Genomic DNA, 56,092 nt, shown 5'->3' with positions numbered 1-56,092 from the left:
CCCCCGCCGGCTGTGCTCCGCTGGCCTCCCCCTTCACCGTGACCTGCAAGGCCCCGGAGAACAGCACGGCGGCGGGCGCGGTCCAGGTCGGCCCCGCGAGCGGCATTGAAAATGGCGGCATTCCTGAGCCTGGGAAGGCCCTCCTGTTCAAACGGGACGCCAATACCAATACCGGCGTTGGCCCCGCCACGTTCAAGTTCTCCTCTGTCACCAACGGCGTCTATGAGTTTGACACCGATGAAAACGGCGTTCTGGAGAGCGTCCAGTGGTGGGACCCCACCGAGGCGGCAGGAAAGTACATCAAGCCCGGCGAGTACGCCGTGACGGAGCTGGTCCCGCCCCCCAATTACGAGCCCACCACCGAGGTCCAGCAAATCAAGCTGGAACTGGACGCCAACGGCAACCCCATCCCCGCCGGCCCCCTTGTCTTCAAAAATCTGGCGAAGGTCGGACTGAAGATCGTGAAATATGACCGGCAGAGCCACCGGCCCATGGCGAACGTCACCTTTGAGATTTTCCGGGACGGCGTTTCTCTGGGCAACTATGAGACGAACGCTAGCGGTGAGATCCTCCTGACCGGCATCGAACCCGGCACCTACCGGGCAGTCGAGGTGGACACCGGGGACGACAGCCACATCAAGGACACCGCCCCCCAGGAGATTGAGTTGACCGCCGGCTGTGGGACAAAAGAGCTGTTTTTCTTCAACGACACCAAGCCCGGCATGAAGTTGGTGAAGGTGGACAGCTCTGACCCGTCCAAGACCATTCCCAATGCTAAATTCCGCATTCGGGCCGTGGACGGCAGCTTTGGGCCGCAGGAATTTGTGACCAACGACAGCGGGGAGATCGACCTTTCCAATCTTCCCGAGGGGTCCTATGAGGTCACTGAGATAGAGTGCGCCGGGTATGTTATTGACAATGCCCAGCGCATTATTCATCTGAGGGCAAACGACCGGGCTGAATTTGTCTTTACCAACACCAAGAAGCCCGGTTTCCGTCTGGTGAAAACCAGCGCGGATGGCACTCCTCTGGATGGCGTGACATTCCGTATTGCTCCCATTGGCGACGCCAGCCATTCCATCGACCGCACTACCCAGAACGGCGGCGAAATCTTTGTGGAGGATTTGGAGCCTGGGATTTACTCGGTGCAGGAAACAGCCACTTTACCCAATCACATTCTGGATAAAACAGAGTACCATGTGGAGCTGTCTCCGGGCAAGGTTTCCGAGTTACGTCTGAGCAACGACAAAAAGCCCGGTTTCCGTCTGATCAAGACCAGTGCGGACGGCACTCCCCTGGACGGTGTTACCTTTCGCATTTCCAAAATCGAAGACGGAAGCCGGTATATTGACCGCACCACGAAAAACGGCGGTGAGATTTTTGTAGAGGATTTGGAGCCTGGCATGTATTCCGTGGTGGAAACTGCCACCTTGCCCGACCACATTCTGGACAAGACCGAGTACCATGTAGAGCTGTTCCCTAACAAGACCTCTGAGCTGCGGGTAAAGAACGACAAGCGGCCCAACCTTATCATTTGGAAACGGGACGCGGACACCGGCGAGGTCGTCCCCAACACGGTTTTCCTGGTAAAGTCCGCGGACGGCCACAGCGTCAACGAGGTCAAGACCGGACCGGACGGCAAGGGCACTCTGGAGAATCTGCTCCCCGGCGTATACGAAATTTCTGAGAAATCAGTCCCGGAGCCCTACCTCCAGGACGCGGCCAACCAGCTTGTGACCCTCTATCCCAACAAAGACCGGGAAGTTCTCTTTGAGAACCACAAGCGGCCCACTATCGAGATCATCAAGGAAAATTCCATCACCCATGAGCGGCAGGCTAACGTGCCCTTCCAGGTCTGGTACGCTTCCAATAACACCAGCACCGGTGAGTACAACGACCTGGGTGTACATTATACGGACGAAAATGGCCGTATTGTCCTCACTGAGCCGGATATTTTCCTCCGGGATGGCTGGTTCCGGGTGAAGGAGCTGGAACCGCCCCACGGCTTTGCCTTGGCCGACCCCGACACCCAGGAGGCGTTCATCCCCTCCGGGACAAGCCACACCTTCCTGTTCCAGAACCGGCCCCTGTCGGCCATTTGCGTTTGGAAGTATGACAGTGTCAGCCCCAACATGGCCATTGAGGGGGCGGTGTTCCAGATCCGCTACCTCTCCGGCAACACTTCCGGGACAGGCGGCACCGTGATCGGCACCTACCGCACCGGACAGAACGGCTCCTTCACGGCCACTGGTCTCCCCGCCGGCACCTATATCATTGAGGAGCTGTCCAGCGATGGCGACCATGTGATTGACACCCCGCCCCAGACCGTGTACCTCTCCGGCAACGATCAGGAGGTTATTCAGGTCCATTTCGGAAACAGCCCCAAGGGTTCCCTTCTGGTGAAAAAGGTGGATTCCGTCACAAAACAGCCGCTTTCTGACGTTGAATTTTTGGTCACTGACAGCAAGGGCAATGTCGTCGGCGACGCCAACGGTAAGTTTGTGACGGACAGCACCGGCAGCTTCACTGTCAGCGGTATCGACCCCAGCACGACGCTGATCGTGAAAGAGGTCCGAGCCAAGGACGGCTACATCCTGGACGACGTACCCCAGACCGCTGTCATCAATGCAGGCCAGACCGTCACCCTGGAGTTCCGCAACCAGCCCACCGGCTCCCTCCTCATTCGGAAGGTGTGCAGTGTCAACCCCAGTGTTACACTGGCGAATGCGGAGTTTAAGGTGGCCTACTCGGACGGCAGCCTCATTGGCGACAGCAACGGCGTTTACCGTTCGGACGAAAATGGCGAGGTGCGCATCGAGGGCCTGACCCCTGGCCGGAGCGTGGTCATTACCGAGACAAAAGCCCCGGCGGGATTCCTCATTGATACCCAGTCTCAGACCATTGTGATTCAGGCAGGAAAAACGGTCACGGTGACAATGAAAAACCAGCCCCGAGGAAAACTGATCATCCAGAAACGGGACAGTCAGACCAACCAGGTCTTGCACGGCGCTCAGTTCCGGGTGACCACCGCTGCAGGCTGTGAAGTAGGCCTGGACGGCGTGATCGGCACCGCTACTTTGACTTCCAACGGCATTTTTACTACCGATTCCCAAGGTGAAATCCGGATCAGCAATCTCGCTCCGGGAGCCTATGTACTGTCTGAAATCAAAGCCCCGGACGGTTACGTCATGGACAGCCCCAGCACCAACGTGGTCATCGGCCCCAACGGAGACACGCAGACGATCATTATCACCAACACCCCCAAGGCCACATTGACCATCACGAAAAGAGACGCTGTGACCCGCAAGCCTTTGGCAAACGCTGAATTTATTGTCCGGGACAGCGAGGGCCACGCTGTCGGCCCCACCAACGGTATCTACAAAACCGGAACGGACGGCACAGTGATTGTCTCCGGACTGGAGCCTGGCAGTACCATCATGGTGTCTGAAACCAGAGCACCTACAGGTTACATCCTCGATGAGACACCCAAGAGCATTGTGGTGAAGTCTGGCATTTCCAACAGCCTGATTTTTGACAACCAACCGGGTACAACCTTAATAATTCGGAAGTTCATCGAGGGAACCGAAAACGAGCCTTTGAGCGGCGTGTGCTTCAAGGTGGTGGACGGCTCCGGGGCCGCCGTTGGCCCGGACGATGGCTGCTATTACACCGACAAGGCGGGAGAAATCGTCCTGGAAGGCATTGAGCCCGGAACTACGGTGATTGTCAGAGAGATCAAGACCGTGGAAGGGTATGTCCTTGATGGCACGCCCCAGGACATCAAAATCGAGGGCGGACGTGTGCAGCAGCTCACCTTTTGGAACGCCAAGGCTGGTACACTGGTGATTCAAAAGAAAGACAGTGTAACCGGCAATTTTATTCCCGGCGCACAATTCCAAGTGACGTATGCCAACGGTGGGTACGTTGATAACGACAACGGCCATTTGAGCAGCAACGGCCTCTATACCACCGATGACAAAGGTGAAATTCGGATTTCCGGCGTGACGGGCACTATCGTTGCCAAAGAGGTCAAACCAGCCCCCGGCTATGTGATTGACCAGAGCACCCAGACGCAGACGGTCACGGTCAACCCCATGGACACACAAACTTTAACTTTCCTCAACGAACCTCTGTGCTCTCTCACGATTACGAAAAAAGATTCCGTTACCGGAAAGCCTGTACCGGGAACCGAATTCACGGTCAAGGACGGCAACGGGACTGTGCTGGGCCGCTACACCACCGGCAAGGATGGGGCTGTGACAGTCACCGGCCTCGTGCCTGGCAGTACCATCGTGGTTGTGGAAACCAAAGTCCCCAGCGGTTACGTTCTCAACAGCACACCCCAGACCATTATTGTGAAAAATGGCTCCAATTCCGTGAGCAGCGGCGGAACCACTGGCGGTACGGCCAATCCAGGCGGAAACACCAGCACTGGCGGCGGAACCAACGGCGGCAATGATCTCACGTTTGAGAACGACCCCAAAACCCGGCTGATTATCGAAAAATACATCACCGGAACCACCACTCCGCTGAAGGGCGTGACGTTTTTGGTCACTGAGTCCAACGGGCAGGTGCTGGGCAGCGCCAACGGCGAGTATGTGACCGATGAGAATGGCCGGATTGTAATTGAGGGCCTGGAGCCCGGTGTGACCATCATTGCGAAAGAAATCCGGGGCCTGGACGGTTATGTGCTCGATACCAGCCCCAAGAGCATCCAGATCAAGGTGGGTGACGCTCAGACCTTGAAGTTTTACAACACTCCTGTGGGCGGCTTGGAGCTGATCAAGGTGTCCGAAGCGGACAAGACCCAGCGGATCAAGGGTGTGACCTTTGAAATCCGCAAGATGGACGGCGCTCTGGTGGACACCGTGACCACCGGGGACCGTGGCCGGGTCCATGTCTCCCTGGACGCGGGCGACTACTACTGCGTGGAGGTCGAGGCGGCGGAGGGCTTCAAGATTGACAGCACCCCCCACTACTTCACCATCCGGGACAACGAGACCACCACACTGACCGTGACCAACGCCCCATTCAGCGGTATTATCCTGCACAAGATTGACAGCGTGACCGGCCTGGGGATTTATAACGTGAAATTCCTGGTCTACGATTCCAACAAGAATCCCATTGGGGAGTATGCCACGGACGACAACGGCTACATTTATATCGACGATTTGACCGTACAGGGCAAGGGCAAGCTGTTCATCCGTGAATTGGAGGCCGCACCCGGCTATGAGCTGGACAAGGAGTATAAGACTGTCTATGTCCAGCCGGGGAAAACGGTGGAAATCGAGTGGGAAAATACTCCCATCACCGGCCAGTTCCAGATTTACAAGTACGCTGCCGAGTACAATGAGGTCACCGGGGCCCCTGCCGGTGCTCCCCTCCAGGGCGCGGTCTATGAGATCAGCGAGGCCCGCTCAGGCAAGGTCGTCGATTATATTACCACCGATGCCAGAGGCGTAGCCGCCTCCAAGCCTCTGCCGTTAGGGCGCTATAAAATTGTGGAGGTTACTGCCCCGGCCTACTGGCAGGTCAGCGGCAAGACCTTTGACGAAACATTGGAGTATTCGGGCCAGATCATCAAGGTGAGCGACTACGACAAGCCCTCCAACCTGGGCGTGACTATCACCAAACGGGGCAACGCCGAGGTCCTGGCCGGGAGCCAGATGCGCTATGACTTCACCGTGGCCAACACCAGCAATGTACCGCTTGAATCCTACTACTGGCATGACCGCATTCCCACCGACGCGGCCCGAGCGACTATTTTCACCACCGGAACCTACAGCGCCCGGCTCAATTACCGGATTCTCTACAAGACCAATTACTCCGGGGCCTACCAGGTGCTGGCGTCCAATCTCATCACCAGCAGCAACTACTCCTTCAGCCTGAACGCTATCCCCATGCAGGCTGGGGAGTATGTCACTGATGTGTATTTGGACTTTGGCAAGGTGCCCGTGGGCTTCCAGTCGGTGGCCAATCCCACTTTGACCGTCACCGTCAGCGGTACGGCGGCCAACGGCTACCAACTGATCAACCGGGCCGATGTGGGCGGTAAGTATCAGGGCGCCTGGCAGACTGCCCAGGCTACCTGGCTCACCGTCATCCGCAAGCTGACGCCCACTTACGTTCCCACCCTCCCCAAGACCGGCTACTAAACTGAAAAGAGGGACGGCCCATCGGGTCGTCCCTCGCATTATATTAAGGTAGAGGTGAACTAAAATTGAATATAGAACCTGCGTTTACTGTCCTGCGCCGGGAGCAGCTTCTCATGGACCACGCTCCCCACAGCGTACAGTTTGAAAACCTGACCGGACAGCTTTTGCGTACCTTTTCCGCTGCCGCTGTCATTCCACCGCTGACTATGGCGGAAATCCGGCTCTACGCCACCCTGGCCCTGCTCCATGACGTGGGCAAGCGGGCCATCCCGCAGGAAATTCTCAACAAGCCGGGTTACCTGACCCCGGAGGAATTTGAGGTGATGAAGTCCCACACCACCCAGGGCTGCGAGCTGCTGGAGAACATCCCGGAGTTGCGGGAGTGCGAGGCGTTTCCTCTGATCTGCGACGTGTGCCGCCACCACCATGAACGGTGGGACGGCAGCGGCTACCCGGACAGGCTGGCCGGGGACAGCATCACCCCCTGGGTCCAGGTGGTAGGGCTGGCAGATGCCTTTGACGCGCTCATCCACCCCCGGGTCTACAAGCCGGCCTACCCCCAGGACCAGGCCAGTGACATGATCGTATCCGGGGCTTGCGGTATCTTTGACCCGCTGCTCCTGGCCTGCTTCGCCCGGCATATCGGCATGATCGCCCAGGCGTTCTATAACTGACCATCACCCTTCCCTAGTCGCTGAAACCAACAACATCATGGGCCTTCGCAACTCGTCTTTCATGCCCGGGATATCCATCATATGCCCTGGGGGCTGAGGCTCCACCACATGCTGAAGCCGAAATCCGTTTGCTATAAGCGTTTCAAGATAGGTGGTTAGCGTCCGGTGGTATTTTGTAACCTGCTCACCCAGAAAGATTGCGTCACGCTTTCCTTCCAGATAGTAATTATCTATGGGAAAGTGAAGAATATTACCGTTTTCATCATAGTACCAGTCCTGAGAGCCGTAGGCGGTAAATACGGGGTGCTCAACTGAAAAGACGAATCTGCCGCCCGGCTTCAGCCAGTGGCTGATATTCCGGACCAGTGAGGTAAAATCAGCGACATAATGAAAGGCCAGGGAACTCAATACCACATCGAAATAGGCGTCCGCAAATTGCAGATCCTCCATAGCGGCTTGCCGGTATTCAATGTTGGGACCGGGATTTTTCCGTGCGGCGGCTTCCAGCATTTTATGGGAGATGTCCGTCCCCAGCACATAGGCGGCCCCATGTTCGACCGCATACTTACAGTGCCAGCCATAACCGCAGCCCAGGTCCAGAACGGACAAACCCTGAAAATCCGGTAACAGCTTTTCTAGCTTGTACCATTCACCAGCTCCGGCAAGTCCTTGCCGGGAACGATTCATCTCGCTGTATTTCTGAAAAAATACGCAGTCATCGTACTTATTTTCTCTCATAATATCAAGTCCCATTTTATATTTAACCGTTCTGGAACTCCTTCAGGTGTTCCTCATACTCCTGCCGCTCCGCCTCAGTCGCCTCACGGACGGCGAACTTGCCACAATCGGGGCACTGTTCCGGCTGTCGGGTGCGGCTGAACAGGAAATGGCACTTATCACAAGCAAAAATCATTTTATATCACCGAGAGGCAAGTATATCACATCCTCGCCGGTTTGTATAGGAGGTCTTTTTTTGAAGAAACGAAACTTTTGGGCGCGGTTTTGCCCCCGGCTCCCCAGGTACTACGTCCGGACAATGGTTGTGGTGCTGGTGTGTGCCTGCATGGTGACGCCTGCCTTCGCGCTGGATGATATGTGGACGGTCGCCAACCGGATCATTGTGGATGTCTACGGCAAAATCGCCGGCGTCAGCACTGTCCTGGCCGGCCTGATGTCCGCCGTGGCTGTGGTGGGGGCCAAGCTGTCCAACAACCAGCACAAGGTCGATCAGGCCTGGGACTGGCTCAAGCGCATCTGGATCGCCTGGATGATTATAAACGGTATTGGGGCCTTTATCGCCTACGTCACCCCACTGTTCAGCGGTCTGGCTACCCTGACGCCCTGATGATCATTACAGATATATCCAAAACGGATAAACGGTACGACCTGATTTATACGGACCCACCCTGGCCGCAAAGGAAGGGGCATATCCGAAAATGCCGTCCGAATCAGGGCAGACAGCTTGATTATCCGACAATGGCAGTGGGAGACTGCTTTAAGACGCAGGACCCATTTTTTGAGCGGACGAACGAAAAGCACAACATATTTATCTGGACAATAGATAAATTTTTGCTGGAAACATCGCTCCAAATGGAAAAGCGCGGATATAAACTCCACGCCCGCTTCATCTGGGATAAAGAGAATGGGATTGCGCCCGCCTTCACTGTTCGATTCAGCCACGAGTATCTGCTATGGTTTTACAAGCCGAACAAAATCCTGATGCCCAGGCGAGAATGCTTTGGCAAGTACACAACAGTCATGCGGGAGCCTGCTTCATACCACAGCCGCAAGCCGGTATGCGCTTATAAAATGTTAGAGGATATGTTTGACGGCGCAGAAAGACTTGAACTTTTCGCAAGACAGCAGAGAGAAGGGTGGGACTGCTGGGGAAATGAGATAGGAGGTGTTGACGCTGCTGGAATTTCTTTTTCAAGGCTTCTTTGAGTGGGTTTACAGCCTGATTTTGGACATATGGAATTACTTTTCATCATCCCTGCTCAATGTAATGAGCCTGGATTTCGCCTACATCAAGACCCACATCCCCGTCATGGGGGACATACAGCAAATCATTTTGGCGGTAGGCTGGGCGCTGCTGCTGGGGAACCTGGTGTTCCAGGCCCTGCGGAGCATGGCCGCCGGGCTGGGCTTCGAGGGGGAGGACCCCAACCTGCTCTTCGCCCGGACTTTTGTGTTTGGCTTCCTCCTGCTGGCCAGCCCTCAGATCTGTGAAATCGTTCTGGGTATCACCAGCAAAGTGATTGCCCTGCTGGATGTCCCGGACGCCATCCATGTCCAGCTGGTGGACGGCAGCGTCTTTGGTGTCTTTACCGCCTCCTGGCTGCTGGTCATCATCTTCGACCTTATCACCATGTTCATGGTGTTCTCCCTGCTGCTGGAGGTGGCAGAGCGGTACATGGTGCTGGCTATGCTCACCGTCATGGCCCCGCTGGCTTTTGCTATGGGTGGCAGTAAGAGCACATCGGAGATTTTCTCCGGCTGGTGCCGGATGTTCGGCAGTATGTGCTTTCTCATGGCCACCAACATCGTCTTTTTCAAAATGCTGCTGTCGGTGGTGTCCACTGTCCCCAGCTTTCCAGACGTGTTCCTGTGGATGGTGCTGATCGTCAGCATCGTCAAGGTGGCGAAAAAGGCGGACGAAATTATCACCCGGATCGGCCTGAATCCAGCCATCACTGGAAACAAGTCCAGTCTCCCCGGCGTAATCGCCTACACCGTATTCCGCACCGCCCTGTCCATGGTGACAAAGGGGGCGGCAAACGGGATTGGCGGCGCTCTGGGCCTGACCGGAAAAGCGGCGGCCGGGGTTGGCAAGAGCGCCGGCATAGGAAAAGGCGCGGCTGGCAGAGCCTTCAAGGGTGCCGGGAAAGGTTTTGGCGCTGCGGCTGGCGCTGTCGGCGGGATCGGCGGCGCTGCGGCTGGCGCTGTCGGCGGGATCGGCGGTGCTGCGGCTGGTGCGGCTGTGGGCGGGATCGGCGGTGCGGCAGCTGGTCCACGCTATGGCGGCGGACGGACTCAGGCCAGCCAGACCGACACACGGCAGGAACAGCAGTCCAACACCCGGCAGGAACAAAACCGGCACACATCCCAGCAGAATACGTCCCAGACCCAGACCAATGGTCAGCGTCAGACGGCAGAGCAGGAACGCACATCCGGCGGTCAGAGAACTGGCCCCGGCGGTACATTCCGTCCAGACCGGTCCAGCAGGAAAACGTCGGTGCAGCCCGGTACTCGCCGGGGCTCCAGCTATGTCACGCCGCCCGACAGTCAGAGCAAAACAGAGGAAAAATCCACTTCTTCCAGCGGATTCACTGGCTTTCACGGTCCCCAGGGCGGCGGCTTCACCGGAGGCCGTGGTGGCGGATTTTCCAAGGATACCCCGAGGGGCGGAGGCTTCACCGGCGATGGTACTCCCCGTGGCGGCGGATTTTCCAAGGACACCCCGAGGGGTGGTGGCTTCACCGGCAAGGGTACTCCCCGTGGCGGCGGATTTTCCAAGGACGCCCCAAGGGGTGGCGGCTTTACCGGCGAGGGTACTCCTCGCAGCGGAGGTTTTGGTGGTAGCTCTAGCGATACTCACAGCGGCTTTGGCGGCGCTGGTGCAAAAACGGATACACCTCGCGGTGGCGGCACGTTCGGGGGAAGGCCCAGCGGCACACCCCGAGGCGCTGGTTTCGGCGGTACATTCTCCAAAACCTCTCAGAAAATGGAAATCTCCCAGTCCGGTGCAGCAGGAACCGGGATGCCTCCGGCAGCTGGAAAGCCTGGGATGGGAGCTCCCAGCTCTCAACCCGGCGCAGCAGGAATGGGGACCCGCAGCACACAGCGTCCTCCTGCCACAGAACCCCGGTACAGCAGGAATGCGCCCCCGATACCTGTCACGCCCACATCAGGGGCGCAGAGCTCCAGCCCGGCACAGCAGGAACAGCGCCGGGGCCCCGGGAAGGACAGGCACCCGATGAAAGGCGGCGGCTCCGCCTCCCGCCCCGGCATGGCAGGAACGGCGAAGCCTCCGGCTACCAAATTGTCCGGGACAACTGCTCCCGGCTCTCAGCCCGGCACAGCAGGAACACGCAGTACCCGGAGGCCTCCCGCCACTGAATCCCGGCACAGCAGGAATATTCCCCCGACACCCGCCACGCCCACGTCTGGGGCGCAGAGTTCCAGCCCGGTACAGCAGGAACAGCGCCGGGTCTCCAAGAAGGACAAGCCTCCGGTGAAAGGAGGCGGCTCCGTTCCCCGCCCCGGCATGGCAGGAACCGCGCCAGGCTCCCGCTCACCGCCGGGCCAGAAGCTGGGCGGCGGACCATCGAAACAGAAGCCCACACGACAAACCAAACGGGAGGGAGGTCCCACAAGTGTATAGCGCAAAAAGCACATCTATTTTACCCAAGGTAATTTCGGGCGTTTTGGCCACGCTGCTGCTCCTGCCCTTGCTGATTTTCACAGCGCTGCCCAATACAATTTTCGGTTTTGACAGCGCAACGAATCAGGGCGTGGCGGACTTTACCGCCTCCGCCCGACGGCTGACCAACACTTACCAAAATATCGGCCAGAAAAATCAATCGGCGCTGGAGCGTCTGGTCAGCAGCATCCTTCCCAATTTCTCGGACTACGACAACTACCAGGTGACGGACAGCTCAGGGGGCATGAATCAAAACTGGCTTATCGCCATCGGTTCTGTCCGTTACAAACAGGACCTGGCTGTCATGGATGACGCTGCCCTGGAGGACTTGCTCTACGGCAAGCTGGACTACTCCGCCTCTATCACCGACCGGGTGCTGAATATCTCCGTCTGGGACCTGACCCCGGAGGCCTACATGACCCGGCTGGGCTTCTCTCAGGCGGAGAAGGACTGGGCCACGTTGCTCTACTCCGTCATGGCGGAGGATCAGCGGGTGACTGTCGGCGACACAGATGGCCCCGGCTCCTACGGCACTGACTACGGCGATATCACCTTCAGCAATGCGGCTACGCCCGTGGTCTACTACAACCAGACGGACGCCCGGTGGGGCAATAAGCCCTACGGCAAGACCAGTACCATCGGCCGGGCGGGCTGCGGCCCCACGGCTCTGGCTATCGCCGTGGCCTCCCTGACTGGCAACAGAGTCACCCCCTATGATGTGGCCCAGTGGTCGGTGGCGAACGGCGGGCTCTGTGAGGGCAGCGGGAGCTATCACAGCCTGATTCCCAACGGAGGACGGCACTACGGCCTGACCGTGACCAGCATTGGCCGGGATGGGAAAAAGCTGGTGGAGGCCCTGCAAGAGGGTAAGCTGGTTATCGCCATCATGTCCAAGGGCCACTTTACCAACAGCGGACATTTTATCGTTCTCCGGGGCGTCACTGCTGACGGCAAGCTCCTGGTGGCCGACCCGGCCAGCGTCAAGAGAAGCAACAAGGAATGGGACCTGAGAATCGTCACTGGCGAGGCCAGCCGCAAGGTTGGCTCTGCCGGCGGGCCGTTCTGGGTCCTGCATCCATGAGGGGAGGAAGGCAGCTTGAATCGAAAAACAAATCTGCGGGCGCTGCGCCTGCGGTACGAAATCCCGCTGTCGGAGATGTCGGCGGCCTCTGGGCTGTCCAACCAGTACATCAGCCGGGCAGAACTGGGGGAGATTTCCCCCACGCCCCGCCTGGAGGACAAGCTGGGCGCCGCCGTGGACGCTGTGATCCTCCAGCGGCGTGAACGGCTCAGCGCGTTAGAACGGAGCTTTGCGGTCCGCAAGGGCCGCCTGCTCCAGCCGGAGGGGGGCGAATTGGATGAATGAGACCTACTACATCCCCACCAACTTTACTGATGCCGGCCGGGTGATGGGCCTGTTTGAGATCAGGAATATGGTCGAAGCCATCCTGCTCACCCTTCCTATCCTGTACCTGTGCGTCGTCCTGCTGCCTCTGTCCCTGACGCCCAAGATCATGGTCACGCTGACCGTTATCGTACCCGTGGGGGGCTTTGGGCTCATTGGCATCAGTGACGACAGCCTGACCCGATGGCTGGGCTGCTGGTGGCGCTGGCGGAAAAACCGCCGCCTGATTTTTTACCGAGGGGAGTGTACAAATTGAACATCAAAGAACTGATTTTCGGCGGCGCTGTCAAGACCGCCGGGGGTGGGGCCTGGCGGGACAGTATCCAGGCCTGGCTGCCGATTAAAAATATCATCAATGGGGTGGTCATCACCCGGGACAACCGCTTCATCAAAATTCTGGAGGTGCTGCCGGTGAACATCTACCTCAAATCCCCCAATGACCGGCAAAACATCGTTTCCAGCTATGCGGCCTATTTGAAGATTGCCCCAGACAGCTTACAGCTGGAGGCCCGCACTCTCCCCGCCGACACCGCCGCCTATGTGGACCGGATGCGGGAGTATGCGGAGGCCGAGGACAACGAGTGCTGTTGGGAGATGATTGAGGACAACATCGCCCAGATCGGTGAGGGGGTGGCCAGCGACGCCATCCGGCACCGCTTCTTTCTCATTTTCCAGTATGAGGCACAGATGAAGTCCAAGGGCCACAGCGTCGAAGCGATCATCCAGCGTCTGAACGAGGAAGCGGATACCGCCCGGCGCTACCTGGACCTGTGCGAGCTGGAGGTGCTGGAACCCCGGTTCTCCGACGACTTCATTCTGAAGCTGCTGTATGAGATCATCAACAAGCGCACCAGCCAGCGGGTCAAGCTGCCCGAGGGCGTCTTTGACATGACCACGGCCATTCACGGGATTTATGAGTAACAGGCGCAAATAGGCGGCTGTCTGATACTGACAGCCGCCCGATAAACTGGAAGTTTTGGATTGCTAATTATTCTCTTTTAGCCGTTGTGAAATCCAGTCTGTAACGGGCTTAAATATGATATAAAAACAATATCCTATCATTCCACCAGTTATATTAGTAATTAAATCCGTAATGTCCGATGAACGGAAACCGTCAATTAAAGGTTGCAATAATTCAATGCCAAGGCTCAGTAGACAACAACAAAATATTGTTTTGAAAAGCCCCGGATTATGTCCTCGTGACAGCGGATATAGAAAGCCAAACGGTATGGTCATAATGACATTCAATACTACCTGCCTGAAAAAATCTCCTCTGCCCAATAGCACATCTACAAACGGAACCATATTCATAGGAGTATAGGGGTGATTCAGGATAAACGGGAGTTTTACTATGATTGGCATCAAAGTGAAATAAAGTACAAAAGAAAGATACACATACATAAGTGTGTTAAAAATCAATACATCTTTGCCTTTTCTTTTCCATTTATTGAAAAGGTAAAAAACATATAAGAGAGCCAATACTATAAAATCTATCAAGTATTTCATAGTAGTTCTCCTTTCAAACCCCGATTTATCGCTGTTTCATTTTCTAAACTATATCATATTATCCTGTCTGGTTCAAGGCCTGAAGCCTTGCCGTATATTAAGAAGGAGTGACACAATGCAAAAGAAAGCAGCAAAGCCGCCCGCAAAGACGGCAAAAAAGAAGAAGCCTCCGGTCAAAAAACAGGACCAGAAGTTTTCCCTCAAGCGCCTGATCATGGGCGAGGAGAAGCCCGACCTCACCGAGCTGGAGGCCGGGTCCACCACCGTTCTGGACATTCTCTCTCCCACCACCATAGACACCAAAAGCCGGGACTACATTGTAGTGGACGGCATTTTTCATGCCTACCTCTATGTGGCCGGCTACGGCTACTCCACCACCGTGGGCTCCTGCTGGCTGGCTCCTCTGGTGGAGGCCGGGGAGGGGGTCAACCTCAGCTTTACCTTCAAGCGCCAGCCCAAGGAAAAAATCCTGTCCAAAATCGCCCAGACGACTATGGTCAACCGCTCCCGGATGCGGGATGCGGGTGACACCCGACAGGACTTCGAGGAGCTGGACAGCGCCATCAGCTCCGGCCTCTACCTGAAGGACGCCATGAACCGGCAAGGAGAGGACTTCTACTACATGAATACGCTCATTGAGGTCACAGCCAACGATCCGGAGACGTTGGAGCAGCGGGTGACGGCGGTGGAAAAACTGTGTGTCTCCATTGACATGATCGCCCGGCGGTGCGACTACAAGAATGAGCAGGCGTTTCTCTCCATGCTCCCGCTGCTGGCTCTGGACCCGGACGTGGAACGCAAATCCCGGCGCAACGCTCTGACAAGCGGTGTGGCAGCGGCCTTCCCCTTTGCCTCCTACGAGTTGAGCGACCGCAACGGCATTTTCCTGGGCCTCAACCTCTATAACCGCTCCCCGGTGTTTCTGGACCCCTTTGACGACTATAAGTACACCAACGGCAACTGCTGGATCGGCGGCTCCTCCGGAGCGGGCAAGACCTTCACACTCCAGTGTTTGGGCGGGCGGCTGCGCCAACAGGGCAAACGGGTCATCTTCATTGTGCCGAAAAAGGGCCACGAGTTCCGGCCCCTGTGTGAGCTGCTGGGCGGGCTGTATCTGCGGCTGTCGCCCTCCTCCCGGGACTGCCCCAACATCATGGCCATCCGGAGAAAATCCCTGGACAGTTACGCCGGACTTCGTGACATGGCCGCCCGGGACGATTCTGTCCTGGCCGACAAGATTTCCCGGCTGATTATCTGGTACTCCCTCCAAAAACGTGACCTGAGAGATGAAGATAAAAACCACTTGGATTCCTCCCTGGTGGAGTGCTACCGGCGGTACGGGATCACCTTCGACAACGCCACCATCACCGATGAATTTGGCAATTTTGTGGAGATGCCTGTTCTGCCGGACTGGTATGATGTGCTCTCCCAGAATCCCGAAACCAGGCACCTGGCCGTGGTACTGGCCCGGTATGTGACCGGCTCCGCCTCGGCTATGGGCCAGCGTAACGACATTGACCTTGATAATAAGTATATCGTGCTGGATACTTCGGGGATGCCCGACGACCTGCTGCTCCCCGGTATCTTCTGGGCCACCGATGTGGCAAACGACCTCATCATGGACGCCGGCGGCGACCTGTCCGCCCTCATCGCCGACGAGCTGTGGTCCCTGGTGGGGGCCAACTCCAACCCCCTGGCCGCTGGCTTCGTTCAGGAGATGGTCAAGACCATCCGGGGCCTGGGCGGGATCGCCGTCACCTCCACCCAGGGGATGCAGGACCTGTTCGGTCTGGACGGCGGCAAATACGGCAAGGGGATTTTGGATTCCAGCCGGATCAAGCTGGTCATGCAGATGGAGGAACAGGAGGCCCGGCTCATCCAGGGCGTGCTCAACCTGTCCGAGGATGAAGTGCGCCAGATCACCCGGTTCCGCCGGGGGGAGGGCCTCCTCTGTATCGGCTATAACCATGTCCCCGTCCAGTTCCACGCCACCGAAAAGGAGTACGACGCCATCACCACATCGCCCACCGACCTGCGGGCCCGGAGAAAGGAAGAGACATGAACGCGATGAAAGACGATATGAACCGCATCCAAGAGCTGGTGGTGGACGCCGCTCGGCAGGCGGGTATCCTTTCGGCCCTAGCGGACAGCGGTATGGCTCCGGAGAAATTGCAGCGGACATTGGAACAGGCCTCCGGGCAGTTTGAACGCTCTACTCTGGAGATACGAAAGCTGTGTGAACGCCACAGCCCTGGAGTGGGCGGATACGGCAACCGGCCGGTCCTGCCCCGGATGGAGACGGCCGGATTTGTGGAGCGGTTTGGCTACGGCTGGCTCCACATTCAGCTGAACACCCTGCTGCCCCACTGCCGGTATCAAACATCGGATTGGCTCAGCGACACCATCCGCCGCCTGCTGGACGAATATGAGAGCGGTGGGAGCGAGCTGCCCTTTTTCAAGGAGGCCATGCTGGTCATCGACGAACATTGCGCAGTCAAGGGCCGGCACATCTTCGACCAAGATAATAAGGGCTATAAGGCGGTGAGCAACGCCATCAAGGGCAGGCTGATCCCTGATGACGACCAGCACACTCTGGCCTTGGCACTGCTGTCTACCAAGAGCGAGCTAGATGTCTGCCATATCACCCTGCTGGACATGGTGGATGTGGCTGACTTCTTTGCCTACCGCTCCGGAGATTACGCTGTCCCTGACTTCTATAGCGGCAGTTGGGGGCTCTGACACCCAACAGGCCGCTATGAAAAAATGCACATTTTTCGTTCTTTGGATATAAACGGCCAGCTGTTGGGGGTCTAGCCCTTGAAAGTCTTGTGGCACAAGGGCCTTTTATTCATAGGCGCTCCAAAATTTTCTACATCATCTGTCCTCTATGTGGGGGCAACAGCTTGACCCCACATAGGGCCCTGGGAAGCGCCGAAATTGCCTTTGCGCCGGAACCGGCGCAAAGGCGGTTTCGGTGCCCGCAGGAATGTAAAGGAAGGAGGGATTTTGGTGATGTTCAGCCAGAGTGACATAGATATTCTGCGACTGATTTGCTGGTGTCAATTTGTCAAGCCAGAGTCTTTGAACAGCCTATCCACTCCAGTAGAGCGGGATAATTTGTTCGATATGGGGCTGATTCAGTTCCACAAAAAGAGCGAATCATTTACCCTCACGAAAAAGGGAAGTTCTTTTTTACAGAAGATTTTTACGCTCCCCGACCTGACCAAATCTTATCACAAAGACACGGTTGACCGCCGCCTGAGATTGACCAATCTGGCACTTACTGCCTATAAGGGGGCCATCAATATTTTTACGACAACACCGGAAGAATTAAGCGACGCTCCTTCGCTGTTCCTATCTGCTATTACACGAGGCCGTGGTTCCAATCCCTGGGGCAGCACTCGGGTGGCGGCCATCGCTCACCTGGGGGACTTAATCTGCGCCGTCCACTATGTCTGTCCCGGTATCGGTAAAGTGGCCCTGACAGATGAACTGACTGCTTTCTCCAACCAGACCGCCCAGTTTCCGGGCAGCAAGCGGGCTTTTCTTTTCGCCGGTGAGAGCTACAAGGATATCCTCACCGAGCTGGAAGCCGACACCCAGGCCGATTCCAAGCTGATCTCCTACGGGGGTGCATACCAGTGTCTTCAGCTTCCGGTCCACCTCCTGTCCTGTGACGACACCGGGGCAGTGCAGCTTCAAATCATGGCACAGCCTGACTACCGTACCCGGCTGGCCCGGGCCGCGCTGAAGGAGGAGTACCAGCCTCCGCCTTTGGATGTGCCTGTCTGGGACGCCATCTATCGGGACCGCCCTCTTGTCATCGCCGCCGACATGGATCTGCGCCGCTTGAACGCCGCCATTCAGGCCGCCCGGGGCCGGGGGATAAAGAAGATCGCCGTTGCTGCCTTGGAGGGGCAGGCCAGGACAGTGCTGATCCCCCGCTGCCAATCCACTGGTCACGCCAGAGTATTCGCCTTGACCAACGAGGTCATTTCGGCAGTCACCGGCCGACCACCGGTTCCCTATACCCCGCCCCGCACTCAATTCCTCACCGAGAAAGGAGACGTTGTCGATGCTCCGCCCATCCGCATATCTGGAAAAGCTGGAGGACAAGCTGGCCGAAAGGCTAGGCCCCTGGTTTGAGCGGCATAAAGCCAAATTTCCTGTCTACATCCCCCTTGGACTGCTGGGCTGGTACTTCTATGGGATGTTCCTCAACTCCATCCGCCTGGGTACCGCCGCCACCTTCCACACCGAGGGTGAAGAGGTGGGCAGTATCTGGGTGTTTAATCCCCTGCGCAACTGGTTTGTGCTGTTCACGCCCTTCGGGCTGGGCTTCACCATTGTCATCCTTCTGCTGATCTGCCTTATCACGAAAAAGGGGTACATCTTTTTCTCCGGCTACAAGTTTATCCGCGATCCCCGGGGCTTCGATATCCTACCGGACGCCACCCACGGCTCCTCCGGCTTCCTGACGAAAAAGGAGCTGGAGGAGTTTTTGGAGCTGGGCAGCGTCGCAGAGGTCAGGGGCATGATGTTGGGAAAGTGGAAAAAGCGACCGGACGACCCGGACAAATATGCCGCCTATGTGGCCCACCGGATGGTGCCCGGGGACAACAACAATCTGCTGTGCATCGGAGCGCCAGGCAGCGGAAAATCCAGGGGCTTTATCATCCCCTTCCTGTTGGGCTGTGCCCAACGGGGGGAATCGGTATTTGTGACCGATCCCAAGGCCGAGCTTTTTGAAAAAATGGCTCCCTACTTTACCAAACACGGCTACTGCGTCCGGGCGGTGAACTTTTTGGACATGGCCCACTCGGACGGCTGGAACTGCCTGTACTCCCTGGATCAGGAGACCCAGCTGGTGCAGACGGTGGCCAACACCATTATCCAGAACACCTCCGGCCCCAAGGAGGCGGACGACTTCTGGAGCCGGGCGGAGCTGAACCTGCTTATGGCCCTCATCCACTACGTCTGCAATCTGAAGGACGCCAACGGCAAGCTGCTCCCCATCGAACAGCGGGGGCTGGGGGATGTGTACCAGCTGCTGGCCAACAAGAGCATCCAGGAGATCAACCGCACCCTAGCCCAGCTGCCCCCGGAGCACCCGGCCAAGGGCCACCACGGTCTGTTCCTCAAGGCCCGGGAAAATCTCTGGGGCAACATTGCCATTGGACTGGGCAACCGGCTGGCTATTTTTCAGAACAAGCTGGTGGACACCATCACCCGGAACCACGATGTCGATCTGCTGCTCCCGGGACAAAAGCCCTGCGCCTACTTCGTCATCATCTCTGCCCAGGACAGCGCCTACCGCTTCCTCAGCTCCCTGTTTTTCTCCCTGGCCCTGCCCCGGCTGTCCGACTACGCCCGGCTGAAGGGCAAGGGCGGCCGTCTGCCGGTGCTGGTTAACTTCTGCCTGGACGAATACTGCAACATTGGCTATATGGACGGCATTGCCGATGCCCTGAACAGCATTCGAGGCTTCAACATGAGCTGCCAGATCGTGGTGCAGAGCCTGAGCCAGTGGCAGGAAAAGTACCCCGGCAAGGAGTGGGAGAACCAGCTGGCCACCTTCGACCAGACCCTCTACATGGGGGCCAACGACTGGACCACAGCGGACTACATCTCCAAGAAGTGCGGCAAGGTGACCATCTCCGTGACCAACAACCAGATGCCCCTCATGCCCCTGTTCTCCCCGGTCTACACCTCCACCCGGCCCTACTCCCAGACCCGGAGCAATACCCAGCGGGAGCTTATGCAGCCGGATGAAATTCTCCGCTTGGACCGGCGGCAGTGCATTGCCCTGTTCCAGGGCCACAAACCCGCCCTGCTCTATAAGCTGGCCCCGGAGGAACTTCCGGATTATGGCTCGCTGAAATCCCGCCGGGTGGTCAAGTACATCCCCAAGTGGAAACGGCGGGAACAGCAGGCGCAGAAGAAACAGGCCGCCAGTAAGCAGACCAAACCGATGGAGCCTGTCCCAAAAAAACCGCCGCCAGCGAAGGAGGTGGTCAATCCCGCTCAGGACCTGGAGTACAGCGTTGAGGATACCAAGCAGGAAACCGCCGGCGGGATTGGGCTGATTGACCTGGGAGATGTAGTCGGTGACGATGAGCCCGAGGAAGAAGCGGACAGCCCGCCGGGACGGTGATCCCAGCGGGCTGCGCTGTTGCAGACGTTATGATAGGCAAGCGAGCCGATCACACTTGCAGGTCATCTTTTTTATCCTTAAACCAGCCGGATTTCTGCTTTTCCCGCCGGTCTTTCCGAACCTCATAGTACGCCTCTTGAAACATTGTATAAATTTCGGACGGACTTTTGCCCGTCAGATCTTGTCTCTGGACATACAGCATTGCAACAGCTTCCTCTGCGGAACTTGGAAAGATATTAAACATTGGGCCTCCGGACATATGGACTCCCCCTTTCAAAGCGAATTATATACCACTTACTCCTTAATTTCAAGAAAAATTCAACAGTTGGAGGTGACCCCGAATGAGGGCCGCACAGATGAAAGAACGCCCCGGCTTCTCGCTGATGAAGCAGACAGACGTGCAGACCATTTACCACATGCAGATGCCCCGCTGGCTGTTCTCCGACCCCCGGTACGCCGGCATGAGCCTGGACGCCAAGGTGACCTATACCTTCCTGCTCAACCGCTTCCAGCTCTCCCGCAGGAACGGCTGGGTGAACGACTTCGGCGAGGTCTTTGTCATTTTCCCCCGGAAGGAACTGGCTCGGGAACTGCGCATCTGCGAACAGCGGGTGACGGCGGCCTTTAAGAAGCTGGTGGAACTGAAGCTGGTCTGGGAGAAACGCTGTGGCCGGGGCGACGCCAACCAAATCTACCTGGCCAGCGTGGAGCCGGTGGATAACCCCAGCTACTCCAGCGCCCCCTTCGTTCCGGAGCCGGACAGCGATTCAAGAACCGCGGATTCTGACGGTCTTGACGGCGCCGGCTTTCCCATGCCCGAACAAGAACCGCAGGATCTGAGCGGCAAGAATCTCCAAAATGGAGCTTCAAGAACCGCAGAACCGGCGGTTGCAGAACCTCAAAAAATGCGGCCAAGTTATATTAAATCCAGTCATACTGAATCCAGCTATACTGATGTCAGTCAGTCAGCCAGCGCCGGGGGCGCGGACGGACCGGCGGACGATGAGGAGGAGCTCATGGGCATTTTGGACGCCTGTGAGCTTTCCTGTTTCTCCCCGGAGGTGGCCCGGGTGTTCGAGAACGCTATCGAGCGGCTGTTCTATCTGGACCACTTCCGAGTGGGCGGGGCCACCCTGCCCCAGAAGCGGGTGCGGGCCCGGCTGAAGCTGCTGGATGGGATGATCCTGCGGGACGCGGAGCGGAAGCTGCGGGCCAACCTGGACCGGGAGGTCAGGAACTCCACCGCCTACACCATGGCCACCATCTTCAACTGCATCGCCGAGAGTGAGAGCGACCTGATAGTGGACCCGGAGCTCAACCGGATGAATGTGCCCTCGGGGAGGTGGTAGCAATGCTTTTGTCCAACCAGCAGAAATACATCCTGGACGCCCTGCGGAAGCTGGGCTGTGTCCGGGAAGATCAGCTCCACGCCCTGGTGCGGGGCAAATTCCAGCGTCCTGGCTTTGCGGTCAGGGAGGAGCACATGACCACAATGCTGCGGCAGCTGCGTTCCGGTTTGGGTGATTTCCATGTGGACGGCGGCTTTGTCTACTTGGCCCGGGGCCAGCCCGACACCGCCCGCCTGGAGGCCATCGACGTTATGCTGGAGCTGAGCGAGGGCGCCCCCCAGGAGTTCACCGTGAAGGTGGACAGCCCCCGGCTGCTCTGCTTCACCCTGGGCGGGGACAAGCTGAAGCTGTTTTCCGTGGCCATGCTGTCCCATGTCTCCGACACCCAGCTGCTCCAGCGGGAGCGGTCGGAGCGGATCGTCTGGATCAGCGATAGCGGCACGCCCCCGGATGGGCTGGCCTTGCCGCCCAAACACTTCTTTGCCGCCCGGCAGACGGACGGCTCACATCGCTTTTATGGCTCCAACGGGCCGTAAAAAATACATTTTTGGAGGTAGCATTATGCCTAGAAAGAAAGTCAATCCCGTAGAGGAACCCGAACAGGTCAACGACACCGAACTGGAATCCCAGGTCACGGAAGATGCTGTGGAGGGCTTGGAACAGCCGCCCGCTGATATCCCCCCGGAGGATGTGTCCCCGCCCACCGTTGATGAGGAGGCCCCGCTGCCTGAGCCGCCGCCCGAGGACATGGACACACCCCCGGTCGAGTTCCCTGCGGAGGGCCAGGACACCGGACAGGACGGGGAAGCGACCGTCCAAGTTGAGCCGCCGCCTCTGGAGGAACCTGTGGATGTCCCGGAGGAACCCTCCGCCATGAAGCCCTTCTGGATGGAGCCCAGCACCCCGCCGTCCCCGCCGCCTGCGGCAGAGCAGCCGCCCGACCCTGAGCCTACGCCCCCTCTCCCCAAAAGCGACCGGCAAAACTTCTACGGTCTGGACTTCAACGCCCTGGATCGTGGCCTGACAGCGGAGGAGCGCCAGGAGTGGAACTCCATCTACGCCTCCTACCGGGGCCGCAGCGCCCTCACCGGGACCATCATCGGCGTAGACCCCCTCCACATCAGCGTCCGGAACAAGGAGACCGGAGCGATGGAGAAAAAGACCATGTACTGCGCCATCGTGGTGCCCTACCGGGTGCGGGTGGTCATCCCCGACACCGAGATGTGGGAGCAGGAACAGGCCCGGCCCGACTTCGTGCTCCAGAACATGGTTGGGGCTACCATCGACTTCATTATCATCAAGGTGGACAGAGAAAATGGTGTGGCGGTAGCCTCCCGGCGTCTGGCTGCCCGGTCCCAGCGGTATTTCTTCGCCCACCGGTCCAGCCTGAGCCAGACCGGCGCTCAGGTCAAGTGCCGGGTGTTGTCGGTGGGGCCCCGGCGGTGTCTGGTGGAGTGCTACGGCCACGACATCAACCTGACCCAGCGGGAGCTGCGGTACACCGCCATCCCCGACCTGCGGGATGAGTACCACCCCGGCGAGGAGCTGGACTGTGTTGTCACCGGCTTCGACCCGGAGAAGGATGACCTCCAGATTTCGGTGAAGGCCACCCAGTCCAACCCCTTTGACGGCGCGGAGCAGCGCCACCCCGTCGGCAGCCGCCGGTACGCCACCATCGCCGGGAAGTACGGCGGCGGCGTGTTCTGCAATCTGCCCGACGGCACTGTCTGTATGTGCAACTACTCCTACCAGCACGAGGACTCCGACTTTATGGTGGGCGACACCGTGATTGTCCTGGTCCAGCGGTTTGCGGAGGAAAAGCGGCAGATGTACGGCAAAATTATGAGCAAGTGGTAATGAGAATGGCCCCGGGCTTATAGCCTGGGGCCGCTTTTTCACATATTTTCGAGTAATTGAATCACAATTTTCCGCTGTGTTTTGTTCAATGCAGACCAATTATCCAGCAATTCTTTTTGCTCATTGGTAAGCACGATTGCGTCTGTGCCCTCTGCAAAAAATTGTGACAGCGATATTCCAAGACCGGCGCATACTTTGTCCAAACTTTGGATGGTTGGAGTTTGCTTCTTTCGATACCAAGTGGAAATAGTGGATTGTGACATCCCAGAATTTTTAGCCAAATCATACTCTGACCAACCACGTTCCAAGCGAAGTCTGGTAATCTCTTGTAGAATGTCCTTCATACGCCATCCCCCTTGCTTCGTTATATCGTATATTATACTTCGCAAAAAACTTGATTTTTAGTGTGTTAAGCCGTATAATATTTAACGCCATAACTCGTAAGTAAGGAACAAAAGACAATCAGCATAAGGAGGGATAAGGCTTTGAACGATATTCTGTCCTCAGAGGGCGATATGATAATCAGCACTCACTTTTATATGACTCTGGAAAATAAGGATGAACTGGACGCCTATGTGTACTACCTCACCTATCGGGTTCAGCGGGATTTGTATGAGCTATTACATGAAGATGGTCAATTCTGCGATATGTCGTGGCAGGAATTTGTTTGGGACATACGACAAATAAAGCAGATCAGAAATACGGCGGCTATGGTAGTGCGGGAGACACTGAAAAACTTTCGGAAAAAAGGACACTTTAACTTCGATGTTAAAGAAGTTGAACTGTTCCTTGACAGCGATATGGATGATAGGCGCGGCGGCAATATATATTCCGCCCAGCTTTTCACCGTCGATGAGGGGCGCGCACTTGTGGAGAGCATTTTACTGACTACGGAAGTTGTTCAATATAAGCGACAGCTTGCCAGGGGAAAAGCGTACTCCTGGGAGGACTATCTGGCTGAACTGTCGCAGAAGTCCTCACTGTGGGAGGAAACGCTGATGGCCTTCCGGGACGCGCTGGCAAATCTGGATTTTAAGCCGCTCTGGAACTCTGAGCAGTTGGAGGAGCAATATGGAGCATAAAGCCTGCGCCATTACCGGCCACCGGCCCACCCGGTTCAAGTGGAAATACAATGAAAACAACAACGGCTGCAAGCGGCTCAAGCACCGGTTGAAGGAGCAGCTTGTTCAGCTTTATGATAAAGGCGCCCGCCGTTTTTATATCGGGGGCGCCCTGGGGGTAGACCTCTGGTCCGGGGAGCTGCTGATAGAGTTGAAGGAACAGCCGGAGTACAGCGAACTGGAGCTGGTTCTGGTCCTGCCCTTCGTGGGACATGACGATAACTGGGATAAGGTCAGCCGTCACCGGCTGTCTGTCCTGCGCCAGCACAGTACAGAGGTTATCATCGCCGGAAGTGAGGAAAATCCCCCCATGACCAATTACAGATTGAGAAACCAGTACATGGTAGACCATGCGGACTGCCTGCTGGCTGTGTATGATAACGACCGAAATCTCCGCTCTGGCACCATGCAGACTGTGAATTATGCAAGGAGAAGGAAGCTGCCCATAATCCTGATTCACCCCGATTCTGCGGCGGTCTCCTATGAAAATCAGGATTAGTTGAAAAAACCTCAACTATACAGCTCCGTTCCACAATGGTAAAATGTAGGTGTATTTCAGGGCGGAGTAAGTTAGGGCGGAGTAAGTTAGGGAGGAATGGAATGTGGCCAGGGGCGTAGTGCGCCCAGCCGCACCGGACTTCAATCGACCTTGAAATCAAATAACGAACAAGAACGACCGTGTATTGCCTGTTTCAGAGGCGAACACGGTCTTTTTTTGTTCAAAAGGGAAGGAGTTTTTAGATGAATGACACAGAGCAGACTGATCGCATTGACCTATTTTGACCCTGGCAAATCTGTGCGTCTGACCGTGTACGCAGACACCATCATCCTGGACCGGAACGGGGAGGACAGCGTGATCAGCGCCGTCCGCTTCGGCGGTTACCCGGAGATGGTAAAGGCCATGTCGGACGCCATCTACGGCGGGGCCACCATTGAAATCCCGTTCAACGGCAAGACCCGCCAGCTGAAGAGCGTCCCCAAGCAGTACCGGCGGCAGATGTCCCACGACGGCCTGTACGCTGTGGGCACCCTCATGGTGGACGACGACCCGCAGGCAGCTGACCAGCCGGACAGCGAGGAGGAACCGGAGGAGGCCGGCGAGCAGCAGACCATCCAGCCCCGAAGGTGCTACATCTTCGTCCCCGCCGGGGACAGAGACCAACTCTTTGAGGAGCTGGACCGCAAGACCGCCGCACCCCTGATTCCAGAGTTCCGGGACTGTGTTCTGGACGCCCTCATCGACCGGGGTGAACTTCGGCCGCTGGAGGTTTTCTCCCTGAAGGAGAAGCTGGACGCCTGGGTGCTGGACCTGCGGCCCAACGACGAAAATGTGGTGGAGATTCTGGAACGGGGCCTGGAGTGCGGAGCGATTACCATTCCCGGTGCTGACCCAGGCCAGCCGGACGGCTTTGCAGATGTGAAGAACATCACCGGCTACCTCAACACCTTCGGCGTCACTGTGGCCGACCGCATCCGGGACCAGTTCACACCTCTGTTCGACCCGGCCTCCGAGCCGCTGTCCGAGGAGGTGCTGGCTGTCAACGACTACATCCAGCAGAAAGCGGGATACTCCCTCTACGACGCACAGCTGGCCGTGGCCGAGGCGGTCAAGCGCCAGTTGGATCGGAAAGGTGTCGCGCTCATCATTGCCGAATGTGGAAGTGGAAAGACGAAAATCGGCTCCACGGCCCTGGGCGCTCTGCATGGTATGTGGGCAGCTCAAAGCCGGGGCGGGGCCCAAAAATCCTTTGGGCTGGTCATGTGCCCCTCCCATATCACCAAGAAGTGGGTGCGGGAGATTGGGGAGACCTTGCCCAACACCTATGCCATGGTGGTCAAGAGTATCACAGAGCTGGAGCGGCTGTATGGAATGTACCAGGCCGGAGACAAAAGCGTCTACGCGGTATTCAGCAAGGAGAAGGCACGGGACGGCTATATGCGTTACCCCGCTGTTGTCTGGAACCAACGTCAGAGGGCGTTTCTCTGCCCCGACTGCGGCAAGCCCCTTCAGATGGAGTACAGCGACGACGGCTCCCGTTACCTGGTCAACGCAGACCTGCAATTTTTCCTGCGGGAACATAAGAAAAACCGTGTCTGCCGGGAGTGCGGCTCTATGCTGTGGGCCCCGGTCAATCCAAGCAGAAATATCCTTTGGACCAAAATATCGCATTTTGGCTGGGTCTACAAGTCTTTCGCCGCCAGCTACCAGTCTCTCACAGAAAATGACGTGATTCTGGAGCGTCTGCGGGAGATTGCTGAAAATCCCCAGGGCAGTTTCCCGGTCAAGGGAGCCTGCCGCCGTTTTCCCCTGAGCACCTACATCAAAAAGAAGATGAAGGGACGAATTGACGCTTTCCTGGCCGATGAGCTCCATGAGTACAACAACAACAGCGGCCAGGGGGACGCAATGGCGGAGATTTTCAGCGTCAGTAAGCGGTTTGTGGGCATGACGGCCACCCTCATCAACGGCTACAGCTCGGGCATTTTCCATCTGCTGTACCGGCTGGTGCCCGGTCTGATGCGCAAGGACGGCAAGAGCTACCGCAGTCCCCAGACCTTTGACGCGGAGTACGGGGTGGTGGAGAACACCTACGAAACCACCGACGCCGCCTACAACGCCAACCGCCGGGCCAGCAAGCGCAAAACCAAGACCCGCCAGCTCCCCGGGGTGTCCCCCCTGGTGTTTTCCCGGTTCCTGCTGGAATACACCGCTTTTCTCTCGCTGAACGATATGGGCAAGGACCTCCCGGACTATGAGGAGATTCCCATTCCCATTGATATGCCATGGAGTGTGTATGGCGCTTACAAGGATATGGAACAGGAAATCCGCACAGTGTTGAAGTCGGACCGGAAAGCGGCTCAAAAGCTGCTGTCCGCCTATCTGAATCTGCTCACCGTCTACCCGGACCAGCCCTATGACCAGCCAGATATCGTCCACCCCATCGACGGCCATATTATTGCCTACCCCAGCAACGAGGCCGGTTTTGACGACATCCTGCCAAAAGAAGAAAAGGTGCTGGAGATTGTCAGAGAGAAGATCGCCGCCGGTGAGCGGGTCATGATCTACACCAGCTGGACCCGAACGGATTCCCAGCAGAAACTGGTGAAGCTGCTCACCGGGGAGGGGTTCCGCACCGAGATTCTATCTCCGGCTATCTCCCCAGAGAAACGGGAGGCTTGGGTAGAGAAGCGCGTTCGCTCTGGCTGCCAGGTGCTGATCACAAACCCCCGATGTGTGGAGACAGGGCTTGATTTGAATGCCTTTACCACCCTGATTTTTTACAGCATGGGCTACAACCTGTTCACCTTGCGCCAGGCGGCCCGCCGGAGCTGGCGGATCAACCAGACAGCGCCCCGGGTGGAGGTCTATATGCTCTACTACGTTGACACCATGCAGGCCAAGGCTATGAAGCTGATGGCCTCCAAGCTGGCTGTAGCCGGGATCATCGAGGGGAATCTTTCAGAGGAGGGCCTTGCCGCTATGAGCGATGTGAAGGACCTGACCTCTCAGATGGCGAAGGAGCTGGCCCTGGGGATCAAGGACAATGTGGAGGACATTGCCGCCACCTTTAAGAAAATGGCGGTCATCAACCCCCACCGTGAACGGGTCCGGTCCGCAGCAGTGCCCATTGTGGCCGCTGTGGACGATACCCCCGCTCCTGTTGCAATGGTGGAGCCGCCTCGAATGCGGACCATCGACACGGAGAACAAGCAGGCCCTCTACGATGGGCTGCTGCAACGGACATTGGAAGAACGCAGAAAAAAGAAATCGAAGAAGAAGCCGGTGGACGAAAACCAGCTGTCTTTCTTCGATTTTGTTGCGTAGAAGGAGGAATATCTTTGAACATTACCATGAATCGGACCGAACTGCTGCACGCTGTCAAGCGTGCGGCGGCGGTCGCCCCGGCAAACTCGCCCCTGGAAGCGCTGAAAGGCGTGCTCGTGGAGGTGAGCGCTGCCAGAAAATCGCTCGTTCTCACCGCCACAAATCTGGAGGTCACCCTGAAGCAGAAGCTGGCCTGCGCCGCCCCGGAGGACGATGCCCTGGCCATCGACGCCAGGCTGCTGGCCGGAATGCTGGAGAAGCTGCCCGGCGACACCGTGGAACTGCGGCGAATGCCCGGAGACAGCCGGCTGGCTGTTTGGAGCGGCGACGCCAAATACAACGTGTCCGTATGGGAGGGGCGCAGTTACCCCAAAGTGGAAATCCCCGCTGTGACCAATCTGGTCCGGATCAGCGGCATCCCCTCCATGGCAAAGCGGACGGTTTTTGCCGCCGACGAGAACAACGAGAAGCCCATGCTGAAATGCGTTCAGTTCCGGGTCACCCAGGACGGCCTCCGGGCCGCCGGCAGTGACGGAACCTGCGTGGTCACAGCCAGAGGGGACAGCAAGAGCACCGGCGAGTTCAGCGTTCTGATCCCCGCACCTTCTCTGAGCCGCCTGGCCCAGATGTGTGAAGATAAGGATGAATTTAGAGCGGGTGTTAACGGCAAAAATATTGTTTTCGTCCGGGAGGGATTTCTGTTCTCCGCCCGGCTGATTCAGGAGAAGTACATTGACACGGACTTTCTGACCAGTTCCCTCAAAAATCAGTTTACCGTACTCACCGATGTGGCGGAGCTGCGCAGGGCTCTGGACAATGTGTCCTGTGTGGAGCCTGATGGGAAGGTGCAGTTATCCTTTGAGGGCATGACGCTGTCCTTCCGGTGCGGCGGCGTTCACGGCAGTGCCCAGAACGCTGTTACAGTGGCCCCGCTGACCGGAATGCCCCAGGGGGAATATTGGTATCTCACCAAGCGGCTGAACAACTGCCTGCGGTCCCTGTCCGGGACGGCTGCTTTGGGGATCGCCGCCGGCGGGATGCTGACGCTGGATACCGAGCACGCCTTCTACATGCAGGCCGGTGTGCGGCCTGGAGCGCCACAGTCCGTTCCCCAAAAAGAGGCCAAGAAACCGGCTGCCGGGAAGAAAGCGGCGTAGGGGGTGGACACAGATGAAAATTCCCACCATCTGCCGTTACTGCGGGGGTGTGATTCGGCTGGCGCCTGCCCGGAAGATTTATGGTGCTTCCACCGACCGGCTTGGGCTGGCTGGTGAGAACATCTACCTCTGCCAGAACTGCAACGCTCGGGTAGGCTGCCATAAGGGGACCAACCGTCCCCTGGGCAACGTGGCCAATGAGGTGCTGCGGCTCAAGCGGCGGGAGACCCACCAGGTCTTTGATCACTTCTGGCAGAGCAGCGGGATGAGCCGGACCCAAGCCTACAAGTGGCTGGCCGGTCAGATGCGATTGTCCGAAAAAGACGCCCACATCGGCGGCTTTGAGATGGATCAGTGCCAGCAGGTCATTGACCTGTGTGAAAAAGAATGGAACAAGGGGGCAGTCGCTTGAGCGAAAGTGAAAAGAATTGCAGCAACTGTCTGCACGCCTACATGGAGTGTGAGCACTTCCACCTGCGGCAAAAGTGCCGCAGTCCGGAGTACAACTCGCCAAACTATACCCATGATGAACTCATGAAAGACTGGGGCCAGGGCTATTGCCGCTTCTGGACCCCCCAAATACAGAAAGGATAACATTATGAAAAACAACTATTCTATCGCTGAGCGCAACCGTATCGTGGAGGAAAACCTGCACTGGATCGGCAAGATCATTCAGCGGAACGCTGCTCTGATGCGGGCCGCCCATTTGGACTACGACGATGTGTACCAGGACCTGGCCATCCGCCTGATCCAGTGCGTGGAGAACTTCGACCCCGAAAAGGGCAATTTGGACCAGCACATCATGTGCCAGCTCCAGTATGAGATGCTCAACTGCAAGGACAGCCGCCGCCGGTACGGCTTTACCGCCGCTCCCCGTGACCTGCGGGGCGCGGTGATCTCCCTGGACGATTTCCGGGATGACGACAGCCTGCTGGTCGTGGCGTGAGACAGAACTATGGATAGCAAAACACGGCGAGATGCCATAGTCAGGATTCTTCAGATGTCCAATGAAGAACTCCGGAAAGCTTCCCGGCTTTCGGTGCGTCGGTCAGAATCCGTCCCTGGCTGGGAAGCTGTGACCAGCTTCTGCTGCCTGGGCGGCTGTGACATGGATGTGTACCCATTTCCATCGGAACGGGATGCGCTGCTGTTCGCGGCGCTGCTGAAGGCGGTGGGCTATCAGCCGCTGCACAATATCGTCTGTGCTGAATGCTATAAGGAATACATGTCAGAACAATTTGAAGGAGGAATTGATCTCTATGCCGAGTAATTTGAGAGACCAGATGTTGGCCGTGATTGCCGATGTCAACGCCCAGGTGGCCGAGCGGGAGGAGCTGGTGGAAATGATCGCCATTGCCCTGCTGACCGGGAAAAACCTGTTTATTCTGGGCGCCCCGGGCCAGGCCAAGAGCTACGCCATCAATGCCTTCCGCAACCGGATCACCGGAGCGAGGCAGTTTGAACGGCTGCTGTCCAAGCAGACCGATGAGGAACAGCTCTTTGGGCGCATTGACCTGTCCAGTCTGATTCCCGGCAGCGTACCCAGGGATGTGCTGGAGAAGAACCCCCAGTACCAGGATATGTATGGCCGGTTGGAAGCCCGTCTTACTAGCGGCGGGGATGTTGGCGACCTGCCTGAGCAGATGGAGCGCCAGCGCAAGGCTTTAGGTGAGCTCTATGGCGGCGATCCCCAGGTCAATACCGCCGGCAAAATTCCCGAGGCGGACATCTGCTTTCTGGATGAAATTTTTAAATGCAACGACGGGGTACTCAATTCGCTGCTCACTGCACTGAATGAGCGCAAGTACACCAATGAGGGCCGTACATACCCCATCCCCACCATCTCTTTCTTTGCGGCGTCAAATGAAGTGCCCAATTTCAGCGACCCCCAGGAGAAAATTCTGGAGGCTCTGTACGACCGCCTGGAATTGAAGGTGGTGACGGCGAACATCGAGAATCGGGACAAGCGGCTTGCCGTCCTGCGGGACAAGCAGGCTGGCCGCACCGGACAAATTGCTGCCTCCGTCACTCTGGATGAGTTGAAGCAGATGCAGGAGGAAGCTGCAAATCTTCCGGTTCCGGAGGCCATTAACGAGCTGGCCGACGACATCCTGTGCCAGCTGCGCAGGAACGAGATCACTGTGTCCGACCGCAAGTACCTCAACTACTACCCCATCGCCCAGGCCAGGGCGTGGCTGTCCGGCCACACTCAGGTGGAGCCCCAGGATCTGCTTGCGCTGAAGAACTACCTCTGGCAGAAACCGGGGGAGCGGGCCGTGGTGGAGTCGGAGCTGAACCGTATGTGTATCAACCCCATGCAGGACAAGGTGAACAACATCCGGGGCATGGCGGCGGAGGCCAAGGAAGAATTTGACGCAGCCAAGGAGCAGGTGGGCAGCAAGGCCCTGATCAAGCTGCGGGGTGAGCTGATCCGTCTGTACGGCGACCAGCAGAAGCTGGCAGGTGAAGCCCAGTCCGACAGCGAGCGTCAGATGACGGACGGACTTCTGACCGACCTGGAGAGCATCAGCCGTCAGGCCCATGAGGCGGTGGGCTTTACCTACACGCCGCTGGATCAGTTGGCCGCCTTGCAGTAAAGCAGACTGTCCGGCCCTCTCGGGGGCCGGAACTGATAAAACGTGGAGCGTGATAAGATGGCAAAAAAGTATTCCTTCCCGGAACCTGGATGTGGAAGCTGCCAGCACTTGCAGTATGCGGGCAACAGCGTCCTGGGCACCCGTTATTGCGGAGGGTTTCCGAAAAAGAGGGCTCCCAGGCGGTTTTGGGCTTCCGATCCCAAAATCAAAGCGCCCAAATGGTGCCCCAAACGTATTTCGCCGCCGGTGTGCCGGGTCTATGGTTTCGCCGATGAACAGAGCAGGGATTTGGACTTCCTTACTAGCAGGAACTTTGACCACAAACACGACCAGTACATTTATCCGTCACCCTCTCGCTACAAGCTGCGGCTTGAAACGTCCCTGGGCATCAATGCCAGGACATTTTATGAGCGGGTAAGCCACGGAGACCTGGATGATTTCCTGATGGAAGCCGATATCTCCCTGGGAGAAGTCGTTGAGATCGACGATGGCCTGCACCCCTACTTCTTTTACTGCTTGAGTTGGTCAAGGTTTGTACCTGCACCAACCTTTGATCCTTCCATAGCACAGAAATAAAAACAAAAGGAGAAAGACTATTATGTTGAATCACATCACTGTTATGGGCCGCCTGACCCGCGACCCGGAGCTTCGCCGCACCCAGAGCGGTACTCCGGTTGCCAGCTTTTCCATTGCCTGCGACCGGGACTATAAGGACAAGGCCACCGGCGAACGGCCCACCGACTTCCTCGACATTGTGGCCTGGCGTACCACCGGGGAATTTGTGAGCAAGTATTTTTCTCAGGGCCGCATGGCGGTGGTCTCTGGCCGCTTGCAGATGCGGGACTGGACGGACAAGGAGGGCAACAAGCGCCGCTCCGCTGAGATCGTCGCGGACAGCGTCTACTTCGGCGACTCCAAGGCCAAGGAGGGCCAGGAGCCCCCGGCCAGCACTGGCGGTCCCGTGGAGGCGGCTGGCGGTGATCCCTTTGGCGGTCTGCCAGGCGGCTTTGCTCCGAATTTTGGGGAGCCTGCGGATGACGGCACTCTGCCGTTTTAAGTATCAGCGGCGGGAGGGGATAGCCCTCCCGCCGAACCGAAACGAGGAGGATAATTGATGCCGAAAACCATTCTTGACCAGTTAAAGACAGAATGTTCTTTTCCGGAAGTGTTTCAAGACACAGAGAAGCCGGAGGGTTCTTTCATCAGCGTTCCCCGCAGAAAAATCGGACATATCCGCGCCGACCACGATGGTCACCGCTGGTGGAATACTGTGTGGCCCTGCCATCAGGACCTGGTAACCCAGGAAATTTCTGCGGAAATTGACCAGGTCTATGACGCTCTAACTGCGCGCAACGCTTTGGCAGATTTTGATACCCTGGTGCAGTTTTGCCATGCTCACCCGGAGGCGCGTGTGCATCCCACTGAAGATCAGGAGTACAACTTCTATTTGGAGGGTAAATACTGCAACTTCTGGGTGCGCCTGATTACCCGGTGGCGGGACTACAATATGTATCTGAACGCATTTACAAACGATTAGGAAAAAGGGCTGACCCTACGGTCGATATATCAGGGTATGTTCCAATTGTGTTGACAACAGGAACACAACCGGATATACTAGAGTCGAGGTGATCATAATGGCGAGTGATTCTTTCGTTCATGTCCGTGTGGATGCCGCCGAAAAGCAAGCGGCTGAACAGGTTTTAGATGCTCTGGGGCTGAATATGGCCACAACGATTCGACTGCTGCTGAAGCAGATTGCCCGAGAAAAACGGGTGCCCCTTTCTTTGTCTCTGACACCGGCGGCAAATACCTATGCCGATGCGCTGGAGGCCAGACAGGCCCGGGCAAACGGTTCTGTGGGACAGGATGCCGATCAAGTGATTGCGGAAATGGAACGTATCCTGGAAGGAGCAGAGGGGTAAATGCCAAAAAGATACAAAGTCGTTGTATCGCCGAAAGCCGAGATGATGCTGCTGGAGCATATGCGCTTTCTTTCCAATGTGAGTGTTCCGGCGGCCAGAAGGTTTTTAGCATCATTCAAAGAGGCAAAACGGCAAATTTCCTCATTCCCTTTGTCAGGGGCCTATGAGGAGGAACCGCCGCTTCCCGCTGAAACATATCGAAAATGTCTGTTTTATGGCCGGTATAAGATCTTGTACGAGGTAGGAACAAATGAGGCCTACATCGACGCGATCCTAGATTGCCGGCAAGATACGGATTCCCTCGACTTTCTGTAAAAGTGAATAAAAACGGATCGAAGCAGTACAGAATTGTGCTGCTTCTATTGTTTTTTGGGAGGTACTATATGAAAAAATTTCGGACAATCAACGCGGTCCTCAATTCTCCGTTGGCGAATGTTGTTGCTCCATCGGAGATCAACACCACCGACCGGGTGCTGCGCTCCACAAAATTGGAGGACAGCATTTACACCGACCTGCGAGCAGACGATGGCAGCCTGGACCAGGTTGAACAGACTGCCGCAGAGAAGTTGGCCTCGTTCCCGGCATTGTCCCGGGACGTGTTCCAGTCCTTCTACTCCCTGCTGCCCCGGCGCAACGATGAAAGCACCCTGTCCGTGGCGGCCCGAAAGTTTAACGCCCCCATTTTGGAGCGTATCACCCAGAGCGAGGACTTTCCCACGCTGAAAGCCATCTGCGAGGGCCGGGAGCTGCCCGCCTATGAGGCAGCGTCGGAATTTATCGCCCGGACTGCCGGGGAGCTGGACGGCCTTCTTTCAGACCTGGGCGGCGAGAATAACGCCCTGAACACCCTGGAGAAGCTGGAAAAGGGTGAGGAACAGGCTCAACGGGACCTGGCCGGCCTGCTGGAGCGGATGCAGCGGTGTAAGGAGCGCGACCCACAGCTGGAGCAGTCCGTGGTGGAGGCCGCCAACCGGGCGGACAGTAAGCAACGTCAGGTGGAGGCCGTAGGCAAGATGATCGACGCCAAAGCCGCTAAAAACAAGGACGATTTGACCGCCAGCGTTGCCCAGGCTGTCAGCGCCGCGGTGGAAAAGGCTGAGGAAGTGCGGAACATCATCGGGGCCTGGAGCGATGAACCGGGCAAACTGGAGAAGAACAAGGTCAACACCGGTCTGCTGGACCTGGTACGGAAAAGCGACGTACTGAAGGACATTTCCAAATATTTGGGCCGGTTCCGTGAGATATTCGCCCAGGGCAAGCGCAACGGCTACGCCTATGGCCGAGGCGAAAAGTATTCCCTGGAGCTGGGCTGCAACATCTCCCGGGCCCTTACCTCGGAGCTGGCCATGCTGGCCTCGTCGAAAACGGTTCCTCTGTTCCTGCAAAAGTATCAGCGCAAGCAGATCAAGCAGTACCAGCGGCGGGAGCCCATTTATAAAGGCATGGGGGACATCATCTGCTGCCTGGATGAGTCTATCTCCACCGCCGGCGACCCCGCCGCATGGGGCAAGGCCGTGGCCCTGACCCTGTTGGAGATCGCCGCCGGCAGCGGCCGCGGCTTTGCGCTGATCCATTTTGCCAGCAGCGGCGAGTTCAAGACCGACTTGTTCCGGCCGGGCGAGTACACCATGGGGGACAAACTGTCCGCCGCCGAGACTTTTCTCAATGGCGGCACCGACTTCCAGACACCTATGGTGGAGGCCATGCGGCTGATGAAGGAGGAAGGCTTTGAAAACGCTGATATTGTGTTTATCACAGACGGCGAATGCGAGCTGCCCCAGGAATGCCTGGATGAACTGAAACAGGAGCAGACAGCCCACCGTTTCAAGGTAACCGGCATTTTGCTGGACAAGGATGAACCCAACATGGATTTCAGCCTGAAGGCGTTCTGCCAGGACATCTACCGCACCAGCCAGCTGCTGGGAGATGATATTGTGCGGGAACTGGTGACAAAGCGGGTTTGAATTTGTCTGACGCCTTGCGAGCGAGGGAGAAATATGCTAAACTTTTTATGAGGTGGTAACATGCAAAAGATTGTCAAGAACGTCATACAATGTAACTTGTGTGGGGATATTATTGAATCCACCTATAGGCATGATTTCGTTACTTGCAAATGTGGCTGTTGTAGTGTTGATGGTGGTTTGGACTATTTAAGGCGAGGTTTCACCCATTCAAGGGACGATTTCACAGAATTAAGTATTCTGGAAGATGCCGAAAATAGCATTTGACTTTTGTCCAGAGTTGTGACGGCAATGGCCGGACCGGGCGGCTGCTGATGAACTATCTGCTGCTTCTGCTGGACCATCCGCCCGTCATTATCCACGCGGAGGACCGGAGGGCGTACTATAACGCACTGGAACAGTTTGACAGCGATCAGAAGCTGGACAGCCTGGTGGATTTCTTGAAGTCTCAAACCGTAAAGACCTGGCAAGCCCGTTTTGAGCGTGGAAGAAACAGAACATAATTTATATCTCAGCGGCGGCCTTCGGACCGCCGCTTTTTTAGTTGAGAAAACCTCAACTATACAGCTTCTTTTCACAATGCTAAAATAAGAGTGTATTTCAGGGCGGAGTAAGTTTAGGGCGGAGTAAGTGAGGGAGGAATGGAACGCGGCCAGGGGCGTAGTATGCCCTAACGCACCAAACCGAATCGACCTGGAAGTAAATAGACGAACAAGAAGATCACAGTTGCCTTTTGGGGTGGTTGTGGTCTTTTTTTGTTCAAAAATTGAAAGGAGCCAGCATTATGAGTGAGCCTATCAACAGCGGATTCCCGTTCTCCGGCATGAAGGACAGCGAAGAACTGGACGTCAGCGCCATCTTTGGCGGCGGCGCTCCCACAGATGACGTCAATCCCTTTGACCTTCCGGCGGCGCGGACGGAAACCCCTGCCGCTCCCCCGGAACAGCCCAAGCCGGAAGCTCCTGCGGCACCGGCAGAGCCGGTTGCGGCCCCCGTGGCCCCCGCGCCTCAGCCGGAGCCCGCACCCAAGCCCCAGCCTGTTCCCCAGGCCAAAACACAGAACCCCTCGCCTGCCAGCGAGCCGGCCAACCCCATCGCGGCGGCCATTGACAAGCAGGAAACCCAGGCGGCTCAGACAGCGGCCAAATCCCTCTTTGAGAAGGCCCCCATCTTCTCCTACGGCAGCGCCAGGGATGAGATCACCGATGGCGCTATGACCTTCGAGGAGCTGCGCATCGCCAAGTCGGACGATTTTCCCGAGCTGGGCGAGGGCAAGCGAGTATCCTGGTCGGTGGAGTACGGCAAGGTGACCAAGGCCATCACCGACCCTAAGGGCGCCACCATCCAGTCCGTCAAGGAGGAGATCGAGCGTTCCAAGGCGTTCCTGGATGGCCTGAAAAAGTCCAAGGACAAGAGCCCGGACTGCCTGGTGAAGCCCCGAGTCACCGCCCAGAGCAAAGGCATCGCCGACTACAAAGGGACGTTTACCTCTCTGGAGGAGGCCAGGGCGTCGGACAAAACCATCTGCCTGCTTCCCTCTGGGGACGGCAGGGTCTACGAGCTGCGCAAGACCGAGCTGGGCGAGTTCGTCGCCCCCAAAGACAATGTGGTGGAGTTTTCACGCATCAGGGCCGGGTTCACCCCGGCCCTCCCCCTGATTCCCGCCTCCCTGCTGAGCCAGATCATCTCCTTCTTTCGCTGCTACATGAATGAGACAGCGGAGTTTGAGGCCCTGGCCCACATCCTCTGGGATAAGGAGTCGGAGGAGTATGTGGTCCGCATCCCGCCCCAGGAGGTCTCCAAGGCCAGGGTCAACGCCGATCTGAGCCGGGATGGTCTGGATGAAACGCGGTATCTCCACTACATGGACATCCACAGCCACAACAGCATGGCGGCGAAATTCTCTCCTGTGGACGACCAGGATGAGCGGGCCACCCGGCTGTATACCGTGTTGGGCCGGTTGGACCGGTTTTTCCCGGAGATCACGGTGCGGATGTCCTGCGGCGGCACCTACTGCGAGTTGGACCCCGCCCTGGTTTTTGAAGGTCTGGGCGAGGTGTTTCCCCGGGAATGGCGGGATAACGTCAAAACCGGGGAAACAAGAGCCATAAAGGATGCCAAAGCTCGGCTGCGCGAAGTTCTGTTATCTGGGACATTTTTGGAGGGTGAGTTATGAGATTCTCCCAGACCCGCCCTGTGAAGATCGTTCAGCTGGGCGCCGGCGGCACAGGGGGCCACATTGCGCCCCATCTGTACCGGCTGCTGTACTCGCTGGACCGTCCGGTGCGGTATATCATCTGCGACGGCGACGTGGTGGAGCAGAAAAACCTGGTGCGGCAAAACTTTACTCCCGCCGACCTGGGAGAGAACAAGGCCCAGGTCCTGGCGGAGCGGTACTCCTCCGTGTTCGGCATGGAGACGGAGTACGTCCCCGATTTCGTGGAGGATGAGGACCGCCTGAACGACCTGCTGATACCCATGCGGTTCCGGCAGAGACGGCCCAATTCGTACCGCGAGGAAATTGTGGAGGAGATGGTCATCCTGCTGGGAGCTGTGGACAACAACAAGTCCCGGCAGCTGTGCCACAGAGTGTTCACCCAGGCAAAGGAGCTGATCTACATTGACAGCGGCAACGGGGAGTACACCGGCCAGGTAGTCTGCGGTGTACGGCGGAGTGGTAGAACCTACTACCCGCCCATCGGTGTGGTCTACCCGGACGTACTGGAAGAGACGGATAAGTTTCCCACGGAGCTGTCCTGCGCCGAGGCGTCGGTGTCGGCTCCCCAGAGTATGGCGGCCAACATCACCGCCGCCACCGCTGTGGTGGACATGATCTACAACATTCTGGCCGTGGGTGAGAGTACGGTGCGGAAAGTGACATTCTCCACCAATACCATTAATGTGCGGCCGGAGATTCAAAAATCGAAAAGGAGGAAAACCGCATGAGAGCAACCGTAGACGCGAAGGAATTTTCCCAGGCACTGAACAAGGTAATCAAGGTGATCAAGCCGGCGTCCATCCCCGAATTGGAGGGCGTGCTGGTGAGCATCAGCAATGACCGCTGTACCCTGACTGCCACCGACTTTACCACCTGGCTGACCACGACGATTCCCGCCCGAGGCGATGATCTGAGCTTCGTGTTTCAGCGTCCCAAGGACGCCGCCCGGGCCTGTGGCCACTTTGAGGGTGAGTTGATTTTGGAGGCGGAGGAAAAAAGCAATCATAAAACCCGCTGTATCCAGCTCACCATGTCTTGCGGCCCCCGGGCCGCGCAGATGGACGCCTTCCTGCCCGAGGACTACCCCGCTATGCGGGAGGAACAGACGCGGCACACCTACACAGTCAACGCCGCCCGGCTGCTGGAGCGGGTGGAGCATGTCAAATACGCACTGAGAAAACCCGATGATAAGCTGGAGGCCCAGCGCACCCATGTGCAGTTCGATGGCAACAAGGTGTTCGCCGTGGACGGCTACCGGCTGGCCTGGGATGTGGATGAAGGTCTGGCTGTCCGTCAGCCATTTATGGTCCTGCCTGAAGCACTGAAATACCTGAAAATGTTCGGCAATCAGGAAGTGACTGCCAGCGTGGGTGAGTGGTATCTCCAGGTAACGGATGGTACAACAGAGCTTCAGACCCGGATCGGAGGACCGTTTGTGTTCAATGTGGACGGCGCCGTTCCCAAGGAATTTAAGGAGGAGTTCTGCGTCTGGCCCGAAGAGTTCTTGAGAGAACTGGACTATCTGAAAAATCTGACCCGCAGCATAGGCAGCGCCTGCGTCCGTTTTTCCGGCGGCAAGCTGTCAATGTTAACGCCCAGCGGAGGTTATTGCACGCAGATTCAGATCGACGGGGAGAGCAGTATCGACTTCGGCTTTGAACTGCGCTACATGATCGACGCCCTCCGGCAGTTCCGGGGGGAGCCCCAGGTGAAGTTGAAGGTCATCAACCCTGTGGCGCCAATCATTCTGGAGGCCGAGGGCCGCAGCGACTTCGCTATGGTCCTGCCTGTCCGGATGAAACAGGCCGCGGCGGCGTGAGCGGAGGGCGGTATGGAATTTAAGGACATTGCAGGTGTGTGCCCCGTCTGCGGCGGGCCCCTGATCTACGGGGAAAATGCCGTTTCCAGCAAGAATGGCTCGGTAGACTGGACCTGTCAGGACTGCGGAGCGACCGGAAAAGAGGTCTATCGGGAAGTGTTTGACAGCCACCAGGATGTGCGGCTGGGCGATGGCCGCCCGGTACCGCCGAGAGAAACGTGAAGGAGTGTATCACTATGAAAACTGTCTACATCCCCAAGGGGGAGACCGTGAGCTATGAAACTTTGGAGACTGACCGCCTGGTGGTCAAGGGCTGTCTGAAGGTGGCTTATGGCATCAAGGCCAAGACCATCAGCGGAGGCGGCATGATCACCGCCGGCACCGTGTCCGCCGATGATATCCGGGTGGACGACCTGGAGGCCGCCAGCGTGACCTGCCAGCGGCTGATCGCCAAGCGGGTGCAGACCCCGGAGCTGTTCGCCTTTGAGAGCGCGGCGGTGTCCTGTTTTCTGTCCTCCGCCTTTGTGGCGACTGGGAAGCTCACCGTGGCCCTCAGTGAGATTGACGAGGTGAAGGCCGATGATGTCATCCACCTGAAGCCCAGGAAGCGGAGCCTGTTCCGGCTGCTGCTGGCCTCGGCCCTGCGCTCCTTCTGGACTTCCCTGACCGCCCGGCCGCAGAAGTCGAAGGCCATGGATGCGGACTTCGAGCCTGTCGAGGAACAAAAGGATGATGAATCTGTAGATGAGGAGCTGAACCGTTTCGTTGGTATGTTCAAGTTAGCCAGAGAGAGCGGCTACACACTGAAAATCATCCCCGGCACCCCAGAGGAGAACGCCCCTGTTTTTGGGACGGGTAGTGGAACGGATATCAGACCTGCGGCGTAGCTGCCGCTGAGAAATATGGAGCGCAAGGGATTTTTATGTCCTTGCGCTCTCAATTTTTGAAGGAGGGCATCAAAATGTCGGTACAATCCCAGGAAAAGAATATGCGCAAGCTGGCCGATTTGCTCAGCCACGACCTCAGCTACATCTGGGGCGAGCGGGAAGGCGGCCCCAACGGGGACAAAAAGGTGTTTTTGAACACCGGGAAGGCATTTCTGCGGGCTCTGGCCAAGAATTTGGGCCTCCGGGAGTACAAGGTTTCCGCCAATCCCGGCGGCATTGCCGTCTCCGGCGAGACGACCCTGATCGGAATGTGGAACAACAGCGGCATCTACATCATGATCGGTCAGTCCAGCTTTGGGTTTGAGGAATTGGTGATTTACCGCGAGGTCAAGCACATCAAGGACTACTCCGGCGGGAGCAACCGCTTTTTGCCCCGGGACGCGCTGAAAACTATGTCCTACAGCAGACTGCTGAATGAGTTCCGCACGCTCCGGAAGGAGGGGAACGCCTATGAGCGGGCAGCCTGAGCGGTGCTACGCGGTGGAGGAGCTGAAATCCCTGCAAAGCTCCATCGCTGATTTGACGCAGAGCATGGTAATCCAGCGAGCCAGGGTGGAGAAGTACAAGGACACCGACCTGGCCGCCGCCCGGGACAATTTCTCCCTGCTGCAAGCCGTCCGGCGCAAGCTGGCCGAGGCCATCGGAAAGGCCCGCCTCTTTTTGATGGAGGCGGAGGAGTACCAAAACGCCAAGACGGCGGCTATGCTCCAGGCGGGCCTGCTTCGGTTTGACCTGATGAGCAATGTCTACCGCCCCGTCTACGATGCCATCCAGGACTTCATCAAGAAATTCCCCGTGGATGGGACCGCCAACGCGGCGGTAATTGGCCGGCTGATGAACAATGTCAGGCTGGGCTACTACCCCACCGACCCGGATAACATCTCCCTCATTCTGCGGGGCATCCAGTTCCCGGAGGAGGTGACCACCAATCTGTTTGACCCCTGCTGCGGCTGCGGGAAAGCCCTGCGGCAGCTCGCTCAAGGGAATCACTGCTATGCCTACGGGGTAGAGCTGGACGAGAGCCGGGCTGAGGAGGCCCAGACCCGCCTGCATCGGGTGGGCTTCGGCAGCTTCTTTTTCAGCCAGATCAGCCAGGAGGCGTTCCATCTGCTGTTCCTCAACCCGCCCTATCTGTCCGTCCTCAATGAGAGCGGCAGTCGGGCCCGGCATGAGAAGCGGTTCCTGATCGAGAGCCTTCCTCACCTGATGTACGGCGGCCTGCTGGTCTATGTTATTCCCTACTACCGGCTTACCCCGGACATCTGCCGGGTGCTGGCGGACAACTTTGAGGGACTGACCGTCTGGCGGTTCACCGACGGCGAGTTTAAGAAATTCAAGCAGATCGCCGTCATGGGCCTGCGCAAGCGCCGGGCGGACGTGCCGGAGAATGCCTTGTGGCTGGAGAAGTACACCGTTGACCCCGCCAAAATTCCCAGCCTGACGGAGCTTCCAGAGGGCCAGTATCCCCTCCCGGCCCATCCGCTGGGGGTGAAGACCTTCAAAGGCGAGAGGTTCAACGAGAAAGAACTGGAGCGGCAGCTGCGTCATTGTGACAGCTTCGCCCAGCTTATGGCCCGCAGCGAACTGGACAAGGGAGTGAAGCGTCCGCTTTTGCCCCTGTCCATCAGCCAGATCGGCCTGATCGGCGGCTCAGGGATGATAAACGGGCTGATCCAGTGCGACACGCCCCATATCATCAAGGGCCGGATCATCAAGGTGACCCGGATGGAGAGTGAGGAACGGTACGCCTCCAACGGGAAACATATCGGCTCCGAGATCCACGAGACCATTTCCAACAAAATGATTTTCAACGTCCTGACCCCGCATGGGTTCCGGGCACTGACCTAAAGGAGGAGAGTATGAAATTTCCAACGATTTCTGTCCCCTTTGCCCTGGGACAGACAGTAGCGACACCCCATGTGCTGAAGGTAGTCCCAAAGGCAGAAATTTTCGCCGCCCTCCAGAGACACCAGAACTGCGACTGGGGCGATGTGTGCCCGCAGGACAAGTGGGCCAACGACAGAGCGGTGAAGGGCGGCGAGCGCCTGCTTTCCGTCTACCACAGCAAGGACGGCGTCAAATTCTGGATCATCACCGAATGGGACCGGTCGGCCACAACTGTGCTGCTGCCGGAGGATTATTAAAGGAGATTGCTATGAAATTCAACTATCTGGCGGTCATTGTACCGAGAAAATGGCTGCCCCAAAACACAGAGCAGACCCGCAAACAGGCGTGGGCCGCAGTCACCCAGCTGCTGCTTCCTGATCTGGGGAATTTTTATTCCCGCTTTTATCCGGCCAGCCAGCCCTGGGGACAGGACATTTCAGCCCCCTACAGCGTTGTGCTGGGATGGGAGGACCCGGTGGCCTTTCTCAACGTATTCCACCAGGCGAAGAAGAAGCAGGAGGAAGCCATCGCTTATCACTCGATGGGGATGCTGAACAATATCAATTTAGACCAGACGGAGCGAATCGGGAAGGCCTTGGTCTGCCACGTCACAGCTGACGGGAGCAATGAAGCGCTTCAAGCTCACTCCATCTGGCACCTGGCCGTGATGGAAGGAGCATTCCTGCCGGACTGCGGACTCTACTACTTGGAGCAGAAACGGGCGGTCCTCTCTCCGGAACAGGAGAAGGCCGTATCTGCCTGCCCTGGCGACTACGCCCTGTGCGCGGTTACGCTGGAGCTGGAGGAGGATACGCCATGAAACTGGATTTGAAGCTGCTGTCTATGCGGTTTTCTCAGACAAAGGATGAGCCGCCGATCCCCACAGAGGGCGTGAACCCATATCTGCTGGAAAAAATTCTCCTGCCCTGCATGAATGGCGAGTCTATTCTGCTGCGGGACATCGACTACAGCGCTTTCGATGTGGAAGATATTGAACCGCTTGCGGAATATCATGATGAACTTGCACAGGCTGGCTATAAGCTGGAGCAACTTGCAAAAACTGTCCAGAATCTGCCACCGGAAGCCAAAAAGTCCCGTACATTTTGCTGAGGTGCTGTTATGCAGGAATTGAGTCACACATTTTTTTCGGTACTCCGTCTGGCAAAAATATTTTTTGACAGTGATGTACCAGATAAAGCGAAAAATGATATTGGACTATGGGCGTTAGATGAAGATAGCTGCTATGCGCTGGGGTTGGAAGCCTCGGAATGGATCTTTCAGAATACCGCCCACTACTACAATGAGAGAAAAGATGTTGACACCTGGCTGTTTACCGACCCGATCATTGACCGGTTTTGCCGGTTGTGCCAGGAATATGAGCGGGACAAAGGGATTACTGAGGAAAAAAACCCGTACCGAAGTACCATTGAACAAACCATCCGTGAAAACTTCCGTTTTGACAGCTACAGTTATGGTTATGACTGGCGTCTGTCCCTCGCGGAGCACGGGCGCAAGTGCATCCTTCTGTTCACAGGCGAAGAATTTTACAGCCATGAGGCTGTTCCGGAAGGACTTTTGGAAATTCGCTACACCCTTCTGTCGCTCAACCAGAAGCTGGAAGCGGAATTAAACCAGGAGACCAGGATCATCCCCCTGTCCGTAGTGACAGCGGCGCAATGGAAGGAGGCGGCGTAATGCCCAAAGATTACAACATGATCATCCGCATCAACACGGACCAGGCGGAGGTCGAGGTGGAGCAACACAGCAAGAAGGGCGTGATTACCCGAAAGAACATCTCCCCGCAGTCACTTTCCGACTGCATCCTGACCAGCCGGGTGGACGATGAGAGCCATCCCACCGGCCTGCTGCCCGAGGGCTGTATCGCCGTGGTGCTGGAGAAGAAATGGGCCTATTACTACATCCGGTATCCGGAACTGTATGCGGACTTCTCCTATTTTGGGACGGAGTACCCCCATTTTCCTATCCCCCGGCTGGTATTTCGCTTCAAATATCTGCTGCATGAGCACAAGGTAACAGAAGCCTGTCTGTGCGTGGTCAAGGATGAGCGGCTGACGCAGGATACCCCAACCTACCGGTATCCCTTTTCCAACGTACATGGAAATCAAAGCATCTGCCTGGGCAACAACGCCCTGCCGGTCTACAAGGACCCGGCCCGGCTCCACACCCTGGCGGCGTACATTTTGCGAATGCCCAACAACGATGATCTCTATTCCGATCAAAACAACCGGCTCCATGCCGGATTCCGTGACCTGCTGGAGCAGATGAAGAACAAGACGCCCGCTCACTACTACACTGACGTTCTGGTGAAGGATGGGAAAACCTTAAAAGATTTTATGATCTCTCGGAATTCTGATTGATCCTGCCAGCGAAACTCTGGCATTGGACTTTGACAAGTGGATATTATTCAAAATTGAAAAAATGGGTACAGAAAATAGACATAGTACTGTTGCTATGCCGGAAAATAAGGTATACTATCTTCAGGATTAAATAACTTTATTCTATAACTGGCGTATACTGGCGTGAACATCGCATTTTAACAGCTTTTTCATAACCATAGATAAATAATTGGCGTATACTGGCGTGAATGTTGTGGTGAAGTGGTGTAGAAATTGGTGTAAGATTTTGCTGTGTCAACCAATCATAATCTTGCCCTCCAGATTAGCGAAACTTGTTTTCTTTTGCTCCTGCGTGGCCTCATTGTAAACGTCCATTGTCGTAGAAATGTTAGCGTGTCCCATGATTTCTTGAATGATTTTAAGGTTAGTTTCATTCTCACAAAATCTGGTACAGAAAGTGTGCCGTAAATTATGGACAGAGAAATGCGGGAGCAGAATAGGTTCTCGCTTTTTCTTTTTTGCCTGTTCGGTTTCTTCAGCATTGTAGTCAGCGATAATCCTGTTAATGACCTTGTTGATTTCTGTTGGCTTACGCATACCGCCATTGCGATTTTGAAAAATGAAACCTGAATAACCATCAATGACAGTTTGATTAAAGCCAGTTTGCATTTGACTAATGCGTTCCTCCAGTAACGCTTTGCGTACTTCTTTCAGCATAGGAATAATACGTTCACCCGCTTTGGTTTTAGGGGTAGAAATATAATACCTAAATTTCTTATCGTCATCAGCTTTGCAATAAACCAGATTGTGATTAATGGAAATGATATTTTCTGTAAAGTCACAATCTTCCCAGCGCAAGCCAACAACTTCTCCTACCCGGCAACCAGTGCCTAAAAATAAGGTAAACATATTGAGCCATTTTCGATACTTTTTTGAATTTCGGATATAATCAACAAAAGCTGATTGTTGCTGTTCTGTAAGAGCATGACGTTTTTCTTGCCCCCAAGCATTTTGCTTTTTTAGTTCAGCATATACTTGATAGGCCGGGTTTGATCTGATATACCCATCACGTACAGCAAGAGTGAAGATTGGATGCAGGATCGTATTAACAGCATGGATTGTATTAGGTTTTAAACCACTATCAAAGTACATTGACAGGTAAAACTTTTTAATATCACTGTATTTAACTGATCCAATAGGTCTTAATCCGAATTCATCTCTCACGTATTTATTATACGTACTGGCATACGTTGAACGAGTTGATGGTTTTAATTCTTTCTTCATGCTCATATACTTTTCATAAAAGTCATTTACAGTTTTCTTTGCAGCAATGAAAGATTGTATGCCATCATCTGTGTCACGTTCTAATTGCTTTTCAAGTTCTCTTAATGGCTCACAAGATTTTTTGCGTGGAGGAATTTTATCAGTTTCAACAAGTCGCCAACTATAAATTGTACGCCGAACACCGCCAGCGTCATTATAGCGATACATATACATTCCATCGGAGCGTTGTGTTTCGCCGTTTCTTAAAATTCGGCCTTTATTGTCTTTTCTTTTTTCAGACATTTTAAGACATTACACACTCCTTTCAATTCTGAAAAAAGAAAACTCGATGTGGCGTTTTAATTGTACCACATCGAGTTTTCAGAAGCAAGTATTTATAATACATTCAATCTATCAATGTAGTTTTCAAATTTCTTACGTTTAATTTGCGCTCTTGTTCCATTCCATAAAACAAAATCTGCATCTTTGTTTTCTGTAATGATTTTGCGAATTTTATCTTTGCCAATATTGAAATATTCGGCTGCTTCGTTTATTGACAAAAGATATTGTTCCCAAAATGGAATTTTTGCTGTAGAGCCATATTCTAATCCCATTTGCACCTCCTATCAAGGTTGATATTCTTTGAGAAATTCAGAAACTTTCATTTTGTTATCGTCCGCAAGGCTAAATGCAAAATAGCAGAAATTATAGAATGTGCTTACATGATGAACGTCAAGTAGATATTTATAAAAATCAAGATATGGTTTTGTTTTGTAATTTTCTTCTCGATTTGGTTCATATCCATACATCATTTTGCCATTTACGGCATAATAATTATAAATATTGCCATGATAAATACAATGGCCTTGCCGCCACCAACCCCATTCGTCTTTCCATTTTTCATCAGGATAGTCACAAAGAATTTTAAAATCATCTATTGAAATCTCCCATACTTCTACAGGAAAAGGAAGATGGTTGCTTTTATATGTAAATTTGGCATTGATATTTAATTCTGCAAAGGCTAATCTAATATTATCCCCACCAATAATTTCAATCATGTCATTCATCTACATCACTTCCTTTTTTACATCCAAGTTCACATTCGGATTGCAGCCAAATACGATCACTTGCATATCCTCCAGTATAAGTTTCTGGAGGAACAGGTTTTCTCAACCACCATTCTGCATTAATATGAACTTTGTCATATTTCTTTAGCATCCGTTTTAATTCAAGTTCTTTGAACTTATACGCAAAGCATATTGCTCCAGTCCAAAGAAAACCAACAATATTATCAACAATTCTTTGCTGAATTTCGCCGTAGATCAACACTTCAAGTAATTGCCAACAGATATTTATGCCAACGATAACACCAATGAGTCATATATAGAATTTGTGATTCATTTTCATTGTGACTACCTCCTTTTATTTCGATAATCAGAATATCGTCTTACAAAACTTTTCTTGAACTGTCTAATACGTCCTTTGTACCAGAATGTACGATACCACGGCAATTCAGTTTCTTCATTGTCTGAGAAATCATAACCATAGTTTTGATCCGACCACATAAAATGTAACCATTGGAAATTTCCATTCTCTGTAATCCTTGGTTTACAAAAATAAATAGTGACGTTAGACGGATTTTTTATTTTTGCTTTGATTGCTTCAAATAGGCAATTAGATGAATATATTTCAGTTATATAACTAAAGGAATTTTTTGCCACTCATTTTCCTCCCTGATAATTTTCGTATCTTTCAATGTCAAGGCATTCATTACAGCGATAGTAATAAAGTTCGCCGCCATGTCTTGTATGTTCAATATCAAATAGTTCGTAGTGTCCAGTTTGACAGGCATGGCATGAGCCATCACCAAAATAGTCATGTTCCCATGCCGAATGCCAACATATCAAGCAAATGCCTACAACGGGAACAATTATGAAAGCTGTAATTGCGTCCCACGGTAAATTCTTGATAAATTTCATAAAACCCTCAATTAGTTATTTGATGTACTTCCAATGCCGCCAGTACGTGTAGCAACTACATCATCATCATCAGTGATTGCATAAGCCAAGATAATTCCTTGAGCAAAAGGCACTCCAGCATTAACTTCCAATGTCTTACCAGACTTGCTATCATTAGTGATTTTAATGAAGATATGTCCCTCATTACTCTCATTGTTATAGTAGTCCTGATCTACAATGCCAACGGTATTATCAAGCTGCATCCTATATTTGAATCCGTAACTACTACGGGGAAACAGCATAAGGACGTTTCCTCGATTTAAGCTGCATGTCATACAGGTGGGAACCTTAATTGTCTGCCCAGGGTATAATTTGAAAGAAATAGGAGAAAAGAAATCATATCCAGCACTCCCCTTTGTTGCTCGTTTTGGTGTTTGCAGATGTGAATAAGGCTGGTAATTAAGGACCCCATTTTCAGCTCTAAATTCTTCAGTTACTACCTTGTCATATTCCGCTTTAGAAATAAGTTCAAATTTATTCATCGTGTTTGCCTCCCTGTATGATATTTTTGGTAAGCCACCAGCAAGTGTTTCATAAGCATTGCACGTGTCAACAGGCCAACCCCTCCGGGGACTGGTGTAATAAGAATGTCATTAGAATTTGGATTGATAGTTATATCACCACACATTCCTTGTTCTGTTCGATTAATACCAACATCAATTACAACTGCTCCAGTTTTGAATTTGGAGCTATCTATGAAATCTTTCTGACCAACAGCACTAACAAAAATGTCTGCTTTTTGTGCCAGTTGATATAAAAGTTTACTTGGAGTATGAGAATGACAAAGAGCAACTGTTGCATTTTCACGGATCATTATTTCTGCAAGTGGCTTGCCCACAATATCGCTTCTGCCAGCAATAACACACAGTTTGCCATCAATATCCACATTGATTTCTTTTAGCAGTTGTACAATTCCATCTGGTGTACATGGATCAAAAATAGAATCAGATAAAAACCCGTCAACATCTTTTTCTTTTGACAACCACATTTTAATGTCACCAAAAGTAATACTAAATGGCAATGGTAATTGAACAATTACTCCGTCAACACGTGAATCATATTGAAGATTGTTTAGCAAAAATGTTAGATTCATAAGCAGTTGATCTCGATTTTTTGCTTCAAGATGTTTATGTATACACTTGAAACCAACTTCTTCAGCATCTTTTAATTTCCCCTTGATGTATGCGGCTGACGCAGGATCATCACCAGCCGAAATTACATATAAACATGCGTTTACACCAGTCGATTTGATTTCATCTTTCCATTTTTGTGCGATTGCTTTGCAATCAATAAATTCCATAAGCACCTCTTGTTGAAAATACTGTTATTAAGTTGTAGCATAACTTCTTCCGGGACATTTAAGCCGCTGGAGAATATCAGCCACCAGAATATCGTAACTCTTTACATCGCCGTTGTAATGTCTACAAGCAATGCCATGTGCTGTAATAAAGGCCAGCAATTTTTCAGCTAATTCATCGCTTTCCTGTTCAGTCTGGAATCTGCCAGAAGCGTTATAGGGTTTCACACGATTAATAAATACGTTGAAAGAATCATAGGAATTGAACACCTTAGTAACCAGCTTATCAAACTCATTACCAAGCACTGGATCGTCAGTGTAGAAAGGAGAAAGTAGAATAGGTGAATCAGTAATAACTACATCTACTTTATTCTGAACACGACTGATACGGAAATACTGCTTACCAAAAATATAAGCCTGATTCTGGAATACGGCCTTGCTTTCCTCCCATACCTTATCCTTGGCAAATTCAGTGACAAGCTCTGCATTAACACCAGCCATTTTCAGCTTTGAAAAAATGTACGCTGCACCAGTAGACTTTCCTGCTCCGGGCGCACCAAAAAGATTTACAACAAGCATTAATTGTCCTCCTTATCTTTTTGCAATTTTATTTTCTGAACATGATGGATCAGCATACCTAATTTCAATACTATAAATCACACCATTACTATCAGAATGTACTTTTAAATCAATCATATCCAGTTGTTCAAGAATTTGTGACAACGGTTTAGAATATAAGTCTTTCAGTGTCATATCAATTCTCCTTCCACAGAATTGTTTTGTTTTCTTTTATAGATTTTTGCACATCAATAATTCTTTGGTTACTTGAACCCATAAATGGCAAGGTTATATCACGTTTATCAATTTCAAACTTGCCATCAACTATCACATCACAGAGCCGTATGATTTTTCGTATTAATTCTTCTTCTTTTGTTTCTGCTCGGTTAAATGTAAAACGCTCAAATTGATAGCCTGTATATAGCCATATAATCTTTCTTGAAAAGAGAGCTTTAAATTTAACGATTAAATAATATGTCAGTTCAGGATTCGCTAATGGATCGCCACCAGAAAGCGTAAGTCTGCTGGCATATGGAATATCGTAAAAATATTGAATTAGTTGATCAAATGTAGCATCTGTAAATTTCATGCCTCCATCCTTACTCCACGTTTGAGGATTTTGACATTGGGGGCATTGGTGGGGACAGCCCTGTGTGAAGAAAACCGCCCCAAGGCCAATACCATTTGCTATATCATCATATTCAATACCAGCATATCGCCAATTAAGACTCATTTGATCCTTGATTAATTTGTGGAGTATATTTACTATGCTGTTCACGATCAAGTACTTCCCGCTGCTTACCATCGTTAAAATTGCGATAGTCCGTTGTCAGATAACCAGTGACACGGCGAAGTTGCTGAATATTTTCGCTTCCGCACTGAGGACACTTATCATTAAATTCACCCTGATAACCGCAATCTAAGCAGCTATCAATCGGGAAATTAAAGGCCAGATAAGGAATGTCCAGAACTTTAAACGCATAATCAATAATATCCTCAACAGCTTTCGTATTCTTCACAAAAGTGCTATCCAACTCAACATAGGTAATGCAACCGCCTGTGGGATACTTGCAGAATGGAGCCTCGCACTCCAATTTCTGCTGAATAGATACCTTTTCCCAAACAGGAACATGATGAGAATTGGTTAAGTATTCATGTGATGTAACATTTTCAATAATGCCATATTGATTACGAAGTCCAATCAATGCTGTGCGGCAAAGTCCTTCAGCTGGTGTGGCGTAACAAGAAAAGTTCAGATTGTTGCGCTCAGACGCTTCGGCAGCATATTTATTAATACGCTTAACGACAGACAATGCAAAAGCATGAACATCTGCATCATGAACATGATTCTTACCAAAAAGAGCCTGACACATTTCAGCGATACCAAGATAACCAATCGCCAATGTGTTGTGCTTCAGTGCATTGAACACATCCTTTTCACAGTTCCTTGCATCCTGAATAGTATTGTTCTGATACATAAATGGTGCTGACTTAGGAGATTGCCGTACCATAATCTCAAAACGCTCCAGCAACCCACGTTCTGTCAACTGTAAGGTTTCTTCAAAAGCCTTCCAGAATCCATCCAGATCAGGCTTATCACGCTTACCAAGACAAATACCAAACTCAATACCCAGCTTTGGAAGGATAATTGTGTTAGGGACATTGTTACCACGACCTTGGCGAATATATCCAAGTCCATGACGGTCATAGCCAATCAGTGTACGACACGTTGAAATCCATTGTCACCAATGGAACTGACTATATCTTCTATCTTTCGATAGCCTTCCGCTTCGGTTTTCAGATGCTTCGTTTCCTATAACATCGCTGGTGCCAATCTCCAGCCCTACTCCCATACATTCATCAGGGATAGTCGATACACTTTTAATTAAGAATAGTAAACTCATAGTTATTTATAACAAATTGCGTCTTTCCTTTTCGTATCTGTGCCATTATATTGCTTCTTGAAATTTTTAACTCTCTTGCAGCAAGTCTTATAGAATCAAAAATTCGCATATCGCACGTGGATTTATTAATTGTTTGAATAGTAGTTCCGCTTTTATGCCTTTCTTTCAGATAATCGCCATAACATTCATCTGCATATGCTATCATCCATTGGTTTTTATAAAGGCCAATTACTTTATGAGAAGTTCGGACAGTAATAAAGCGATGGTTCGTTTCTTTGAAATGTTCCTTACATTCTTTAACAGTTTCAAAGAACAATTCTTGCCTTGTAACCACATTTAAACATTTGATTTTTCTTGCGTTTGAATTTTTGTTCCCAATTTTAGAAAGACGTATTTTCTCAGAAATCGCACTTAATTCAGATGGAGACTTAGCCTGATATGTATTCCCACCACATTTATGAACTGCATTTGTTTCGTTATATCCAATCTCTGGATTTGTGGAATTATAATATCCAATCCAAAAATGTTCTTTCTGAGTTAATTCTTCTTGCGTGTTTGCTGTATCAATTATTTCAATGACAAAATTCCTTTCGCCATATTTTCGTATTGCTCTTGCAAAATGAGTGTCAATTATATTATTAAGAGCATCATTTATATGGCGTTTAAATCTTTCATGAACGGGCCTAATTGTTTGCCCAACATAAATTTTGCCATCCAATTTGTTAGTTATTTTGTAAATAAACACAATAATCACCACCTTATTATGTTATTTACTATTCTTAATTACTTAGCACGGACTCAACTTTTTTGTTTAAAGTCCTATCCGTTAGCAGGATTACTCCCACACCCTCTGGCGAGGTTCAAAAGGTTTTAGATGAGCTGCATTTACACTTACCCATCGTAGCAAAATATGTATCAGGATTGTTCTCATCTTCGTGAGCTTGCGACCAACCGCAATTACACCAGTTGGGGTAAATACGTTTACTCATTGATTCAAGAGCAAGCTGCTTCATATCATAGTTGGGATCGCCAGCATTAGCATTAGTGCCTTGCTTATATTGGAAAATACTAATTGGGAAAATGCTTGTAAGATGATGCTGCCCAATGCCGTCAATACTGGCCTCCATAATCCACTTTGTCACCAGTCTACCTTCTGTACTGGTATCACGTCCAAGATTAATACTGGTGAAAGGAACCTGCGAACCCTGTCTGGATTCAAGCGTATTTAAATTATGATAAAGTCCTTGAGCCGCCTGTTTGCCTTCACGCTCCAGCATATCCGTAGCGTAGTTATATACATCCTGCTTATCATCATCTATTAATTCCATATCATTGATACCAATATCTTCATCAATACAATTAGAAACAAAGTTATTAGCCTCTTCATCTGTATTATGGTGAAGATATTTCAGACCATCAGCATAATGCTTAAAGAAGCTCTTTGTAACAAACGGAGCAAGGTCATAATCCAAATGAATGCTGCCTACGCCACCGAATTGCACTTGACTTTGGCACTGGAAAGCTACAGCGACAAGCTGACAAGCTGTGCTGAAACTTGTAGGAGGACGCACATCACCATTACGAGTACGGAATCCATAAGTAAAAATCTCTTGGAAGTTAAGATTCAAACAGTTATGAATACCATAAATGGCCTTTTCAAGATCATGCTGATAAACTAACATCTGCTTATGTGCTTCTGCTACATCATGAGATAAGCCATCAAAATCCAATGCTATAGATTTACCAATCTCGGCAGAAGCCTCCTTCTCACGACCAGAAAATGAAAGTTCATCAACATTTGCATTAGACCGATAATTAACCTTAGAATCAGCCCTAATCATAATATTTTTGACAAGTCTGCTATTTCTATCACGAATTTTTGTACGCTCATTACGATAAAGAATATAAGCCTTTGCAATATCTTTTCGATAACTAAGCATAAGTTGGACTTCAACCATATCCTGAATCTGCTCTACGGTCAAAGCGGTATCCTTGCTCTTTTCTTCAATTCGATCAGCAATGCCATATGCAATTCTTTCTGTATCAAGTGTGCTTTCACCATCAACCTCAATAATTGCTTTCAAAACAGCATTACTAATCTTTCGCTTGTCAAATTCAACTTCTCGACCATCACGCTTAATTACAATCATTGAATCACTCCTTTAATTACAGCAGAATATCACCTATTTCATCCCATGTATGTACACGGGTTAGGCCAGCAGCTTTATCATCAAACAAACGATTATGCGGACGATCAAACAAAATTCCTTTATAATGACCTCCTTCAAAATTATGTACTCCATCGTCAATCAAATAGTCACCATGCACAAGCTGCTTTTTAGAGGCAATAATAAATTGTGACCACTGAAGAAACGGAAATAGATCGACAATGATACGTTCAATTTTTGTATCGCAAGTTTGATAGTTTGTAGCAGTTACAATATATAGGCTGTGTTTATTGTTGATTTTATGAAGAATTTCGTAACATCCATCAATGGGCTGAATTAATTTCCAAAACTCTTTATCATATATAGGTGCATAAACCTGATCCTTAGTCAGTTCAGGGAAGAATTTACTTACATCCCAATCAACAACATCATCAACAGCTACTTTTGTTCCATATTGACAATTCAGATAATTAACCCAAGTTTCACACAAATTTTCAATGGTATCATCTGCGTCACACAGAACAATCTTTTTATCTGCCATTTTAACCTCCGATAGTTTTTAGAATCTCTGAAACTTGTGCTTCGAGATTGTCCAATGTGGAATCATTGACGATATAACAATCTGCATGGTAATTATCCATTGCTGTTTCAGAAGGATGATTTAACTGCTGCTCTGTAAGACCAGAATCACAGTTCGGGCGGGTAATTCTTACAAGGCGTACATCAAAATTGCCATCCTTAAAACATTCGATCTCATTAGGAAAACGACAGTCAGGAATCAGGACATAATCCCATTCATCAGGAAACAGTGTCAAAACTTTCTTGATAAAATCTGTCCAGAAATTCGGTTCTTGTGTTCGGATAACATCTGTACCAACATACTGAAGAAGTGTTCTTCCCTTTTCGTCTTTCTGCCTATCCCAATCAAAGAATTTTTCGCAGATATACTTCAGCAAATCACCAAAATGAGTTACCAATACTCGGTTCCCATGATCCTCAAGATGTTTCTTCAAAATACCAGCTAAAGTATCTTTACCATGCTGTGCCTTCCCGGAAATACAAACTACTTTCATATCAAACCCCCTTGCATTTCATAGTCATAATTGTCATAAGACAACGTTCATAATTGTTTCTTTCTTGATATGCCAATTCAGCGGTATCAAAAAGGCCGAGATTGATTTGTTTTCTATCAACTTTTACATAAGCTCGAAATTTACCTGTTCTGCAATCTAATGTAACGCCCTTATATCCAGTGCTGGAATTGCATGGCGCATTGCGATTTAATGAATTGATTTGACTATCAGCAATGCGCATGTTTTCACGTCTGCAATCCAATTTATTTCGGTTAATGTGATCAATTACAGTGTCTTTAGTTGTATGTGTAATATACTTATGAAGAAATATATCTTTTTTAGTAAATGGATTTTTACCTCTTGCGTATCCATGCTCAGTCTTGCGCCAGTAGATTTGTCTTACAAGTTTTACATCAGACTTTGAAATCAGCACATAATCACAAACAAAATTTGAATGCGGATAATACAATTCGACT

66 protein-coding genes (2 of these 66 running past the window's edge) are annotated in these 56,092 nt (G+C 53.3%); 45 read left to right on the top strand and 21 right to left on the bottom strand.

The window, feature by feature from the left end:
- Both NFS22_RS06105 and NFS22_RS06100 read left to right on the top strand, forming a co-directional pair.
- Positions 1–6,155: the 3' portion of an MSCRAMM family protein gene (locus NFS22_RS06105; RefSeq protein WP_251316831.1), read on the top strand. It extends 2,479 nt beyond the left edge of the window; the window shows 6,155 of its 8,634 coding nt (coding positions 2,480–8,634); its start codon lies beyond the left edge, outside the window; the stop codon is at positions 6,153–6,155.
- Between the two features lie 65 nt (positions 6,156–6,220).
- A complete protein-coding gene (locus NFS22_RS06100; protein ID WP_251316830.1) occupies positions 6,221–6,829 on the top strand; it encodes an HD-GYP domain-containing protein in 609 nt (202 codons plus the stop codon).
- Between the two features lie 3 nt (positions 6,830–6,832).
- Here the strand turns inward: NFS22_RS06100 and NFS22_RS06095 are convergent, their stop codons facing one another.
- Positions 6,833–7,567, bottom strand: coding sequence for a class I SAM-dependent methyltransferase (locus tag NFS22_RS06095; protein WP_251316829.1), 735 nt, complete (start codon positions 7,565–7,567; stop codon positions 6,833–6,835).
- A gap of 22 nt (positions 7,568–7,589) precedes the next feature.
- Positions 7,590–7,742 (bottom strand): hypothetical protein, encoded by a 153-nt coding sequence (locus NFS22_RS06090; RefSeq protein WP_251316828.1) that lies wholly within the window; start codon positions 7,740–7,742, stop codon positions 7,590–7,592.
- Between the two features lie 60 nt (positions 7,743–7,802).
- On the opposite strand from NFS22_RS06090, the gene NFS22_RS06085 reads away from it, so the two are divergent.
- From NFS22_RS06085 to NFS22_RS06055, 7 genes are read left to right on the top strand one after another with little or no spacing between them, the layout of a single operon-like run.
- On the top strand, positions 7,803–8,174 hold the full coding sequence (locus NFS22_RS06085; RefSeq protein WP_251316827.1) for a hypothetical protein: 372 nt from the start codon (positions 7,803–7,805) through the stop codon (positions 8,172–8,174).
- Positions 8,174–8,773 carry an MT-A70 family methyltransferase gene (locus NFS22_RS06080; protein ID WP_251316826.1) on the top strand — a complete coding sequence of 200 codons (600 nt, stop codon included), beginning with the start codon at positions 8,174–8,176 and terminating at the stop codon, positions 8,771–8,773. The genes NFS22_RS06085 and NFS22_RS06080 overlap by 1 nt, the downstream gene beginning before the upstream one ends.
- On the top strand, positions 8,736–11,213 hold the full coding sequence (locus tag NFS22_RS06075; protein WP_251316825.1) for a hypothetical protein: 2,478 nt from the start codon (positions 8,736–8,738) through the stop codon (positions 11,211–11,213). The genes NFS22_RS06080 and NFS22_RS06075 overlap by 38 nt, the downstream gene beginning before the upstream one ends.
- The gene (locus NFS22_RS06070) at positions 11,206–12,333 is read left to right on the top strand and encodes a C39 family peptidase (RefSeq protein WP_251316824.1); all 1,128 of its coding nucleotides are present in this window, start codon (positions 11,206–11,208) and stop codon (positions 12,331–12,333) included. Before NFS22_RS06075 ends, NFS22_RS06070 begins: the two co-directional genes overlap by 8 nt.
- A 15-nt stretch (positions 12,334–12,348) precedes the next feature.
- Positions 12,349–12,618: a helix-turn-helix domain-containing protein gene (locus NFS22_RS06065; RefSeq protein WP_251316823.1), complete on the top strand. Its 270-nt coding sequence runs from the start codon at positions 12,349–12,351 to the stop codon at positions 12,616–12,618.
- Positions 12,611–12,913 (top strand): PrgI family mobile element protein, encoded by a 303-nt coding sequence (locus NFS22_RS06060; RefSeq protein ID WP_251316822.1) that lies wholly within the window; start codon positions 12,611–12,613, stop codon positions 12,911–12,913. Before NFS22_RS06065 ends, NFS22_RS06060 begins: the two co-directional genes overlap by 8 nt.
- The gene (locus NFS22_RS06055; protein ID WP_251316821.1) at positions 12,901–13,578 is read left to right on the top strand and encodes a hypothetical protein; all 678 of its coding nucleotides are present in this window, start codon (positions 12,901–12,903) and stop codon (positions 13,576–13,578) included. Before NFS22_RS06060 ends, NFS22_RS06055 begins: the two co-directional genes overlap by 13 nt.
- A gap of 63 nt (positions 13,579–13,641) precedes the next feature.
- Here NFS22_RS06055 and NFS22_RS06050 read toward each other — a convergent pair whose 3' ends face one another.
- Positions 13,642–14,163: a VanZ family protein gene (locus NFS22_RS06050; RefSeq protein WP_251316820.1), complete on the bottom strand. Its 522-nt coding sequence runs from the start codon at positions 14,161–14,163 to the stop codon at positions 13,642–13,644.
- A 115-nt stretch (positions 14,164–14,278) separates the two neighbouring features.
- On the opposite strand from NFS22_RS06050, the gene NFS22_RS06045 reads away from it, so the two are divergent.
- The 4 genes from NFS22_RS06045 to NFS22_RS06030 all read left to right on the top strand — a co-directional run bounded on the left by NFS22_RS06045 (position 14,279) and on the right by NFS22_RS06030 (position 20,317).
- Complete coding sequence (locus NFS22_RS06045) at positions 14,279–16,225, top strand: VirB4 family type IV secretion system protein (protein ID WP_251316819.1); 1,947 nt, start codon at positions 14,279–14,281, stop codon at positions 16,223–16,225.
- Positions 16,222–16,902 carry a hypothetical protein gene (locus tag NFS22_RS06040; protein ID WP_251316818.1) on the top strand — a complete coding sequence of 227 codons (681 nt, stop codon included), beginning with the start codon at positions 16,222–16,224 and terminating at the stop codon, positions 16,900–16,902. The genes NFS22_RS06045 and NFS22_RS06040 overlap by 4 nt, the downstream gene beginning before the upstream one ends.
- A 273-nt stretch (positions 16,903–17,175) precedes the next feature.
- Positions 17,176–18,309 (top strand): hypothetical protein, encoded by a 1,134-nt coding sequence (locus NFS22_RS06035; RefSeq protein WP_251316817.1) that lies wholly within the window; start codon positions 17,176–17,178, stop codon positions 18,307–18,309.
- A complete protein-coding gene (locus tag NFS22_RS06030) occupies positions 18,239–20,317 on the top strand; it encodes a VirD4-like conjugal transfer protein, CD1115 family (RefSeq protein ID WP_251316816.1) in 2,079 nt (692 codons plus the stop codon). Before NFS22_RS06035 ends, NFS22_RS06030 begins: the two co-directional genes overlap by 71 nt.
- Positions 20,318–20,366: 49 nt before the next feature.
- Here the strand turns inward: NFS22_RS06030 and NFS22_RS06025 are convergent, their stop codons facing one another.
- Complete coding sequence (locus NFS22_RS06025) at positions 20,367–20,561, bottom strand: hypothetical protein (protein ID WP_160572318.1); 195 nt, start codon at positions 20,559–20,561, stop codon at positions 20,367–20,369.
- Between the two features lie 112 nt (positions 20,562–20,673).
- Here NFS22_RS06025 and NFS22_RS06020 point away from each other — a divergent pair, with 112 nt between their 5' ends.
- Genes NFS22_RS06020 through NFS22_RS06010 form a run of 3 tightly spaced genes read left to right on the top strand, consistent with a single transcriptional unit; the run spans position 20,674 to position 23,523 of the window.
- Positions 20,674–21,666: a replication initiator protein A gene (locus NFS22_RS06020; protein WP_251316815.1), complete on the top strand. Its 993-nt coding sequence runs from the start codon at positions 20,674–20,676 to the stop codon at positions 21,664–21,666.
- A 2-nt stretch (positions 21,667–21,668) separates the two neighbouring features.
- Positions 21,669–22,202: a hypothetical protein gene (locus NFS22_RS06015; protein WP_251316814.1), complete on the top strand. Its 534-nt coding sequence runs from the start codon at positions 21,669–21,671 to the stop codon at positions 22,200–22,202.
- Positions 22,203–22,227: 25 nt separating this feature from the next.
- A complete protein-coding gene (locus tag NFS22_RS06010; RefSeq protein WP_251316813.1) occupies positions 22,228–23,523 on the top strand; it encodes a hypothetical protein in 1,296 nt (431 codons plus the stop codon).
- A 38-nt stretch (positions 23,524–23,561) separates the two neighbouring features.
- Here NFS22_RS06010 and NFS22_RS06005 read toward each other — a convergent pair whose 3' ends face one another.
- A complete protein-coding gene (locus NFS22_RS06005; RefSeq protein WP_251316812.1) occupies positions 23,562–23,867 on the bottom strand; it encodes a helix-turn-helix domain-containing protein in 306 nt (101 codons plus the stop codon).
- A 141-nt stretch (positions 23,868–24,008) separates the two neighbouring features.
- Here NFS22_RS06005 and NFS22_RS06000 point away from each other — a divergent pair, with 141 nt between their 5' ends.
- From NFS22_RS06000 to NFS22_RS05865, 29 genes are all read left to right on the top strand, one after another.
- Positions 24,009–24,605, top strand: a complete 597-nt coding sequence (locus NFS22_RS06000) for a hypothetical protein (RefSeq protein WP_251316811.1) — start codon at positions 24,009–24,011, stop codon at positions 24,603–24,605.
- On the top strand, positions 24,595–25,143 hold the full coding sequence (locus NFS22_RS05995) for an SLOG family protein (protein WP_251316810.1): 549 nt from the start codon (positions 24,595–24,597) through the stop codon (positions 25,141–25,143). Before NFS22_RS06000 ends, NFS22_RS05995 begins: the two co-directional genes overlap by 11 nt.
- Positions 25,144–25,389: 246 nt before the next feature.
- The gene (locus tag NFS22_RS05990) at positions 25,390–28,470 is read left to right on the top strand and encodes a helicase-related protein (RefSeq protein ID WP_251316809.1); all 3,081 of its coding nucleotides are present in this window, start codon (positions 25,390–25,392) and stop codon (positions 28,468–28,470) included.
- A gap of 14 nt (positions 28,471–28,484) precedes the next feature.
- Positions 28,485–29,627, top strand: coding sequence for a DNA polymerase III subunit beta family protein (locus NFS22_RS05985; protein ID WP_251316808.1), 1,143 nt, complete (start codon positions 28,485–28,487; stop codon positions 29,625–29,627).
- Between the two features lie 13 nt (positions 29,628–29,640).
- Positions 29,641–30,039 carry a zinc-finger-containing protein gene (locus NFS22_RS05980; RefSeq protein ID WP_251316807.1) on the top strand — a complete coding sequence of 133 codons (399 nt, stop codon included), beginning with the start codon at positions 29,641–29,643 and terminating at the stop codon, positions 30,037–30,039.
- On the top strand, positions 30,036–30,221 hold the full coding sequence (locus tag NFS22_RS05975) for a hypothetical protein (RefSeq protein WP_251316806.1): 186 nt from the start codon (positions 30,036–30,038) through the stop codon (positions 30,219–30,221). The genes NFS22_RS05980 and NFS22_RS05975 overlap by 4 nt, the downstream gene beginning before the upstream one ends.
- Before the next feature lie 4 nt (positions 30,222–30,225).
- Positions 30,226–30,573: a sigma factor gene (locus tag NFS22_RS05970; protein WP_160573352.1), complete on the top strand. Its 348-nt coding sequence runs from the start codon at positions 30,226–30,228 to the stop codon at positions 30,571–30,573.
- A gap of 54 nt (positions 30,574–30,627) precedes the next feature.
- Positions 30,628–30,897, top strand: coding sequence for a hypothetical protein (locus NFS22_RS05965; protein WP_251316805.1), 270 nt, complete (start codon positions 30,628–30,630; stop codon positions 30,895–30,897).
- Positions 30,887–32,224 (top strand): AAA family ATPase, encoded by a 1,338-nt coding sequence (locus tag NFS22_RS05960; protein WP_251316804.1) that lies wholly within the window; start codon positions 30,887–30,889, stop codon positions 32,222–32,224. The genes NFS22_RS05965 and NFS22_RS05960 overlap by 11 nt, the downstream gene beginning before the upstream one ends.
- 57 nt (positions 32,225–32,281) lie before the next feature.
- Entirely contained in the window at positions 32,282–32,800 is a 519-nt protein-coding gene (locus tag NFS22_RS05955; protein WP_160573358.1) for a hypothetical protein, read from the top strand.
- Between the two features lie 22 nt (positions 32,801–32,822).
- A complete protein-coding gene (locus tag NFS22_RS05950; protein ID WP_251316803.1) occupies positions 32,823–33,281 on the top strand; it encodes a single-stranded DNA-binding protein in 459 nt (152 codons plus the stop codon).
- Positions 33,282–33,338: 57 nt separating this feature from the next.
- Positions 33,339–33,761, top strand: coding sequence for a hypothetical protein (locus NFS22_RS05945; RefSeq protein WP_160572560.1), 423 nt, complete (start codon positions 33,339–33,341; stop codon positions 33,759–33,761).
- Positions 33,762–33,858: 97 nt separating this feature from the next.
- Complete coding sequence (locus tag NFS22_RS05940; RefSeq protein ID WP_251316802.1) at positions 33,859–34,146, top strand: type II toxin-antitoxin system RelB/DinJ family antitoxin; 288 nt, start codon at positions 33,859–33,861, stop codon at positions 34,144–34,146.
- A complete protein-coding gene (locus NFS22_RS05935; protein ID WP_160572561.1) occupies positions 34,147–34,461 on the top strand; it encodes a type II toxin-antitoxin system RelE/ParE family toxin in 315 nt (104 codons plus the stop codon). It begins immediately after the preceding gene.
- 68 nt (positions 34,462–34,529) lie between these two features.
- Positions 34,530–36,110: a vWA domain-containing protein gene (locus tag NFS22_RS05930; protein ID WP_251316801.1), complete on the top strand. Its 1,581-nt coding sequence runs from the start codon at positions 34,530–34,532 to the stop codon at positions 36,108–36,110.
- A gap of 60 nt (positions 36,111–36,170) precedes the next feature.
- The gene (locus NFS22_RS24035; RefSeq protein WP_420908845.1) at positions 36,171–36,374 is read left to right on the top strand and encodes a DUF7695 domain-containing protein; all 204 of its coding nucleotides are present in this window, start codon (positions 36,171–36,173) and stop codon (positions 36,372–36,374) included.
- A 47-nt stretch (positions 36,375–36,421) separates the two neighbouring features.
- Entirely contained in the window at positions 36,422–36,610 is a 189-nt protein-coding gene (locus NFS22_RS05925; protein ID WP_251316800.1) for a hypothetical protein, read from the top strand.
- A gap of 281 nt (positions 36,611–36,891) precedes the next feature.
- Positions 36,892–38,283 (top strand): hypothetical protein, encoded by a 1,392-nt coding sequence (locus NFS22_RS05920; protein ID WP_251316799.1) that lies wholly within the window; start codon positions 36,892–36,894, stop codon positions 38,281–38,283.
- Positions 38,280–39,053, top strand: coding sequence for a ThiF family adenylyltransferase (locus tag NFS22_RS05915; RefSeq protein ID WP_251316798.1), 774 nt, complete (start codon positions 38,280–38,282; stop codon positions 39,051–39,053). Before NFS22_RS05920 ends, NFS22_RS05915 begins: the two co-directional genes overlap by 4 nt.
- Complete coding sequence (locus tag NFS22_RS05910) at positions 39,050–40,144, top strand: DNA polymerase III subunit beta (RefSeq protein WP_251316797.1); 1,095 nt, start codon at positions 39,050–39,052, stop codon at positions 40,142–40,144. The genes NFS22_RS05915 and NFS22_RS05910 overlap by 4 nt, the downstream gene beginning before the upstream one ends.
- A gap of 12 nt (positions 40,145–40,156) precedes the next feature.
- On the top strand, positions 40,157–40,366 hold the full coding sequence (locus tag NFS22_RS05905; protein ID WP_251316796.1) for a ribonuclease P Rpr2/Rpp21/SNM1 subunit family protein: 210 nt from the start codon (positions 40,157–40,159) through the stop codon (positions 40,364–40,366).
- 14 nt (positions 40,367–40,380) lie between these two features.
- The gene (locus NFS22_RS05900) at positions 40,381–41,031 is read left to right on the top strand and encodes a hypothetical protein (RefSeq protein WP_251316795.1); all 651 of its coding nucleotides are present in this window, start codon (positions 40,381–40,383) and stop codon (positions 41,029–41,031) included.
- Positions 41,032–41,105: 74 nt separating this feature from the next.
- Positions 41,106–41,558 (top strand): hypothetical protein, encoded by a 453-nt coding sequence (locus NFS22_RS05895; protein ID WP_251316794.1) that lies wholly within the window; start codon positions 41,106–41,108, stop codon positions 41,556–41,558.
- Entirely contained in the window at positions 41,542–42,939 is a 1,398-nt protein-coding gene (locus NFS22_RS05890) for a DUF6094 domain-containing protein (protein WP_251316793.1), read from the top strand. Before NFS22_RS05895 ends, NFS22_RS05890 begins: the two co-directional genes overlap by 17 nt.
- A gap of 11 nt (positions 42,940–42,950) precedes the next feature.
- A complete protein-coding gene (locus NFS22_RS05885; protein ID WP_160572570.1) occupies positions 42,951–43,235 on the top strand; it encodes a hypothetical protein in 285 nt (94 codons plus the stop codon).
- An 11-nt stretch (positions 43,236–43,246) separates the two neighbouring features.
- Positions 43,247–43,798 (top strand): hypothetical protein, encoded by a 552-nt coding sequence (locus NFS22_RS05880; protein ID WP_251316792.1) that lies wholly within the window; start codon positions 43,247–43,249, stop codon positions 43,796–43,798.
- Entirely contained in the window at positions 43,795–44,088 is a 294-nt protein-coding gene (locus tag NFS22_RS05875) for a hypothetical protein (protein WP_251316791.1), read from the top strand. The genes NFS22_RS05880 and NFS22_RS05875 overlap by 4 nt, the downstream gene beginning before the upstream one ends.
- Before the next feature lie 9 nt (positions 44,089–44,097).
- A complete protein-coding gene (locus NFS22_RS05870) occupies positions 44,098–44,673 on the top strand; it encodes a hypothetical protein (RefSeq protein ID WP_251316790.1) in 576 nt (191 codons plus the stop codon).
- A complete protein-coding gene (locus NFS22_RS05865; RefSeq protein WP_251316789.1) occupies positions 44,673–45,356 on the top strand; it encodes a prokaryotic E2 ligase family D protein in 684 nt (227 codons plus the stop codon). The genes NFS22_RS05870 and NFS22_RS05865 overlap by 1 nt, the downstream gene beginning before the upstream one ends.
- Positions 45,357–45,629: 273 nt before the next feature.
- On the opposite strand, the gene NFS22_RS05860 is transcribed toward NFS22_RS05865, so the two are convergent.
- From NFS22_RS05860 to NFS22_RS05785, 16 genes are all read right to left on the bottom strand, one after another.
- Positions 45,630–46,901 (bottom strand): integrase DNA-binding domain-containing protein, encoded by a 1,272-nt coding sequence (locus NFS22_RS05860; protein ID WP_251316788.1) that lies wholly within the window; start codon positions 46,899–46,901, stop codon positions 45,630–45,632.
- Between the two features lie 92 nt (positions 46,902–46,993).
- Positions 46,994–47,212 (bottom strand): excisionase, encoded by a 219-nt coding sequence (locus NFS22_RS05855; protein WP_251316787.1) that lies wholly within the window; start codon positions 47,210–47,212, stop codon positions 46,994–46,996.
- Positions 47,213–47,224: 12 nt separating this feature from the next.
- On the bottom strand, positions 47,225–47,665 hold the full coding sequence (locus tag NFS22_RS05850; protein ID WP_251316786.1) for a hypothetical protein: 441 nt from the start codon (positions 47,663–47,665) through the stop codon (positions 47,225–47,227).
- Positions 47,658–47,927 (bottom strand): hypothetical protein, encoded by a 270-nt coding sequence (locus tag NFS22_RS05845; RefSeq protein ID WP_251316785.1) that lies wholly within the window; start codon positions 47,925–47,927, stop codon positions 47,658–47,660. The genes NFS22_RS05850 and NFS22_RS05845 overlap by 8 nt, the downstream gene beginning before the upstream one ends.
- Before the next feature lie 392 nt (positions 47,928–48,319).
- Positions 48,320–48,577, bottom strand: coding sequence for a hypothetical protein (locus tag NFS22_RS05840; RefSeq protein WP_251316784.1), 258 nt, complete (start codon positions 48,575–48,577; stop codon positions 48,320–48,322).
- An 11-nt stretch (positions 48,578–48,588) separates the two neighbouring features.
- Positions 48,589–49,098: a dCTP deaminase/dUTPase family protein gene (locus NFS22_RS05835; RefSeq protein WP_251316783.1), complete on the bottom strand. Its 510-nt coding sequence runs from the start codon at positions 49,096–49,098 to the stop codon at positions 48,589–48,591.
- Positions 49,095–49,916 carry a bifunctional 5,10-methylenetetrahydrofolate dehydrogenase/5,10-methenyltetrahydrofolate cyclohydrolase gene (locus NFS22_RS05830; protein ID WP_251316782.1) on the bottom strand — a complete coding sequence of 274 codons (822 nt, stop codon included), beginning with the start codon at positions 49,914–49,916 and terminating at the stop codon, positions 49,095–49,097. Before NFS22_RS05830 ends, NFS22_RS05835 begins: the two co-directional genes overlap by 4 nt.
- Positions 49,917–49,943: 27 nt before the next feature.
- Entirely contained in the window at positions 49,944–50,492 is a 549-nt protein-coding gene (locus NFS22_RS05825) for an AAA family ATPase (RefSeq protein ID WP_251316781.1), read from the bottom strand.
- A 12-nt stretch (positions 50,493–50,504) separates the two neighbouring features.
- Positions 50,505–50,666 carry a hypothetical protein gene (locus NFS22_RS05820; RefSeq protein ID WP_251316780.1) on the bottom strand — a complete coding sequence of 54 codons (162 nt, stop codon included), beginning with the start codon at positions 50,664–50,666 and terminating at the stop codon, positions 50,505–50,507.
- Between the two features lies 1 nt (position 50,667).
- A complete protein-coding gene (gene nrdG / locus NFS22_RS05815) occupies positions 50,668–51,249 on the bottom strand; it encodes an anaerobic ribonucleoside-triphosphate reductase activating protein (protein ID WP_251316779.1) in 582 nt (193 codons plus the stop codon).
- The gene (gene nrdD, locus NFS22_RS05810) at positions 51,194–52,156 is read right to left on the bottom strand and encodes an anaerobic ribonucleoside-triphosphate reductase (protein ID WP_251316855.1); all 963 of its coding nucleotides are present in this window, start codon (positions 52,154–52,156) and stop codon (positions 51,194–51,196) included. The genes nrdG and nrdD (NFS22_RS05810) overlap by 56 nt, the downstream gene beginning before the upstream one ends.
- Before the next feature lie 196 nt (positions 52,157–52,352).
- Positions 52,353–53,120, bottom strand: a complete 768-nt coding sequence (locus NFS22_RS05805) for a GIY-YIG nuclease family protein (RefSeq protein ID WP_251316778.1) — start codon at positions 53,118–53,120, stop codon at positions 52,353–52,355.
- Positions 53,121–53,235: 115 nt separating this feature from the next.
- Positions 53,236–54,525, bottom strand: coding sequence for an anaerobic ribonucleoside-triphosphate reductase (gene nrdD, locus NFS22_RS05800; protein ID WP_251316777.1), 1,290 nt, complete (start codon positions 54,523–54,525; stop codon positions 53,236–53,238).
- A gap of 16 nt (positions 54,526–54,541) precedes the next feature.
- Positions 54,542–55,084 carry a 5' nucleotidase, NT5C type gene (locus NFS22_RS05795; RefSeq protein WP_251316776.1) on the bottom strand — a complete coding sequence of 181 codons (543 nt, stop codon included), beginning with the start codon at positions 55,082–55,084 and terminating at the stop codon, positions 54,542–54,544.
- Between the two features lies 1 nt (position 55,085).
- Positions 55,086–55,616: a deoxynucleotide monophosphate kinase family protein gene (locus NFS22_RS05790; RefSeq protein WP_251316775.1), complete on the bottom strand. Its 531-nt coding sequence runs from the start codon at positions 55,614–55,616 to the stop codon at positions 55,086–55,088.
- Between the two features lies 1 nt (position 55,617).
- On the bottom strand, positions 55,618–56,092 hold the 3' portion of the coding sequence (locus tag NFS22_RS05785) for an HNH endonuclease (protein ID WP_251316774.1). It continues 47 nt past the right edge of the window; 475 of the gene's 522 nt are visible here — the last part of the coding sequence; its start codon lies beyond the right edge, outside the window — the gene reads right to left on this strand; its stop codon occupies positions 55,618–55,620.

It is taken from the genome of Flintibacter muris (assembly GCF_943192995.1).
GTDB lineage: Bacteria > Bacillota > Clostridia > Oscillospirales > Oscillospiraceae > Lawsonibacter > Lawsonibacter muris.
This window is presented reverse-complemented; position numbering and strand designations above follow the sequence as displayed.

Excerpts from the sequence above, each read along its gene's own strand:
- NFS22_RS06095 (WP_251316829.1), bottom strand. The coding sequence starts at position 7,567 with ATGAGAGAAAATAAGTACGATGACTGCGTATTTTTTCAGAAATACAGC.
- NFS22_RS06090 (WP_251316828.1), bottom strand. The coding sequence starts at position 7,742 with ATGATTTTTGCTTGTGATAAGTGCCATTTCCTGTTCAGCCGCACCCGA.
- NFS22_RS06080 (WP_251316826.1), top strand. The coding sequence starts at position 8,174 with ATGATCATTACAGATATATCCAAAACGGATAAACGGTACGACCTGATT.
- NFS22_RS06060 (WP_251316822.1), top strand. The coding sequence starts at position 12,611 with ATGAATGAGACCTACTACATCCCCACCAACTTTACTGATGCCGGCCGG.
- NFS22_RS06050 (WP_251316820.1), bottom strand. The coding sequence starts at position 14,163 with ATGAAATACTTGATAGATTTTATAGTATTGGCTCTCTTATATGTTTTT.
- NFS22_RS06045 (WP_251316819.1), top strand. The coding sequence starts at position 14,279 with ATGCAAAAGAAAGCAGCAAAGCCGCCCGCAAAGACGGCAAAAAAGAAG.
- NFS22_RS06040 (WP_251316818.1), top strand. The coding sequence starts at position 16,222 with ATGAACGCGATGAAAGACGATATGAACCGCATCCAAGAGCTGGTGGTG.
- NFS22_RS06035 (WP_251316817.1), top strand. The coding sequence starts at position 17,176 with ATGTTCAGCCAGAGTGACATAGATATTCTGCGACTGATTTGCTGGTGT.
- NFS22_RS06030 (WP_251316816.1), top strand. The coding sequence starts at position 18,239 with ATGCTCCGCCCATCCGCATATCTGGAAAAGCTGGAGGACAAGCTGGCC.
- NFS22_RS06025 (WP_160572318.1), bottom strand. The coding sequence starts at position 20,561 with ATGTTTAATATCTTTCCAAGTTCCGCAGAGGAAGCTGTTGCAATGCTG.
- NFS22_RS06020 (WP_251316815.1), top strand. The coding sequence starts at position 20,674 with ATGAAAGAACGCCCCGGCTTCTCGCTGATGAAGCAGACAGACGTGCAG.
- NFS22_RS06015 (WP_251316814.1), top strand. The coding sequence starts at position 21,669 with ATGCTTTTGTCCAACCAGCAGAAATACATCCTGGACGCCCTGCGGAAG.
- NFS22_RS06010 (WP_251316813.1), top strand. The coding sequence starts at position 22,228 with ATGCCTAGAAAGAAAGTCAATCCCGTAGAGGAACCCGAACAGGTCAAC.
- NFS22_RS06005 (WP_251316812.1), bottom strand. The coding sequence starts at position 23,867 with ATGAAGGACATTCTACAAGAGATTACCAGACTTCGCTTGGAACGTGGT.
- NFS22_RS05995 (WP_251316810.1), top strand. The coding sequence starts at position 24,595 with ATGGAGCATAAAGCCTGCGCCATTACCGGCCACCGGCCCACCCGGTTC.
- NFS22_RS05990 (WP_251316809.1), top strand. The coding sequence starts at position 25,390 with ATGACACAGAGCAGACTGATCGCATTGACCTATTTTGACCCTGGCAAA.
- NFS22_RS05980 (WP_251316807.1), top strand. The coding sequence starts at position 29,641 with ATGAAAATTCCCACCATCTGCCGTTACTGCGGGGGTGTGATTCGGCTG.
- NFS22_RS05970 (WP_160573352.1), top strand. The coding sequence starts at position 30,226 with ATGAAAAACAACTATTCTATCGCTGAGCGCAACCGTATCGTGGAGGAA.
- NFS22_RS05965 (WP_251316805.1), top strand. The coding sequence starts at position 30,628 with ATGTCCAATGAAGAACTCCGGAAAGCTTCCCGGCTTTCGGTGCGTCGG.
- NFS22_RS05960 (WP_251316804.1), top strand. The coding sequence starts at position 30,887 with ATGCCGAGTAATTTGAGAGACCAGATGTTGGCCGTGATTGCCGATGTC.
- NFS22_RS05955 (WP_160573358.1), top strand. The coding sequence starts at position 32,282 with ATGGCAAAAAAGTATTCCTTCCCGGAACCTGGATGTGGAAGCTGCCAG.
- NFS22_RS05950 (WP_251316803.1), top strand. The coding sequence starts at position 32,823 with ATGTTGAATCACATCACTGTTATGGGCCGCCTGACCCGCGACCCGGAG.
- NFS22_RS05945 (WP_160572560.1), top strand. The coding sequence starts at position 33,339 with ATGCCGAAAACCATTCTTGACCAGTTAAAGACAGAATGTTCTTTTCCG.
- NFS22_RS05940 (WP_251316802.1), top strand. The coding sequence starts at position 33,859 with ATGGCGAGTGATTCTTTCGTTCATGTCCGTGTGGATGCCGCCGAAAAG.
- NFS22_RS05935 (WP_160572561.1), top strand. The coding sequence starts at position 34,147 with ATGCCAAAAAGATACAAAGTCGTTGTATCGCCGAAAGCCGAGATGATG.
- NFS22_RS05930 (WP_251316801.1), top strand. The coding sequence starts at position 34,530 with ATGAAAAAATTTCGGACAATCAACGCGGTCCTCAATTCTCCGTTGGCG.
- NFS22_RS24035 (WP_420908845.1), top strand. The coding sequence starts at position 36,171 with ATGCAAAAGATTGTCAAGAACGTCATACAATGTAACTTGTGTGGGGAT.
- NFS22_RS05925 (WP_251316800.1), top strand. The coding sequence starts at position 36,422 with ATGAACTATCTGCTGCTTCTGCTGGACCATCCGCCCGTCATTATCCAC.
- NFS22_RS05920 (WP_251316799.1), top strand. The coding sequence starts at position 36,892 with ATGAGTGAGCCTATCAACAGCGGATTCCCGTTCTCCGGCATGAAGGAC.
- NFS22_RS05915 (WP_251316798.1), top strand. The coding sequence starts at position 38,280 with ATGAGATTCTCCCAGACCCGCCCTGTGAAGATCGTTCAGCTGGGCGCC.
- NFS22_RS05910 (WP_251316797.1), top strand. The coding sequence starts at position 39,050 with ATGAGAGCAACCGTAGACGCGAAGGAATTTTCCCAGGCACTGAACAAG.
- NFS22_RS05905 (WP_251316796.1), top strand. The coding sequence starts at position 40,157 with ATGGAATTTAAGGACATTGCAGGTGTGTGCCCCGTCTGCGGCGGGCCC.
- NFS22_RS05900 (WP_251316795.1), top strand. The coding sequence starts at position 40,381 with ATGAAAACTGTCTACATCCCCAAGGGGGAGACCGTGAGCTATGAAACT.
- NFS22_RS05895 (WP_251316794.1), top strand. The coding sequence starts at position 41,106 with ATGTCGGTACAATCCCAGGAAAAGAATATGCGCAAGCTGGCCGATTTG.
- NFS22_RS05890 (WP_251316793.1), top strand. The coding sequence starts at position 41,542 with ATGAGCGGGCAGCCTGAGCGGTGCTACGCGGTGGAGGAGCTGAAATCC.
- NFS22_RS05885 (WP_160572570.1), top strand. The coding sequence starts at position 42,951 with ATGAAATTTCCAACGATTTCTGTCCCCTTTGCCCTGGGACAGACAGTA.
- NFS22_RS05880 (WP_251316792.1), top strand. The coding sequence starts at position 43,247 with ATGAAATTCAACTATCTGGCGGTCATTGTACCGAGAAAATGGCTGCCC.
- NFS22_RS05875 (WP_251316791.1), top strand. The coding sequence starts at position 43,795 with ATGAAACTGGATTTGAAGCTGCTGTCTATGCGGTTTTCTCAGACAAAG.
- NFS22_RS05870 (WP_251316790.1), top strand. The coding sequence starts at position 44,098 with ATGCAGGAATTGAGTCACACATTTTTTTCGGTACTCCGTCTGGCAAAA.
- NFS22_RS05865 (WP_251316789.1), top strand. The coding sequence starts at position 44,673 with ATGCCCAAAGATTACAACATGATCATCCGCATCAACACGGACCAGGCG.
- NFS22_RS05860 (WP_251316788.1), bottom strand. The coding sequence starts at position 46,901 with ATGTCTGAAAAAAGAAAAGACAATAAAGGCCGAATTTTAAGAAACGGC.
- NFS22_RS05855 (WP_251316787.1), bottom strand. The coding sequence starts at position 47,212 with ATGGGATTAGAATATGGCTCTACAGCAAAAATTCCATTTTGGGAACAA.
- NFS22_RS05850 (WP_251316786.1), bottom strand. The coding sequence starts at position 47,665 with ATGAATGACATGATTGAAATTATTGGTGGGGATAATATTAGATTAGCC.
- NFS22_RS05840 (WP_251316784.1), bottom strand. The coding sequence starts at position 48,577 with ATGAAATTTATCAAGAATTTACCGTGGGACGCAATTACAGCTTTCATA.
- NFS22_RS05835 (WP_251316783.1), bottom strand. The coding sequence starts at position 49,098 with ATGAATAAATTTGAACTTATTTCTAAAGCGGAATATGACAAGGTAGTA.
- NFS22_RS05830 (WP_251316782.1), bottom strand. The coding sequence starts at position 49,916 with ATGGAATTTATTGATTGCAAAGCAATCGCACAAAAATGGAAAGATGAA.
- NFS22_RS05825 (WP_251316781.1), bottom strand. The coding sequence starts at position 50,492 with ATGCTTGTTGTAAATCTTTTTGGTGCGCCCGGAGCAGGAAAGTCTACT.
- NFS22_RS05820 (WP_251316780.1), bottom strand. The coding sequence starts at position 50,666 with ATGACACTGAAAGACTTATATTCTAAACCGTTGTCACAAATTCTTGAA.
- nrdD (WP_251316777.1), bottom strand. The coding sequence starts at position 54,525 with ATGATTGTAATTAAGCGTGATGGTCGAGAAGTTGAATTTGACAAGCGA.
- NFS22_RS05795 (WP_251316776.1), bottom strand. The coding sequence starts at position 55,084 with ATGGCAGATAAAAAGATTGTTCTGTGTGACGCAGATGATACCATTGAA.
- NFS22_RS05790 (WP_251316775.1), bottom strand. The coding sequence starts at position 55,616 with ATGAAAGTAGTTTGTATTTCCGGGAAGGCACAGCATGGTAAAGATACT.